The 55,950-nt window shown below is 71.6% G+C and carries 52 protein-coding genes and 1 pseudogene (1 of these 53 running past the window's edge); 20 read left to right on the forward strand and 33 right to left on the reverse strand.

Annotated elements, in window-relative coordinates; translation table 11 throughout:
• The first annotated feature begins 138 nt into the window (after positions 1–138).
• Entirely contained in the window at positions 139–1,206 is a 1,068-nt protein-coding gene (gene hemE, locus G9272_RS34140; protein ID WP_171400076.1) for a uroporphyrinogen decarboxylase, read from the forward strand.
• A 6-nt stretch (positions 1,207–1,212) separates the two neighbouring features.
• Here the strand turns inward: hemE and G9272_RS34145 are convergent, their stop codons facing one another.
• On the reverse strand, positions 1,213–2,025 hold the full coding sequence (locus G9272_RS34145; protein WP_171400077.1) for a rhomboid family intramembrane serine protease: 813 nt from the start codon (positions 2,023–2,025) through the stop codon (positions 1,213–1,215).
• Between the two features lie 126 nt (positions 2,026–2,151).
• Here G9272_RS34145 and G9272_RS34150 point away from each other — a divergent pair, with 126 nt between their 5' ends.
• Positions 2,152–2,421 (forward strand): hypothetical protein, encoded by a 270-nt coding sequence (locus G9272_RS34150; RefSeq protein WP_171400078.1) that lies wholly within the window; start codon positions 2,152–2,154, stop codon positions 2,419–2,421.
• An 85-nt stretch (positions 2,422–2,506) separates the two neighbouring features.
• On the opposite strand, the gene G9272_RS34155 is transcribed toward G9272_RS34150, so the two are convergent.
• Positions 2,507–3,889, reverse strand: a complete 1,383-nt coding sequence (locus G9272_RS34155; RefSeq protein WP_171400079.1) for an FAD-dependent oxidoreductase — start codon at positions 3,887–3,889, stop codon at positions 2,507–2,509.
• 27 nt (positions 3,890–3,916) lie between these two features.
• Positions 3,917–4,975, reverse strand: a complete 1,059-nt coding sequence (locus tag G9272_RS34160) for a DUF4349 domain-containing protein (RefSeq protein WP_171400080.1) — start codon at positions 4,973–4,975, stop codon at positions 3,917–3,919.
• 159 nt (positions 4,976–5,134) lie between these two features.
• On the opposite strand from G9272_RS34160, the gene hemG reads away from it, so the two are divergent.
• Entirely contained in the window at positions 5,135–6,598 is a 1,464-nt protein-coding gene (gene hemG, locus G9272_RS34165; protein ID WP_171400081.1) for a protoporphyrinogen oxidase, read from the forward strand.
• 5 nt (positions 6,599–6,603) lie between these two features.
• A complete protein-coding gene (gene hemQ, locus G9272_RS34170; protein ID WP_171400082.1) occupies positions 6,604–7,335 on the forward strand; it encodes a hydrogen peroxide-dependent heme synthase in 732 nt (243 codons plus the stop codon).
• Here the strand turns inward: hemQ and G9272_RS34175 are convergent, their stop codons facing one another.
• The 5 genes from G9272_RS34175 to G9272_RS34195 form a co-directional block, all read right to left on the reverse strand.
• Entirely contained in the window at positions 7,336–8,946 is a 1,611-nt protein-coding gene (locus G9272_RS34175; RefSeq protein WP_171400083.1) for an alpha/beta hydrolase, read from the reverse strand.
• Between the two features lie 131 nt (positions 8,947–9,077).
• Positions 9,078–9,854: a TIGR04222 domain-containing membrane protein gene (locus G9272_RS34180; RefSeq protein ID WP_171400084.1), complete on the reverse strand. Its 777-nt coding sequence runs from the start codon at positions 9,852–9,854 to the stop codon at positions 9,078–9,080.
• A gap of 115 nt (positions 9,855–9,969) precedes the next feature.
• Positions 9,970–10,746 carry a DUF4142 domain-containing protein gene (locus G9272_RS34185; RefSeq protein WP_171400085.1) on the reverse strand — a complete coding sequence of 259 codons (777 nt, stop codon included), beginning with the start codon at positions 10,744–10,746 and terminating at the stop codon, positions 9,970–9,972.
• 271 nt (positions 10,747–11,017) lie between these two features.
• Positions 11,018–12,499 (reverse strand): DUF692 domain-containing protein, encoded by a 1,482-nt coding sequence (locus G9272_RS34190; RefSeq protein WP_171400086.1) that lies wholly within the window; start codon positions 12,497–12,499, stop codon positions 11,018–11,020.
• 215 nt (positions 12,500–12,714) lie between these two features.
• A complete protein-coding gene (locus tag G9272_RS34195) occupies positions 12,715–13,467 on the reverse strand; it encodes a peptidyl-tRNA hydrolase (protein ID WP_171400087.1) in 753 nt (250 codons plus the stop codon).
• Between the two features lie 27 nt (positions 13,468–13,494).
• Here G9272_RS34195 and G9272_RS34200 point away from each other — a divergent pair, with 27 nt between their 5' ends.
• Together G9272_RS34200 and G9272_RS34205 are read left to right on the forward strand one after the other, a co-directional pair.
• Positions 13,495–14,355, forward strand: coding sequence for an ABC transporter ATP-binding protein (locus G9272_RS34200; RefSeq protein ID WP_171400088.1), 861 nt, complete (start codon positions 13,495–13,497; stop codon positions 14,353–14,355).
• Entirely contained in the window at positions 14,352–15,023 is a 672-nt protein-coding gene (locus tag G9272_RS34205; protein WP_171400089.1) for an ABC transporter, read from the forward strand. The genes G9272_RS34200 and G9272_RS34205 overlap by 4 nt, the downstream gene beginning before the upstream one ends.
• A gap of 173 nt (positions 15,024–15,196) precedes the next feature.
• Here G9272_RS34205 and G9272_RS34210 read toward each other — a convergent pair whose 3' ends face one another.
• The 8 genes from G9272_RS34210 to zapE all read right to left on the reverse strand — a co-directional run bounded on the left by G9272_RS34210 (position 15,197) and on the right by zapE (position 22,881).
• Entirely contained in the window at positions 15,197–15,385 is a 189-nt protein-coding gene (locus G9272_RS34210; protein WP_057605820.1) for a hypothetical protein, read from the reverse strand.
• 67 nt (positions 15,386–15,452) lie between these two features.
• The gene (locus G9272_RS34215; protein ID WP_171400090.1) at positions 15,453–16,307 is read right to left on the reverse strand and encodes a polysaccharide deacetylase family protein; all 855 of its coding nucleotides are present in this window, start codon (positions 16,305–16,307) and stop codon (positions 15,453–15,455) included.
• 240 nt (positions 16,308–16,547) lie between these two features.
• Positions 16,548–17,921 (reverse strand): PhoX family protein, encoded by a 1,374-nt coding sequence (locus tag G9272_RS34220; RefSeq protein ID WP_171400091.1) that lies wholly within the window; start codon positions 17,919–17,921, stop codon positions 16,548–16,550.
• 90 nt (positions 17,922–18,011) lie between these two features.
• Positions 18,012–18,878: a slipin family protein gene (locus tag G9272_RS34225; RefSeq protein ID WP_171400092.1), complete on the reverse strand. Its 867-nt coding sequence runs from the start codon at positions 18,876–18,878 to the stop codon at positions 18,012–18,014.
• A gap of 127 nt (positions 18,879–19,005) precedes the next feature.
• Positions 19,006–20,496, reverse strand: a complete 1,491-nt coding sequence (locus G9272_RS34230) for a SulP family inorganic anion transporter (RefSeq protein ID WP_171400093.1) — start codon at positions 20,494–20,496, stop codon at positions 19,006–19,008.
• An 8-nt stretch (positions 20,497–20,504) separates the two neighbouring features.
• Complete coding sequence (locus G9272_RS34235; RefSeq protein WP_171400094.1) at positions 20,505–21,086, reverse strand: carbonic anhydrase; 582 nt, start codon at positions 21,084–21,086, stop codon at positions 20,505–20,507.
• Between the two features lie 91 nt (positions 21,087–21,177).
• Positions 21,178–21,591: a hypothetical protein gene (locus tag G9272_RS34240; protein ID WP_171400095.1), complete on the reverse strand. Its 414-nt coding sequence runs from the start codon at positions 21,589–21,591 to the stop codon at positions 21,178–21,180.
• Positions 21,592–21,774: 183 nt separating this feature from the next.
• A complete protein-coding gene (zapE, locus tag G9272_RS34245) occupies positions 21,775–22,881 on the reverse strand; it encodes a cell division protein ZapE (protein WP_171400096.1) in 1,107 nt (368 codons plus the stop codon).
• Between the two features lie 37 nt (positions 22,882–22,918).
• Here zapE and G9272_RS34250 point away from each other — a divergent pair, with 37 nt between their 5' ends.
• The 4 genes from G9272_RS34250 to msrB all read left to right on the forward strand — a co-directional run bounded on the left by G9272_RS34250 (position 22,919) and on the right by msrB (position 26,408).
• Positions 22,919–23,758 carry a pyrimidine reductase family protein gene (locus tag G9272_RS34250; RefSeq protein ID WP_171400097.1) on the forward strand — a complete coding sequence of 280 codons (840 nt, stop codon included), beginning with the start codon at positions 22,919–22,921 and terminating at the stop codon, positions 23,756–23,758.
• 190 nt (positions 23,759–23,948) lie between these two features.
• On the forward strand, positions 23,949–24,422 hold the full coding sequence (locus G9272_RS34255) for an indole-3-glycerol phosphate synthase (RefSeq protein ID WP_171400098.1): 474 nt from the start codon (positions 23,949–23,951) through the stop codon (positions 24,420–24,422).
• Positions 24,423–24,598: 176 nt separating this feature from the next.
• Entirely contained in the window at positions 24,599–25,984 is a 1,386-nt protein-coding gene (gene murC / locus G9272_RS34260; protein WP_171400099.1) for a UDP-N-acetylmuramate--L-alanine ligase, read from the forward strand.
• A gap of 13 nt (positions 25,985–25,997) precedes the next feature.
• Positions 25,998–26,408, forward strand: coding sequence for a peptide-methionine (R)-S-oxide reductase MsrB (gene msrB / locus G9272_RS34265; protein WP_171400100.1), 411 nt, complete (start codon positions 25,998–26,000; stop codon positions 26,406–26,408).
• Between the two features lie 76 nt (positions 26,409–26,484).
• Here the strand turns inward: msrB and G9272_RS34270 are convergent, their stop codons facing one another.
• From G9272_RS34270 to G9272_RS34280, 3 genes are all read right to left on the reverse strand, one after another.
• Complete coding sequence (locus G9272_RS34270) at positions 26,485–27,498, reverse strand: lysylphosphatidylglycerol synthase transmembrane domain-containing protein (RefSeq protein ID WP_171400101.1); 1,014 nt, start codon at positions 27,496–27,498, stop codon at positions 26,485–26,487.
• A 502-nt stretch (positions 27,499–28,000) separates the two neighbouring features.
• On the reverse strand, positions 28,001–29,461 hold the full coding sequence (locus G9272_RS34275; protein WP_171400102.1) for a sensor histidine kinase: 1,461 nt from the start codon (positions 29,459–29,461) through the stop codon (positions 28,001–28,003).
• Positions 29,458–30,150: a response regulator transcription factor gene (locus G9272_RS34280; RefSeq protein WP_171400103.1), complete on the reverse strand. Its 693-nt coding sequence runs from the start codon at positions 30,148–30,150 to the stop codon at positions 29,458–29,460. The genes G9272_RS34275 and G9272_RS34280 overlap by 4 nt, the downstream gene beginning before the upstream one ends.
• A 152-nt stretch (positions 30,151–30,302) precedes the next feature.
• Between G9272_RS34280 and G9272_RS34285 the strand changes: the two genes are divergently transcribed.
• From G9272_RS34285 to G9272_RS34295, 3 genes are read left to right on the forward strand one after another with little or no spacing between them, the layout of a single operon-like run.
• Positions 30,303–31,640: a ferredoxin reductase family protein gene (locus G9272_RS34285; protein ID WP_171400104.1), complete on the forward strand. Its 1,338-nt coding sequence runs from the start codon at positions 30,303–30,305 to the stop codon at positions 31,638–31,640.
• Between the two features lie 18 nt (positions 31,641–31,658).
• Positions 31,659–32,369 carry an FMN-binding protein gene (locus G9272_RS34290; RefSeq protein WP_171400105.1) on the forward strand — a complete coding sequence of 237 codons (711 nt, stop codon included), beginning with the start codon at positions 31,659–31,661 and terminating at the stop codon, positions 32,367–32,369.
• A gap of 22 nt (positions 32,370–32,391) precedes the next feature.
• Positions 32,392–33,105, forward strand: coding sequence for an FAD:protein FMN transferase (locus G9272_RS34295; RefSeq protein ID WP_171402290.1), 714 nt, complete (start codon positions 32,392–32,394; stop codon positions 33,103–33,105).
• A gap of 252 nt (positions 33,106–33,357) precedes the next feature.
• Here the strand turns inward: G9272_RS34295 and G9272_RS34300 are convergent, their stop codons facing one another.
• Together G9272_RS34300 and G9272_RS34305 are read right to left on the reverse strand one after the other, a co-directional pair.
• The gene (locus G9272_RS34300; RefSeq protein WP_171400106.1) at positions 33,358–35,490 is read right to left on the reverse strand and encodes an ArnT family glycosyltransferase; all 2,133 of its coding nucleotides are present in this window, start codon (positions 35,488–35,490) and stop codon (positions 33,358–33,360) included.
• On the reverse strand, positions 35,487–36,347 hold the full coding sequence (locus G9272_RS34305) for a dolichyl-phosphate beta-glucosyltransferase (protein WP_171400107.1): 861 nt from the start codon (positions 36,345–36,347) through the stop codon (positions 35,487–35,489). The genes G9272_RS34300 and G9272_RS34305 overlap by 4 nt, the downstream gene beginning before the upstream one ends.
• Before the next feature lie 136 nt (positions 36,348–36,483).
• Between G9272_RS34305 and G9272_RS34310 the strand changes: the two genes are divergently transcribed.
• The 4 genes from G9272_RS34310 (at position 36,484) to G9272_RS34325 (ending at position 39,497) form a co-directional block, all read left to right on the forward strand.
• Positions 36,484–36,882 (forward strand): hypothetical protein, encoded by a 399-nt coding sequence (locus G9272_RS34310; protein ID WP_171400108.1) that lies wholly within the window; start codon positions 36,484–36,486, stop codon positions 36,880–36,882.
• Positions 36,883–36,964: 82 nt separating this feature from the next.
• Positions 36,965–38,119, forward strand: coding sequence for an ABC transporter ATP-binding protein (locus G9272_RS34315; RefSeq protein WP_171400109.1), 1,155 nt, complete (start codon positions 36,965–36,967; stop codon positions 38,117–38,119).
• Entirely contained in the window at positions 38,116–38,832 is a 717-nt protein-coding gene (locus G9272_RS34320; RefSeq protein ID WP_171400110.1) for an ABC transporter permease, read from the forward strand. Before G9272_RS34315 ends, G9272_RS34320 begins: the two co-directional genes overlap by 4 nt.
• Complete coding sequence (locus tag G9272_RS34325) at positions 38,829–39,497, forward strand: ABC transporter permease (protein ID WP_171400111.1); 669 nt, start codon at positions 38,829–38,831, stop codon at positions 39,495–39,497. The genes G9272_RS34320 and G9272_RS34325 overlap by 4 nt, the downstream gene beginning before the upstream one ends.
• Here the strand turns inward: G9272_RS34325 and G9272_RS46475 are convergent.
• From G9272_RS46475 to G9272_RS34350, 6 genes and pseudogenes are all read right to left on the reverse strand, one after another.
• Positions 39,494–39,661 carry a hypothetical protein gene (locus G9272_RS46475; protein WP_437184333.1) on the reverse strand — a complete coding sequence of 56 codons (168 nt, stop codon included), beginning with the start codon at positions 39,659–39,661 and terminating at the stop codon, positions 39,494–39,496. The two genes, G9272_RS34325 and G9272_RS46475, sit on opposite strands and share 4 nt — an antisense overlap.
• A 91-nt stretch (positions 39,662–39,752) precedes the next feature.
• Positions 39,753–40,001 (reverse strand): annotated as a pseudogene (locus G9272_RS46480) (RidA family protein); the annotation flags it as partial.
• A 163-nt stretch (positions 40,002–40,164) separates the two neighbouring features.
• Positions 40,165–40,764 carry a GTP-binding protein gene (locus G9272_RS34335; protein WP_020125271.1) on the reverse strand — a complete coding sequence of 200 codons (600 nt, stop codon included), beginning with the start codon at positions 40,762–40,764 and terminating at the stop codon, positions 40,165–40,167.
• The gene (locus G9272_RS34340) at positions 40,751–41,194 is read right to left on the reverse strand and encodes a DUF742 domain-containing protein (protein ID WP_171400112.1); all 444 of its coding nucleotides are present in this window, start codon (positions 41,192–41,194) and stop codon (positions 40,751–40,753) included. The genes G9272_RS34335 and G9272_RS34340 overlap by 14 nt, the downstream gene beginning before the upstream one ends.
• A 31-nt stretch (positions 41,195–41,225) precedes the next feature.
• Positions 41,226–41,702 (reverse strand): roadblock/LC7 domain-containing protein, encoded by a 477-nt coding sequence (locus tag G9272_RS34345; RefSeq protein ID WP_171400113.1) that lies wholly within the window; start codon positions 41,700–41,702, stop codon positions 41,226–41,228.
• Entirely contained in the window at positions 41,699–44,947 is a 3,249-nt protein-coding gene (locus G9272_RS34350) for a sensor histidine kinase (protein WP_171400114.1), read from the reverse strand. Before G9272_RS34350 ends, G9272_RS34345 begins: the two co-directional genes overlap by 4 nt.
• A 402-nt stretch (positions 44,948–45,349) precedes the next feature.
• Between G9272_RS34350 and G9272_RS34355 the strand changes: the two genes are divergently transcribed.
• Both G9272_RS34355 and G9272_RS34360 read left to right on the forward strand, forming a co-directional pair.
• Entirely contained in the window at positions 45,350–46,309 is a 960-nt protein-coding gene (locus G9272_RS34355; protein ID WP_171400115.1) for an ABC transporter substrate-binding protein, read from the forward strand.
• A gap of 24 nt (positions 46,310–46,333) precedes the next feature.
• The gene (locus G9272_RS34360) at positions 46,334–48,454 is read left to right on the forward strand and encodes an aromatic amino acid lyase (protein ID WP_171400116.1); all 2,121 of its coding nucleotides are present in this window, start codon (positions 46,334–46,336) and stop codon (positions 48,452–48,454) included.
• 40 nt (positions 48,455–48,494) lie between these two features.
• Here G9272_RS34360 and G9272_RS34365 read toward each other — a convergent pair whose 3' ends face one another.
• Positions 48,495–49,865 (reverse strand): glycoside hydrolase family 43 protein, encoded by a 1,371-nt coding sequence (locus tag G9272_RS34365; protein WP_171400117.1) that lies wholly within the window; start codon positions 49,863–49,865, stop codon positions 48,495–48,497.
• Positions 49,866–50,072: 207 nt separating this feature from the next.
• Between G9272_RS34365 and G9272_RS34370 the strand changes: the two genes are divergently transcribed.
• Positions 50,073–50,489, forward strand: coding sequence for an ankyrin repeat domain-containing protein (locus G9272_RS34370; RefSeq protein ID WP_171400118.1), 417 nt, complete (start codon positions 50,073–50,075; stop codon positions 50,487–50,489).
• Between the two features lie 133 nt (positions 50,490–50,622).
• Here the strand turns inward: G9272_RS34370 and G9272_RS34375 are convergent, their stop codons facing one another.
• The 5 genes from G9272_RS34375 to G9272_RS34395 form a co-directional block, all read right to left on the reverse strand.
• Positions 50,623–51,240 (reverse strand): GTP-binding protein, encoded by a 618-nt coding sequence (locus G9272_RS34375; RefSeq protein WP_171400119.1) that lies wholly within the window; start codon positions 51,238–51,240, stop codon positions 50,623–50,625.
• Positions 51,227–51,583: a DUF742 domain-containing protein gene (locus G9272_RS34380; RefSeq protein ID WP_171400120.1), complete on the reverse strand. Its 357-nt coding sequence runs from the start codon at positions 51,581–51,583 to the stop codon at positions 51,227–51,229. Before G9272_RS34380 ends, G9272_RS34375 begins: the two co-directional genes overlap by 14 nt.
• A 1-nt stretch (position 51,584) precedes the next feature.
• Complete coding sequence (locus G9272_RS34385; RefSeq protein WP_171400121.1) at positions 51,585–52,019, reverse strand: roadblock/LC7 domain-containing protein; 435 nt, start codon at positions 52,017–52,019, stop codon at positions 51,585–51,587.
• Positions 52,020–52,030: 11 nt separating this feature from the next.
• Positions 52,031–54,880, reverse strand: coding sequence for a sensor histidine kinase (locus G9272_RS34390; protein ID WP_171400122.1), 2,850 nt, complete (start codon positions 54,878–54,880; stop codon positions 52,031–52,033).
• A 66-nt stretch (positions 54,881–54,946) separates the two neighbouring features.
• On the reverse strand, positions 54,947–55,950 hold the 3' portion of the coding sequence (locus G9272_RS34395) for a substrate-binding domain-containing protein (RefSeq protein ID WP_171400123.1). 13 nt of this gene lie beyond the right edge of the window; only the last 1,004 of its 1,017 coding nucleotides appear in the window; the start codon falls outside the window, past its right edge; the stop codon is at positions 54,947–54,949.

The raw sequence follows: 55,950 nt of genomic DNA on the forward strand, positions 1-55,950 counted from the left end.
GCGGACGGGTGCGCGCTGGGCGAACAGGCGCACGGGCCGCGCACGCCCGAGGCGCACGACACCGACGGGGCAGGGGCAGGGCGTGGGCATGGCAGGGGGCGGGCTCACCGTCTCGGGCGTCGTGCGAGACTTGCCGTCGTGAGTGCGAACGAGAGCCCGGCGGGCCGGCAGCCGACAGCGACCTACGACAGTGCCTTCCTGAAGGCGTGCAGGCGTGAACCGGTGCCGCACACGCCCGTGTGGTTCATGCGGCAGGCCGGGCGCTCACTGCCGGAGTACCGCAAGGTCCGCGAGGGCGTTCCGATGCTCGAGTCCTGCATGCGGCCCGAGCTGGTCACCGAGATCACCCTCCAGCCGGTCCGCCGGCACGACGTCGACGCGGCGATCTACTTCAGCGACATCGTCGTCCCGCTCAAGGCCATCGGCATCGACCTCGACATCAAGCCCGGTGTCGGCCCGGTCGTCGAGCGCCCGATCCGCACCCGCGCCGACCTCGCCCAGCTGCGCGACCTCACCCCCGAGGACGTCTCCTACGTCACCGAGGCCATCGGCCTGCTGACCGCCGAACTCGGCGCCACCCCCCTCATCGGTTTCGCGGGCGCTCCTTTCACCCTCGCGAGCTACCTCGTCGAGGGCGGTCCGTCCCGCACGTACGAGAACGCCAAGGCGATGATGTACGGCGACCCCGAGCTCTGGGCCGACCTGCTCGACCGCCTCGCGGAGATCACCTCCGCCTTCCTGAAGGTGCAGATCGAGGCGGGCGCCAGCGCCGTCCAGCTCTTCGACTCCTGGGCCGGCGCGCTCGCCCCGACCGATTACCGCCGCTCGGTGCTGCCCGCCTCCGCGAAGGTCTTCCGCGCGGTCGAGGGGTACGGCGTCCCGCGCATCCACTTCGGAGTGGGCACCGGCGAGCTGCTCAGGCTGATGGGCGAGGCCGGGGCGGACGTCGTCGGCGTCGACTGGCGCGTCCCGCTCGACGAGGCCGCCCGCCGGGTCGGCCCCGGCAAGGCGCTCCAGGGCAACCTCGACCCGACCGTCCTGTTCGCCGGCACCGAGGCCGTCGAGGCCAAGACCCGCGAGGTCCTCGACACGGCCGCCGGCCTCGAGGGCCACGTCTTCAACCTCGGCCACGGCGTCATGCCGTCCACCGACCCGGACGCGCTCACCCGCCTCGTCGAGTACGTCCACACACAGACCGCCCGCTGACCCCTCTCACCAGGTGTGCCGGGGGCGCGCCCGTCTGCCGAACAGCAGACCGCGCGGCTCCGGCGGCGGGGGCGTGCCCGGCTTGAGCGGCCAGGCGAGCAGCATGCCGGCGAGGAAGCCGACGACGTGCGCCGCGTACGCCACGGTGCCCGCGCCGGAGACGCCCTCCCCGGAGGAGTACACCGCCTGGAGCACGAACCAGAATCCCAGCACCAGCCAGGCCGGCAGCCGCAACGGCAGAAACACCAGGAACGGGACGAGCACCCACACCCTGGCCTTCGGATACAGCACCAGATACCCGCCCAGCACCCCCGCGATCGCCCCCGACGCCCCGATCAGCGGGTCGGTCGAGTCGGCGTTGAGCAGGGCGAAACCGTACGACGCCGCGTAGCCGCAGGCGGCGTAGAAGAGGGCGAAGCGCACGTGCCCCATGCGGTCCTCGATGTTGTTGCCGAAGATCAGCAGGAACAGCATGTTGCCCAGCAGGTGCAGCCATCCGCCGTGCAGGAACATCGCGCTGAGCACGCTCAGCGCGGGCGACTTGTCATAGCCCGGCGGGGCCAGCACACAGCCCGCGCCGCGCACGTCTCCGGTGGGGACGAGCTGCGGAAGCTGATGGTGGATCAACTCCCGTGGTACGGCGGCGTAATGCTCCAGGAAGGCGTGCAGATGACACGTCTGGGCCAGGCTGCTGTCGCCCGCCGTGGAGCCGGACAGGCCGGGCATGAACAGGAAGACGAAGACGTTCGCCGCGATGAGGGCGTACGTCACCACCGGGGTGCGGCGCACGGGATTCACGTCATGGACGGGGATGACCACAAGGAAGTACTGCCCCCGATCCGTTCGGCGAACCGGTGAACGGGGATCCCCACGGGCGCGTATGAACCGTCAACTGCTCGCGGCACGAAGGAAGGCGGGCCGCGGGGACGACGTGAGGAACAGGCGATGAACGACCGAGTTACTCCCCCGATGCACGCCACTCCCGACGGCGAGGCGGAGATCTCCCTGGTGATCCGGCTGCCCTGGGAGGACGTGGCACGGCTCGGCCAGGAGGCCGGGCGGCTCGCCGCGCAGATGCAGCGGCCGGTGACGTTGGACGAGGCTGTCAGCAGCCGTCTGCGGTCGCGGCCGGCTCCCGCGGCGCATGCCAAGCCCGCCGAGCAGCCGCCCGCCGCGGCGGTTTCCGCGTTGCCGCGACTGAGTGGAACCGCTTGAGAAACGTTGCGGGATTCGGGTGCGCGGGGGCTGGTCGCGCAGCTCCCCGCGCCGCTCGGGCCGGTTGGCCCGACGCCCCGCCCGGCTAGGAGTCGCGTACCTTCGCCGATGCCTTTCTCGCCGCCACCAGTACGGGATCCCACACCGGCGAGAACGGCGGCGCGTATCCGAGGTCCAGAGCCGTCATCTGTTCCACCGTCATCCCGGCCGTCAAGGCCACCGCCGCGATGTCGACGCGTTTGCCCGCGCCCTCCCGCCCGACGATCTGGAGGCCCAGCAGACGGCCCGTCCTTCGCTCGGCGAGCATCTTGACCGTCATGGGGGAGGCGCCGGGGTAGTAGCCGGCGCGGCTGGTCGACTCGATGGTGACCGCTTCGAACCGGAGACCGACGCGACGGGCGTCCTTCTCACGGAGGCCCGTGCGGGCGATCTCCAGATCGCACACCTTGCTGACGGCCGTGCCGACCACGCCGGGGAACGTGGCGTAGCCGCCCCCGACGTTGGTGCCGATGACCTGGCCGTGCTTGTTCGCATGGGTACCCAGGGCGATGTGGCGCTCCTGTCCGGAGACCAGGTCCAGGACCTCGACGCAGTCACCGCCGGCCCAGACGCTCCCGTCGGCAAGAGGCCCGCGCACCCGCATCGCCAGGTCCGTGAGGAGCCCGCCGTGAGTGCCCAGGGGCAGCCCCGCGGCCTTCGCGAGCCCGGTCTCCGGGCGGACCCCGATGCCCAGCACCACCACGTCGGCCGGGTACTCGGCGTCCTCGGTCACCACCGCCCGCACGTGACCGTCCTCGGCGGTGCGCACTGCGATGACCTCGGTGTCGTTCACCATGGTGATGCCCAGGCCCTCCATGGCCCGGCGCACCAGCCGCCCCATGTCCGGGTCGAGGGTCGACATCGGCTCGCTGCCCCGGTTGACGACCGTCACCTCGTAGCCGCGCTTGATGAGCGCCTCGGCCATCTCCACGCCGATGTAACCCGCCCCCACGACCACGGCCCGCTTCCCACGCGCGCGTGCCAGCGTGTCGATCAGCGCCTGCCCGTCGTCCAGGGTCTGCACCCCGTGCACGCCCTGAGCGTCCATGCCCGGCATGTCCGGCCGGATCGGGCGGGCCCCGGTCGCGATGACGAGCTTGTCGTACGACGTCCAGGACTCCGCCCCGGAATCCACCGCGCGCGCGCGTACCCGCCGCCCCGCGACGTCGATCTCCGTGACCTCCGTGCGCAGCCGCAGGTCGATCCCCCGCGCGCGGTGTTCCTCGGGCGTGCGGGCGATCAGATCGTCCCGCCCGTTGACGTCACCGCCCACCCAGTACGGGATGCCGCACGCCGAGAAGGACGTGAAGTGGCCGCGCTCGAAGGCCACGATCTCCAGCTCCCCGGGCCCCTTCAGACGGCGGGCCTGGGACGCCGCGGACATGCCCGCGGCGTCCCCGCCGATCACCACCAGTCGCTCGATGCTCATGCGAACACGCTACGGGGGACTCGCAGTTCAGCGCTGCTCGGGCTCGCCCGTCCCGGCCCCGGCCTGCCCGGCCTGCCCGGCCTGCCCGGCCTGCCGGGCCTCGGTCGGCCCGGCCTCCGCCTGCACGGCTCCGGTCTGCCCGGGCACGCTCAACCGGTCCCGGCTCGCCTCTGCCGCCCGCCGGCGCGGTCGCACCAGCCGCAGCCACGCCAGCACGAGCAGGACGCCCACCGCCAGGAACGGCAGCGCCGCGCCGAACACGACGGCGATCCAGCGCAGCATCGTCACGAACGCGTCCCAGCCGCCCGCCAGCGCGTCCACGAACCCGGGATCGTCGTCCTCGGCGGCCGCGACGACCGGCTTCTCCGACAGGGTCAGCGTGACGGTCGCCAGGCTCGTGCGGTCCTTCAGGGACGCCTGCTGGGCGAGCAGCGCCTCGAGGTCGGACTCCCGGCTGCTCAACTCACCCTCCAGGGTGACCACGTCGCTCAGCTTGGTGGCCCGGTCCATCAGCTCGCGGACCCGGGCGACACTGGCGCGCTGCGAGGTGATGCGGCTCTCGACGTCGACGACCTGGTCGGTGACGTCCTGGGCCTTCGCCGTGCGCTCCAGGAGCTTGCCCGAGCCCTGGAGAGCGGCGAGGACGTCGTCGTACTTCCCGACGGGCACGCGCAGCACCACGCGGGTGCGCTCGGCGCCGTCCTCGTCCCGGGTGGTCGTCTCGTCGCCGATATAGCCGCCCGCGTTCTCGGTGGTCGCGCGAGCCTCGTCCAGGGCCTTCGGCACGTCCTTGACCTGCACGGTCAGGGAGGCGGTGCGGATGATGCGGTTGACGGTGAGGTCGGGTGCGGAGGTCGCCTTCGAGCCGCTCGCGCCCGCGCCCTGCTTGCCGTCCTGCACCGCTCCCGCGTCCCCGGCGCCGGCCTCTCCGACCGCGGCCTTGTCGGCCGTACTGCTCGCGCCCATGTCGTCCGCGCCGCCGCACCCGGTGAGCGCGAGGGCCGCGGCCAGCGAGATCGCGGCCAGGGCGTGGGCCGGCCGTGCGGAACGTCGTACGGAGCGTCCTGCGGAACGTCGTGTGCGCATGTGGGTGTACCCCCCGAGCTTCTGACAACCTGACGCCCCTTCGACGCCCGGGCGGGCCGAAACGTTGGCGGGGATCGGTTCCGAAGAGGTCACGGTCGGGACGCGGAGAGGACACCGGGGCGCGGCGGGGGTGTCAGTGGGGTCTGAGAGAGTGGACGCATGAGCTCAACGGGTGCGGGCACGGGGCAGCACGTCGTCGTCATCGGAGCCGGGATCGCCGGGCTGGCCGCCGCCCACAGGCTGCTGGAGCGCGGGGCGCGGGTGACCGTCCTCGAGGCCTCCGGCCGGGTGGGAGGCAAGCTGCTGCCCGGCGAGATCGCGGGCGTGCGCGTGGACCTCGGCGCCGAGTCGATGCTGGCCCGCCGGCCCGAGGCGGTCGCTCTCGCGCGCGAGGTGGGCCTCTCCGACCGCCTTCGGTCGCCGGCCACCGCGACGGCCTCGATCTGGACCCGCGGCGCGCTGCGCCCCATGCCCAAGGGCCACGTCATGGGCGTGCCCGGCGCGGCGACCGCCCTCGCCGGAGTCCTCTCCGACGAGGGGCTCGCCCGGATCGAGCGCGACGCCGACCTGCCCCGCACCGAGGTCGGGGACGACGTGGCCGTCGGGGAGTACGTGGCGGCGCGCCTGGGCCGCGAGGTCGTCGACCGCCTCGTCGAACCGCTGCTCGGCGGGGTGTACGCCGGTGACGCCTACCGGATCTCGATGCGCTCCGCCGTCCCGCAGCTCTACCAGGCGGCACGGACCCACACCTCGCTGACGGAGGCGGTCCGCGAGATCCAGGCGAAGGCCGCCGCCGGCCAGCAGACCGGCCCGGTGTTCATGGGCGTCGAGGGCGGCGTGGGCTCCCTGCCGCTCGCGGTCGCGGAGTCCGTGGAGGCACGCGGCGGCGAGATCCACACGCGCGTACCCGTGACCGGACTGCGCCGCGCGCCCGGCGGAGGCTGGCACGTCACCGCGGGGGAGCGGGTGCTGCACGCCGACGCCGTGGTCGTCGCCGTGCCCGCGCCGGCCGCCGCCGCGCTGCTGGCCGCCGAGTCCCCCGAGGCCGCCGCCGCACTGCGCACGGTGGAGTACGCCTCCATGGCCCTGATCACCCTCGCCTACCGGCGCGCCAACACCGCAGACGCCCTGCCCGACGGCAGCGGTTTCCTCGTCCCGCCCGTCGACGGACGCACCATCAAGGCGTCCACCTTCGCCTCCCAGAAGTGGGGCTGGATCGCCGACGAGAACCCGGACACGGTCGTGCTGCGCACCTCCGTGGGGCGGTACGGCGAGACGGAGATCCTGGGTCGCGAGGACGCCGACCTCGTCGACGTCTCCCGGCACGACCTGCGCGCCGCCACCGGCCTGGACGCCACGCCCCTCGAAACCCGCGTCACCCGCTGGACGGACGGCCTGCCCCAGTACCCGGTCGGCCACCACACGCGCGTGGCCCGCATCCGCGAGCACGTCGCCGAGCTCCCCGGCCTCGCGGTCTGCGGCGCCCAGTACGACGGCGTGGGCATCCCGGCCTGCATCGCGAGCGCGTACGCGGCGGTCGACCAGCTCGGCGGCGACCTGAGCGCCGTACGGGAGCTCGCGGCCAACCCGGTGCAAAATCTGCACGGCGGAGCGGGAGAATGAGAGCCATGAGCGACGACGCCCCCACCACCGAGTCCGGCAGGGTCCCGAACAAGGGCAAGCTGGCCAAGGACCTCAACGAGGTCATCCGCTACACGCTGTGGTCCGTCTTCAAGCTGAAGGACGTGCTGCCCGAGGACCGCGCGGGTTACGCCGACGAGGTCCAGGAGCTGTTCGACCAGCTCGCCGCCAAGGACGTGACGATCCGCGGCACGTACGACGTGTCCGGCCTGCGCGCCGACGCCGACGTCATGATCTGGTGGCACGCCGAGACCGCCGACCAGCTCCAGGAGGCGTACAACCTCTTCCGCCGCACCCGGCTCGGCCGCGCCCTGGAGCCGGTCTGGTCGAACATGGCGCTGCACCGCCCCGCCGAGTTCAACCGCTCGCACATCCCGGCGTTCCTCGCCGACGAGACGCCCCGCAACTACGTGAGCGTCTACCCCTTCGTGCGCTCCTACGACTGGTACCTGCTGCCCGACGAGGACCGTCGCCGCATGCTCGCCGACCACGGCAAGATGGCCCGCGGCTACCCGGACGTCCGCGCCAACACCGTCGCCTCGTTCTCGCTGGGCGACTACGAGTGGATCCTGGCCTTCGAGGCCGACGAGCTGTACCGCATCGTCGACCTCATGCGCCACCTGCGCGCCTCGGAGGCCCGCATGCACGTCCGCGAGGAGGTCCCGTTCTACACGGGCCGTCGCAAGGACCTCACGGAGCTGGTCGCGGGCCTCGCCTGATCAGCGCCCCGGCCGGGCGGCGCGTTCCGCGGGGGCGACCGTCGGCTCGGGTTCCGGGTGCGGTGCGCAGGCCGCGCGCCGCACCGGGAGCCGGCCCTCCAGCAGGTACGCCTCCAAGTGGCCGTTGACGCACCGGTTCGGGCCGCCCGCGATGCCGTGCGTGCCGGCGTCCCGCTCGGTCACCAGCACCGAGCCCGTCAGCCGCCGGTGCATCTCCAGCGCCCCGGCATAGGGCGCCGCCGCGTCCCGCTCGGCGGCCAGGATCAGCGTCGGCGGCAGCTCGCCCGGACCGGTCCGCACGTCGACCGGCTGCTGCCGGGGCGCCGGCCAGTACGCGCACGGCAGGTTCGCCCACACGTTGTCCCACGTCTCGAACGGCGCGACGCGCGCCAGCCGTGTGTTGTCGCGGTCCCACACCCTCCAGTCCGTCGGCCAGGACGCGTCGTTGCACTCCACGGCCGTGTACGCGGCATTGGCGTTCTCCGCCTGCGCGGCGGCCTCCCGCACCGGCCCGGCCTGCGCGATCAGCTGCTTCGGATCGCCCTTCAGATACTCCGACAGCGCCTGCGCCCGGGCGGGCCAGTAGTCGTCGTAGTACCCGGCCTGGAGGAACGCGCCCTGGAGCTGTCCCGGCCCCACCTTCCCGCCGGCCGGCTCCGCGGCCAGCCGGGCGCGCGCCCGCTCGTAGCTGGTCAGCACCGCCTCCGCCGTGCCGCCCAGGCCGTACACGTCGTCGTGCCTCGCGATCCACTCCCGGAAGTCCGTCCATCGGCTCTCGAACGCCGCCGACTGGTCGAGGTTGTTGCGGTACCAGATCTGCGCCGGGTCCGGGTTCACGGCCGCGTCGAACACCATCCGCCGCACGTGGGAGGGGAACAGTGTCGCGTAGACCCCTCCGAAGTAGGTGCCGTACGACGCCCCCATGAAGGTCAGCCGCTCCTCGCCGAGCGCGGCGCGCAGCACGTCCAGGTCACGGGCGTTGTTGAGCGAGTTGTAGTGCCGCAGGGCGCTGCCCGTCCGCTTCGCACAGCCCTGTGCGTACGCCTTCGCCTGCGCGATGCGCTCCCGCTTGTACGACTCCGAGGGGTGGTCCGGGGCCGGGACGGGGCCCTTGAAGAAGCGCTTGGGGTCCTGACAGGACAGGGGCGCCGAACGGCCGACCCCGCGCGGGTCGTAGCCGACGAGGTCGTAGGCCGCCCCGATGCGCTTCCACTCCGGCAGCAGCCCGATCAGCGGGAAGTACAGGCCCGAGCCGCCGGGACCGCCCGGGTTGAAGACCAGCGCGCCCTGCCGGGGCACCCGGCGCTTGCTGTTGTGCGGGTCCCGGTGGGTGGCCCGCACCCGGCTGACGGTGAGCTCGATCTGCTTGCCGTTCGGGGCCGCGTAGTCGAGCGGGACGGAGACCGTGCCGCACTGCATGCTGCCGGGCAGGTCCTGCGCGTCGGAGCAGTTCCCGAAGTCGACGCCCTTCGCCGCGGCCCGCGCGGCGGCCAGTGCGACACCGGGCGAGCCGGACAGGCCGCCGGCGTTCGGGGCGCCGCCCGCCGGGACGGCGGAGAGGGCGGTCAGGAGGAGGGCTCCTGCGGCCGAGTGGAGGGCGGCGGCTCTCATCGGGTGTCCCTTCGGTGCACGGCGGCGACAAAAGGGATGTTTGGTTCGACCGTGGGGGAAGGCAAGCACCATCGGCGGGTGTCGGCGGCAATGCCCCTTGTGCGCCCCCCGGTGGTCGAGCGCGCCCTGCCTCAGTCCCGTCCGTACTGCTCACGATGAGCGAAGGCCGCCCGCAGGTCCGGCTCGCCCACCGCCCGGATCCCGCGTACGGCGACGGAGGTCAGGTACGTACGGTCGTCCCCCGTGCCACCCGTGCGCCGCGCCAGCGCGCCCAGCAGCCGCTGCCCGGCCGGGGAGGCCCAGCGCGAGTACGGATGCACCTCCACCCGCGCTATGGCGAGACAGCTCAGCGTGAGGGCCAGGGGCAGCGCGAACCAGAGTGCGACGAGGTTGCGGGGCATGTCCGGGGTGGCGGGGACCAGCAGTGCGGTGGCACCCAGCGCGAGGACGGCCACGGCGGCGACCCGTACCTGCCGCACCCCGGCCGCAACTGTCGTACGGGCCCCGTCGGGCACCGCGAGACCGGCGCGGACCAACCGGTCGGCGAGACCGCCCACCGCGTCCGCGGCGGCCGCCGCCGCCCGCGCCGGGGCGATACGGGACTGCCCCTCGGGCCCGATGGCCCCTATGACCGACCGCTCCATCTCGTCGCGCCCGCGCGGGTCCACGACGGTCGCCCAGCCGGTGCGGGCGAGCACCAGCCGCCGCTGCCGCGCCATGGAGACCATGGCCAGGTCGGCGACCCTGCCCGGACCGCCGGACAGGAAGGCCGCCTCGTAGAGCGTCAGATCATGTCCCTGGCCCGCGTTCTCGTCGACGGCGGCCGCCCGTACGGCGGCCAGGCACAGCCGTGTGCACGCCGCACCCGCGACGGCCCATGCCGGCAGCAGGAGAAGCACCCAGACCATGCCGCGTTTCTATGCCATGTGCACCGAGAAACGCCATGCCCTGTTCACAATCCGGACCGAGCGTTGTGGGTATGTGACGTTCCGCTTACCTTCGCCCGGACCTCGGAAACCGGTGTCAGCTGCCGGGTGGCGGGCTGGCCGCGGCCGGCGGGAGCGTGTAGGTGGGATACGGCGACGGCGCCACCGGCACGACCTCCCCGGGGTCGGCCGTCGGCCCCGGCGGGCCGGGGGAGCGGGTGATCGGCGGCGTGCTGTCGGCGGCCATGTCCCGGGCGAGGGCGTCGAAGTCGACGAACCCGGTGGCCTCCAGGATCTTGATGTGGTCCAGCACGGTGGTGTTGGCGTCGTCGGCGAGCTCGCGCACCAGCGAGTTGCGGGTACTGGCGCGCACCTGGGCGACGACGGAGAACACCCGGCCGTGCGCGAGGCGCAGGATGTTGGCGAACTTCCAGTCGTACTGCTCGCCCTGCGCCGCGCCGAGCTCGCTCAGCCAGCCCTGCTGCTGCTCGTTCGGCTCGTTCGGCAGCGCGAGGCCCAACTGGGAGGCGACGGTGCGCACCCGCTCGTCCAGGAAGGTGTGCCCCTCGACGAGGTGCCGGCCCGCCGTCCGTACGGCCTCGGTCGTGCCCTTCGTCTGCGCCTGCTGACCGGCGGGCAGCTCCCACAGCCCCGCCAGCCGGACCTTCGTGACGAACTCCCGGTCCAGCGCGGACAGCGGCCCGTACTGCGTCGACACCGTCTGCGCGTTCAGCACGTCCACTCCGGTGCCCGACCGGTCTGCGTACGACCAGATCGGGAAGACCAGCGCCGCCAGGGTCGCCGCCAGGCCCGTGATGATGAGCCCGGTTCCGCTGAAAATGCCTCTGCCCTGGATGGGGGGTCGCGGCCGCATGGGTGCCTCCTGCTCGCGGCACTGCACGCTAGTGCGCTTCGGTTGTGGGACTGGCTGGCATTTTACTTCGCCTGCACTGCCAACTGCCGTACGGGGGCAAACGGTTACAACGGGAGCATGACGGGCGAAACGGTATGACCGGGTTGGGCTCCAAAAAGGGAGAAACGCTGTGGAAACGGTGCGCGAGCGGTGCGGAAGCGGTTGCGGTGCGCGTGGTGGGTTGTGGGGTGTTAACCCCGGCACATTCGGGCGGCCCACGGCGCCGGGTACCTCACCGTCGAATCAACGTCCGGCCCACTCGTCCGACCTGCCCCAACCTTGACTTCGGCCTCGGTGCGGGGCCCGAGCGGTCCAGCCACCAGCGCCGCAGTTCGCGGCGGGCCCGGCCCTCCGTCAGCCGTCCCCGCAGGAGTGTGTGCTCGGCGAAGTCGAGGGCGTCCTGCCGGTAGCCGCCGTGCATCGGGTGGCCTTGGGCGTATGCGATGAATGCGGTGCGGTAACCGTTGCCGAGAATCAGCGGCAGCTCCGGAGCCACCTTCGCCACTACATCCGCCCGCTTCGCCGCCAGCGCCCGGGCCTGTACGCCGAGTCGCACCCGGTCGAAGCCCTCGGGGACCGGCGTCCCGGCGACCAGCGCGGACAGCAACGCCGCCTGCGCGAGGCCGAGGCGCTGACGAGTCGCCTCGTCGAGGGCGGCCGGGCCCGTCTCCGGGGTGGGCGGGGCGGATTCGTCCCCGGTCACGGTCCTGGTCTCGGTCTTGGTCCCGCTCTCGACCCGGGTCCCCATCCCGTCCCCGGTTATCGTCCCGTCCCCGGTTCTCGTCCTGGTCCCGACTCCGGCCCCGACTCCATGCCCGACCCCCGTTCCCATCTTCGTGGCGCCGTGCTCCCCTGTGGTCGAAGAAGCTCGCGCGAGGGCACCCTCCCGCTCGCCGGCTTCGACGGCCGAATTGATCGTGCCCAACTCCCGTTCCAGCTCAGCCGGTTCGGGGAAGTTCTCGTCCCGCTCCAGCAGCACCCCTGGCGGCGACACCCGGGACGCGAGGTCGGTGAGGATGTCGAGGACCGGCCGGGGCACCGGGTGGGCGTGACTGTCGTGCCAGACGCCGTCCCGCTCGAAGCCGCCCGCGACATGGACGTAGGCGACGGCCTCCAGGGGCAGTTCGGCGAGCGCCTTGGCGGGGTCCTCGCCCCGGTTGACGTGGTTGGTGTGCAGGTTGGCCACGTCGATGAGCAGCCGTACGCCCGTGCGGTCGGCCAGCTCGTACAGGAACTGTCCCTCCGTCATCTCCTCGCCCGGCCACGCGATGAGCGCGGCGATGTTCTCGACGGCGAGCGGCACCGGCAGCGCGTCCTGCGCGATGCGCACGTTCTCGCACAGCACGTCGAGGGCGTCGCGGGTGCGCGGCACGGGCAGCAGATGCCCGGCCTCGAGCCGCGGGGACGCGGTCAGGGGGCCGCCCGCGCGGACGAACGCGATGTGCTCGGTGACCAGCGGCGAACCCAGTGCCTCGGCCCGCTCGGCGAGCGCGGCCAGCCGTCCCGCGTCGGGCCGCTCCGCATCGCCCAGCCCGAGGGAGACGCCGTGCGGGATCACGGTGACCCCGCGCTCGCGCAGCCGTAGCAGCGAGTCGGGCAGATGCCCGGGACACACGTTCTCGGCGACGGCCTCGACCCAGTCGATGCCCGGCATGCGCTCCACGGCGTCCGCGATCTCCGGCCGCCAGCCGATCCCCGTCCCCAGTCGCTTCATGGTCCCCGCCTCCTTCGTGCCCCCTGCGTGGTGACGGTGGTATGGCCCCGCCACCGCCTCCCGAACCGCCCGTCACGCTCCTTCAGAGCAACATTTGAGGTTCGGACCGCAGGGCCGGGGAGCCGCGGGGGCGTCGGGGTGTCGGGGTGTCGGGGTGTCGGGGTGTCGGGGCGACGGCGACGGGCTGCGGGGCCGGTGGGCGACGGGCGACGGGGCTAGCGGGCCCGCAGGGCCGGGTGGTCCGCGACCACCGTGCAACTGCCCGGCGCGATCTCGGTGAACCCGGCGTCCCGCACCAGCGGCAGTCCGCTCTCCGTCAGCTCACGCCACCGTCGCGGCTCCGCGGTCCGCACGGCGAGCGGAAATCCCGCCTCGCGCCAGGCGGTCCGCTCCTCGTCCGACAGTTCCCACCAGGCGAGCTGCGCGCCGTGCCCGGCCTGCGCCATCGCCTTGCCCGCGGACATGCCGACCTCCGGGTTCTGCCAGATCACCGGAGCCGTCGGGTCGATGTCGACCGGTGGCTCCGGGTCCTCGAGATCGGTTCCGGAAACCTGGAGCTTCGCCAGGTCCTTGGGCCAGCCGTCCAGCGGAACGGGCGGGAAAACCCTTACTTCCGCCGCCTTGCCCGTGACCGTGATGCCGGGCAGCGCCTCCGCCCGCCGCCACTCGGCGCCCCGCGCCCGCCGCACCACCTTGCGGATCCGGGCGTCCTGCCAGTCACGCACGGTCGCCGCCCACTCGCCGTCGCCCAGCGCCCGCTCGTCGGCGAGGAGGGTCAGCACGGCGCGCGCGGCCGTCTCCAGCGCGTCCGTGCGCGCCGGCGGGTCGGCACGCTCGATACGGACCACCAAAGGCAGGACGTACTGCGGAGCCTCGTCCCGTATCGAACGCTCGGAACGGAAAGGGCTGTCGCCGGGAACGGCCGGATCAATGGTCACGTCCTCCAGTCTGCCAGGTGGAAGATCCATGCAACCGCGTGTGAAAGGACGGTCCGCATGCCACGTGAGCTACGGCTGGAGGCCGTGGGCCGCCGCTACGGCGTTCGCGGCCCCTGGGTGTTCCGCGACGTGCACCTGAACCCGGCCCCCGCCACCCTCACCCGCATCGAGGGCCCCAACGGCACCGGGAAGTCCACCCTTCTCCGTCTGCTCGCCCGCATCGACGCCCCGACCGAAGGCAGGGTCACCGGCGCCCCCCGCACCGCCTACGTTCCCGAACGTTTCCCCGCCGCCCTCCCCTTCACCGCCCTCGGCTACCTCACCCACCTCGGCGCGGTCCACGGTCTGTCCCGTACGGCGGCCGAGCGCGCCGCGGGCGACTGGCTGGACCGCTTCGGCGCCACCGCACACGCCCACACCCCGATGAGCCGCCTGTCCAAGGGCAGCAGCCAGAAGGTCGCCGTGGCGCAAGCACTCCTCGCCGAACCGGAGTTGCTCGTCCTGGACGAGGCCTGGACCGGTCTCGACACCGACGCGCGCGCCGAACTGGAACGTGCCGTCGCCGAGCGGACGGCCGTCGGATCGGCCGTCGTCTTCGTGGACCACGACCCCCGCCGCCTCGCCGGCCGGGCGGACGCCGAGTACACGGTCCGCGACGGCACCCTCCACCGCCGTACCGCAGCGGAACCGACCACCGCCCCCAACGGCCCGCACATGACCATCGAGGTGCACGGCCCGACCGCCCCGCTCCCACCGGAAGCGCTCCGCCTGGCCACCGCCACCGAGGAGACGGCCGACCGCACCCACCGGCTCACCGTCCCCGCCTCCCACTCCGACGTCCTGCTCCGCGCCCTGCTGACCGCCCGCCCGCCGTGGCACGTGGTGAGCGTCCGTCAGGACGGGAGCCGCCACCGATGACCGCCCTCCTGCGCTATCAGACCGCCCTGCTCCTGCGCTCGCAGCGCTGGCTGCCCCCGTTCCTCCTCTACGCCGTCTTCCTGGGCATCGGCGTGCAGGGAGGCCAGCCGCTGCTGGACTCGCTCGGGTACACGGCCGCGTTCCTGCTGCCCGTCGCCGCCTGGCTGGTGCGGATCTGCGTCACCAACGAGCCCCCGGCCGCCCGCACCGTCGTCGCGGCGGCGGTCGGGCCCGGGCGGGCGCACCTGGCCTGTGTCCTGGTCGCGCTGGCCACGGCCGTCGTGCTCGGTACGGCGGCGACGGTGGTGGTCACGTTCATCAGCGACCCGGTCGGCAGCGACCACGACAAGCGCGTTCCCGTCCTGGAAGCCGCCGGCGCCGGACTGCTCGCCGTCCTGACCTGCGCCCTGCTCGGCGTGGCCGTCGGCGCGCTCACCGCCTGGCCCGTGCTGCGCTCGCCCGGCCGCGCGGTCCCCGCGCTGCTGCTGGCGGCGCTGCTGGCCCTGGTGGTAACCGGTTCCCCGGCGCAGGCGGCGGTGAGCGGCCTGGTCGGCGGCTCCCACTCGGCGACCGTCCACGTGCCGCTCCTGCCCGTGGCCGCGGCAGCTTTGCTGACCGCCGCGGCGACGGCCGTGGCGTGCGCGCTCACGTCTCGCCGATCGCCGTGAGCAGGGGGAGGTCGGGGAAGCGGTTACTCAGGGAAGCGGTTACGCAACTTACCCAGCAGTGAACGAACGCGCGCCGGTGATGTGCGGTGGTAACCGATTGCGGCTACTTGTCGGTATCCGGTTGCCTGTCCGTGGTCGATTGTGCGGAGCAAACGGTTACCCCGAGCAAACGGTTACCCCGAGCACGCAGTCCGCTGCGCCTCCTGCCATTCGCACACCGGGCACAGCGTGATCCCCTTGTACGACTCCGGATACTCCGTCGGCTTTCGGCACAGCACGCACTCCGCGTACGGCGGCCCCTCGGCCCTGGGCGGCGTGGTCGCGTCGATCAGGCAGTACTCCCGGTCACTGTCGTCGCTCATGCCTCCAGCGTACGTAAGCGATTACGACGTACGAAGCGAAGCCGCTCAGCGTGCGGGTGTGCGTCGTTCACCGCCGTCCGCTCGCCGCCCCGATCAGCTCGGACACCTTCACGAACCGGTATCCCTGACGGCGCAGCTCCGGCACGACGGTCCGTACCGCCCGCTCGGTCGTCGGAGCGGCGCTGCGCGTGCAGTGCATGACGACGACGGAGCCGGGCCGGACCCCCTCCAGTACCTGCCGGGCCACCGCGTCCGCGTCGGTCGCGAACGCGTCCCCGCTCACCACGTCCCACTGCACCGCGGTCATGCCCAGGCCGCTCACCGCGCGCAGCGCCCGCCGGTCGTAGCAGCCGCCGGGGAAACGGAAGTAGGGCATCGCGTCCGGCACCCCGGCCTTGCGGAACGCCGTGTACGCCCGCTCCACGTCCGCGCGCATCGCGTCCTCGGGGACGGTCGGCAGGCCGTAGCAGTCGTCGGTGAAGGCGTAGTGGCTGTAGGAGTGGTTGGCGATCTCGAAGCGGGGGTCGCGGCCGAGGGAGCGGGCCTGGTCCGGGTACTCCTCGGCCCAGCGGCCGGTCATGAACACGGTGGCCGGCACCTTCAGCGCCCGCAGTGCCGCGATCAGCCCCGGGTTGTCGAAGTGCTCGCCGGCCGCCGCGCGGGCTCCCTGGTCGGCGGTCATGTCGGCGTCGAAGGTGAGGGCGACCCTCTTGTCGGCCGTGCGGGGCGCGTTGCTGAAGACGGGGGTGAGGCCGGCCGGACCGGGGGCCAGCGTGGGGGGCCGGGTGGGGGCGAGGGAAGCGTGCGCGGGGGCGGCCGGACGCGCGGCACGTGGTTCCCGAGGGGTGCCGCAGGCGGCGAGGGGGGCGAGCGCGGCCCCAAGGGCACAGAGGGCGGCGAGGCGGCGTACGGGAAGGATCATCGTATGAAGTTATGAGGGTTGTGCTCCTATTTGTGATGATATGAGACCGTGACTCGAGTGGTGTCACCCGCCCGGGCCCTCGCTCGCCCGGGGCAGCGCCCGGGCAGGCGGGGGACGCGGAATGTTCCGTGCGCCGGCGTTTCCCGTGACGTCACGTCGGGGTCGAGCGGGCCAGGATCTGCCCCACCGGGCGCCGGTCCGGGCCCCCGCCGAGCCGGGGACCCGCCTCCCGGAGCCGGACTAGCGCCGCCAGGGCCCCGTGACGGCGAAGGTGGTTCCGGGGGTGTAGCAGTTGACGTACATCGTGTCCCCGTCGGGGGAGAAGGTGACGCCGGCGAACTCGCCCCACTCGGGGGCCTGTGGTGTTCCGATGTTCTGGCGGCCCCGCGCCATCGCGTACACCTCGCCGCCCCTGGTCACGCCGAAGACGTGTTGGGCGCCGTTGCCGTCCTCGCAGACCATCAGGCCGCCGCTGGGCGCCAGGCAGATGTTGTCCGGGGACTCGCCCGGGAGCTGGACGTCCGTGTCCGGGCCGAAGACGATGACGAGGGTGAGGCGGCGGAGCTTCGGGTCGTACCGCCAGATCTGGCCGAAGTGGTCGGCCGCCGAGCCGTCCGCGCCGTGTGCGAACGACGACACGAAGTACACGCACCGCCCGCCCCAGTAACAGCCCTCGAGTTTCTGGGCGTGCGTGATGCCCTTCGGGCCGAAGTCCTGGAGACGGACCGGGGTTTCGACGGCGAGAGGGTCCGGTACGTCGACCCATTCGATGCCGTCGAAGGTGGCGCCCGTGTCCTGGATCGAGGACAGGTCCGGCACACCGGGGACACGCATCGCCTGGAGGCGGCCGCCCGCGCGCAGCGAGCCCGCCCCGCCCAGCGGTTTCTTCGGGAGAAAGCGGTAGAAAAGGCCGAACGGCTCCAGAAACGCGTCCTCGGTTTCGTAAACGATTCCGAGACGCGGGTCGACGGCGATCGCCTCGTGCTGGAAGCGGCCCATCGCGGTCAGCGGGACGGCCCCGCTGCGGCGCGGGTCGGCCGGGTCGACCTCGAAGATGAAGCCGTGATCCTTTGTGTAACCGTTTGTGCCGGCTTTGTCCTCGGTCTCCTCGCAGGTCAGCCAGGTGTGCCACGGAGTGGGCCCGCCCGCGCAGTTGACGGCCGTACCGGCGATGGCCACCCGCTCGGAGAGCACGTTGTTCCGGGAGTCCAGCGTCAGTGCCGTACAGCCGCCCTTGCCCGCCGGGTCGTAGGTCAGGCCCTCGATGGTGGGGACGGGGAACTTCGCCGTGGGGCGGTTCTCGTGGTTGCGGACCAGGTGGACTCGACCGCCCCGGCCGGGCAGGGCCGTCATGCCGTCGTGGTTCGAGGGCACCGGGCCCTCGCCGGAGCGCAGCGGGTCGCCCTCGCGGGACAGGACCCGGTAGCGGAAGCCCGCGGGGAGGTCGAGCAGGCCGTCCTTGTCGGGTACGAGGGGGCCGTAGCCGTCGCGGCCGAGGTTCTGCGCGGCGGCGGTGCCCGCGAAGAGGTCGGAGAGGGCGCCGGTGAACGCGATGCCCGCGCCCACTCCCAGGGCACCGGTACCGGCGAGGATCTGACGTCGTGTCGCAGACATGGGAAAACCTTCCTGCTGGCGGACAGGAACTGTGATCCCGCTGTGTCTATCACCCGCAGTGCGCCCCGGGAACCACGCGCGTAGCTCGTGTCACTCGTCCACATCCTTCGGGGAGGGCGGCGGTGGAGGCGGCAGCGGCGGCTGTTGCTGTGGCTGTTGCTGTGGTTCTTGCTGTTGCTGTGGATTTTGTGGGAGCGGTTGCTGGGCTTTTTCCAGGAAGCGCAACAGCTCCACCGGGAACGGCAGGACGAGGGTGGAGTTCTTCTCCGCGGCGACCGCCACCACCGTCTGGAGCAGCCGCAGCTGGAGCGCGGCGGGCTGCTCCGACATCTCCTTCGCGGCCTCGGCGAGCTTCTTGGAGGCCTGGAGTTCGGCGTCGGCGTTGATGATCCTGGCCCGCCGCTCGCGGTCGGCCTCGGCCTGCCGGGCCATCGAGCGCTTCATCGTGTCCGGCAGGGACACGTCCTTGATCTCCACCCGGTCGATCTGCACGCCCCAGCCGATGGCGGGGCTGTCGATCATCAGCTCCAGGCCCTCGTTGAGCTTCTCCCGGTTGGACAGCAGGTCGTCCAGCTCGCTCTTGCCGATGATCGACCGCAGGGAGGTCTGCGCCATCTGCGAGACGGCGAAGCGGTAGTCCTCGACGTTGATGATCGCGGCAGCCGCGTCCACCACCCGGAAGTACACCACCGCGTCGACCCGCACGGTCACGTTGTCGCGGGTGATGCCCTCCTGGGCGGGAATCGGCATCGTCACGATCTGCATGTTGACCTTGCGCAGCCGGTCCACGGCCGGGACGACCAGGGTGAACCCCGGTGGGCGGACCTCGCCGCGCAGCCGGCCGAGCCGGAGGACGACCCCGCGTTCGTACTGCTTGACGACCCGCGCCGCCGCCGCGACATACACGACGCCTCCGGCGGCGACCGCCGCGGCCACACCCAGCAGCTCCTGGAGCATGACGACCTCCTCGGCAAGAGGCCCGTAAGAGCGTTTCCGGCTGCTTCTGTCTGCCCTGTAACGATATGCCCGCCGTCCGGCCCGGGGCCACGCCCCGAGTCCCGGGCCGGACGGCGAGTGGTGCGGGCTACACGGTCGTCACCGGTTCCGTCACCTTCACCGGCTCCGTGCCGGCCGCACTGTGCCGCTCGGCCCAGGTCTCCAGTGCCGTACGGCAGGCGTGGTCGAGGTGGTGCAGACCGGAGAGGTCCAGCTCGACGGGGCGGTCCTGCGGGAGGGCCTCCAGGTTGTCGAGGATCTTCGGCAGACGCAGGAACGTCGCGTTGCCCGACAGATACGCCTGGACGGGGCCGGCGCCCTTGTCGACGATCTCCAGCCTGAGGTGCGAGGCCTCCCAGGCCGTCTTGGCGACGGCCAGTGCGAGACCGATGAGAACACCCTCGAACATGCTGACCGCCACGATCGACACGGCCGTGACCACCAGGATCAGCGCCTCGCCGCGGTGCTCGCGCCACAGACCCACGATCGCCCGCACCGGCACGAGCTTGGCGCCCGCGTGCACGAGGATGCCGGCCAGTGCCGGGATGGGTATGTACGCCAGCACGTTCGGCAGCAGGGCCGCGAACAGCAGCAGCCACACGCCGTGCAGGACGCGCGACGCCTTCGTCCGCGCGCCCGCCTGCACGTTGGCCGCGCTGCGCACGATCACCGCGGTCATCGGCAGCGCGCCGAGCGCCCCGCAGATCGCGTTCCCCGCGCCCTGCGCCATCAGCTCCTTGTCGTACTCGGTGCGCGGACCGTCGTGCAGCCGGTCCACCGCCGCCGCGCTGAACAGCGACTCGGCGGACGCGATCAGGGTGAACGCGACGATCGTGCCGAGCAGTCCGACGTGCGCCAGTTCGCCGAAGGAGCTCAGCGACGGAGGCTGGACGGAACCGAGCAGGCCCTGCACCTCGACCGTGGCCACGGGCAGGTTCAGCAGCAGGGCGGCGAGCGTCGCCAGGCCCACCGCGGCGAGCGGGCCGGGCACCGTGCGCACCTTCGCCGGCAACCGCTTCCACAACACGAGCACCGCGATGGTGCCGGCGCCGATCGCGAGCGAGGCCAGCGCGGAGGTGCTGCCGGCCGCGTCCACGAGGGCCTCGGGCAGTCCGGCGATCTTGCCGAGGCCGGACGTCGGCGCCTTGGCGCCCGCTACCGCGTACAGCTGACCGGCGATCAGCACCAGGCCGATTCCGGCCAGCATGCCCTCGACGACCGAGACGGAGATGGCCCGGAAGTAGCGGCCCAGTTTCAGGGCGCCCATGGCGAGCTGGAGGACGCCCGTGGCGAGGACGATCACGCCGAGGGCGGGCAGGCCGAACTCCTGCACCGCCTCGAAGACCAGCACGGTCAGTCCGGCCGCCGGACCGGACACCTGGAGGGAGCTGCCCCGCAGCAGACCGGTGACGAGGCCGCCGACGATGCCGGTGACGAGCCCCAGCTCGGCCGGCACGCCGGAGGCCACGGCCACGCCCACACACAGCGGCAGCGCGACCAGGAAGACGACGAGAGAGGCGGCGAAGTCCTGCCGCAGGTGGGGGAACCGGGCTATTCGCCCGGCGGGCTTCTGGTTCATCGTGGCGCTCACAGGGCCTCGAAGCCGTCGGTGTCCACGCGGTGTTCGCGTACGGCACCGGTGTGCACCTCGTAGTACCAGCCGCGCACCCGCAGCCGGCCGTCGGCCAGCCGCTTCTCCACGCACGGGTAGGAGCGCAGCCGCAGCAACTGGGCGAGTACATGGTTCTGCACCGCCCGCATGACCGTCGGGTCGTCGGGGTCGGCGGTCCCCGGTTCGTCCGCGGCGTGCGCGAGCCAGTCGCGTACGGCGGGGACGCCGTCGAGGTCGTCGCCGCGCACCAGCGCGCCGACGGCGCCGCAGTGCGAGTGGCCGCAGACGACGACGTCCTGGACGCCGAGCACCTCCACGGCGTACTCGATGGTGGCCGCCTCGCCGGTGGGGCGGTCGGAGCCGTAGGGGGGCACGATGTTGCCCGCGGTGCGCAGCTCGAAGAGCTCGCCGGGACGGGCGCCCGTGATCAGGGCGGGAACGACCCGCGAGTCGGAGCAGGTGATGAACAGGACCTGGGGGGACTGGCCATCTGCGAGTTTGGCGAACTCCTCAGGGCGCTGTCCGAACGTACGGGCGTTGTCGATGAGGGGCTGCATGACGTGGTGACTCCTCCTGGCGCGCCGTGGGGGCGCGTCGGATGTGCAGGACACAGGACAGGTGGGGGAACTGCTGTTCTGCTCTGCTCTCTCAGCAGCGGAAGACCTGGAGGGCCGCCGGAGAGTGGGCCGCCGAGGATCTCGACGAGCGGTGATAGGGGTCGCCGGGCCGGGGCGGCTGATGCGCGGCCGCGGGATCCTGCGCCAGCAGCGCGCGCTCGGGCTCCTGGGGTGTGGAGGCGGCCGAGGCGGAGGTGGTGGCGCGGTGGCGGTCGCGGGTGCGCAGGGGGTCGGCGGGGCCGCCGGAGCGGTCGCAGTCGCGGAACGTGGCGATCTCGTCGCGCATCGCTTTGCCGGAAAGTTTGTTTCCGGGCTGGGTCTTGGCCTCGGCCTGACGCACCGTGTGCGCGGGTGCGAAGGATGACGTGGGTGCGAAGAACGGGAGGGCGAGCAGGACGGCGGCGAGGATCGAGATGACGGTCCGGGTCGTCGTACCTCGGAACATGCGCCCCCCTTCGGCCGGTTCGCGTTTCTAGTCCAGACCAACGGTTGGTCAACCACTGGTCAAGAAACACGTTAACCCTGCAAAGTTGTTTGCAGGGTTAACTCGACGTTGCGAGATGAAGTGCGCCTCAAAAGGGAGGTGTTCTTGGCGCGAACAGGCTCTTGACCGGGCGGCCAAGATCGTTTATTGGGGCTCGACGAGCCGCTTGGCGTCGCGGGCCAGCGCGGTGAGCCGGGAGATCGCGCGGAAGTACTTCTTGCGGTAGCCGCCGTTCAGCATCTCCTCGCTGAACAACTGGTCGAAGGGGAGCCCGGAGGCCAGGACCGGGACCTCGCGGTCGTAGAGCCGGTCGGCCAGGACCACCAGCCGCAGAGCCGTGGACTGGTCGGGCACCGCCCCCACGTCCGTGAGGCAGACCGCCTTCAGGCCATCCGTCAGCGCGCCGTAACGGCTCGGGTGGACCTTGGCGAGGTGCTCCAGCAGATGCGGGAAGTCGTCGAGCGAGGCGCCCTCGGTGGCGTACGCCGCCTTCGTCACCTGTTCGTCGGAGTACGGTGCCGGCGCCTCGGGCAGACCGCGGTGGCGGTAGTCCTCGCCGTCGATGCGCAGCGCGCGGAAGTGCGCGGACAGGCCCTGGATCTCGCGCAGGAAGTCGGCGGACGCGAACCGGCCCTCGCCGAGCTTGCCGGGGAGCGTGTTGGAGGTGGCGGCGAGCGCGACGCCCGCCTCGACCAGCTTGCCGAGCAGCGTCGAGACGAGGACGGTGTCGCCCGGGTCGTCCAGCTCGAACTCGTCGATGCACAGCAGCCGGTGCCCGGAGAGGGTCCGTACCGTCTGCTGGAAGCCGAGGGCGCCGACCAGGTTGGTCAGCTCGACGAAGGTGCCGAAGGCCTTGAGGGCGGGCTCGGCCGGGGTGGCGTGCCACAGGGACGCCAGCAGGTGCGTCTTGCCGACGCCGTAGCCGCCGTCCAGGTAGACGCCACGCGGCCCGGCGGGGACCTTGGGCGCCTTGGACCTGCCGAAGCCGAGGAACCCCCGCCTGGCGCCACCGGTGGCGTGCGCTCCGCCGAGTCCGGTCGCGAACCGCTCAAGGACGCCGACCGCCTCGGTCTGGCTGGGCTGGTTCGGATCCGGGATGTAGGTGCTGAATCGGACCGAGTCGAAGCGTGGCGGCGGCACCATCTCGGCGACCAGCCGGTCCGCGGGGACATGCGGCTGGCGGGTGCAGAGGGACACCGGGGCCGCGTCGGCTATCGATCTGAGGCCGGGGGCTGAGGAGGAGGACGACACGGTTCCCCATGCTACGGGGCGTGCCAGACTGCCTGGCATGCGACGGCTGTTCCCTGTGACCGACCAGACAGTGACGACCGACTCCGGCGGCAGGCCGCCCGGGGCCCCTGGCGAGGGCGGTGGTGCGGGGGGCGGCGCGGCCCAGGACCGCGAGTGGAGCCTCGACGAGCTCGCCGACGCCTACGCGTACCCCGAGCCCGGACCCGGCGAGCCGAGGCCCTGGCTGCGGGCCAACATGGTGTCCACGCTCGACGGCGCCGCCCAGCACGACGGGCGCTCCCAGCCCATCTCGACCGCCACCGACATGCGGATCTTCGGCACGCTGCGCGGGCTCGCGGACGTGGTGGTCGTGGGCGCGGAAACGGTGCGTCTGGAGGGGTACCGTCCCGCACGCGCGCGTGCCGAGTTCGCAGGGCGGCGCGAGGCGGCCGGGCAGGGGCCCGCACCGGCCGTCGCGGTGGTCACCGCGAGCCTCGACCTGGACTTCTCGCTCCCGCTCTTCACCTCGCCTCTGGTCCCCACCCTGATCCTGACCGGCGCCGCGGCGGCCCCCGACAGAGTGGCGGCCGCGGAGAAGGCGGGCGCGCGCGTGGTGATCGCCGGTGACGGCATGGGCATCGAGCCGGACCGGGCCGTACGGGCGCTCGCCGAGCTCGGGCACACCCGGCTGCTGACGGAGGGCGGGCCCCGGCTGCTGGGTCAGTTCGTGGCTGCCGGGGTGCTCGACGAGCTCTGTCTGACCGTCTCCCCGATGCTCGCCGTCGGCGACGCGCAGCGGATCGCGGGCGGACCGTCGGTCGCGGTGCCGCGGCGATTCGCGCTGGTCTCCCTCCTGGAGGAGGAGGGTTTCCTGTTCGGCAGGTATCGACGGCCGTGATGCGGATAGGAGTTCGATCGTCACCGTCGGTCCCGAAAGGGCGGAATCAACCGTTCCGTTTGGCGTCCGGCGGGCACACTGAATCTCGCAGTCCCCGTGCGCACACGGGGAAGGATGGTTTCCGCAGGGCCGCCGACGGCCCACGGAGGAGAGAGGGCCACGGGGGTCCTCGAAGGAGAATGGGGCGCTGGTGTTCACAAGCGTTTTGATGATCGAGAAGGCCCTGACGTCCGCCGACGTGGAGTTCGTCAGCACCTTGCACGGAGACGAGCCGGTCACCTTCCAGGTGCTGCTCCAGCCGCGCGGCGACCAGGCGGACCGCTTGCTGCGGGCCATCGACGACGTGGCTCTCGGCGAACTGGACGAGGCGGCGCGGGAGGGCGATACGCCCGAGGGGGACGAGGCGAAGGGGTTCGGCGTACGGGCCCTGGAGGTGTCCCTGCACGCCCTGCACGCGGCGGGCCACGACGCGGTGGGACGTCTCGTCGAGGACCATCCGCTGGACGCGCTGAAATCGCTGGTGGCGGAGGCGGGGGCGGACGAGGTGATCGTGCTGACCGACCCCCACTACGTCGAGGAGTTCTTCCACCGGGACTGGGCCTCTCGGGCTCGACACAAGGTGGGAGTGCCGGTGCTGAAGCTCTTCTCGCACAGCAAGGCGTGAGCGGACCCCTGTGACGTGTCGGTGCGGGTGCGGGTGCGGGTGCGCTGTGGCCGCTCGCGACCGCGCGGCGCGGTCGTACATCGATACGGCCCCGCGCCCCTGGGTGGGTCCGGTGCGCCTCGCGCAATAGGGTGGGGGCGCACCGAACCGTCGTAGCGCACCCTGGGAGAACACGCATGGCACCCGGCCTTCCTACCGCCATGGACCGACCGCACTTCATCGGCATCGGTGGGGCGGGGATGTCGGGGATCGCGAAGATCCTGGCTCAGCGCGGCGCGAAGGTGGCCGGCAGCGACGCCAAGGAGTCCGAGACCGCGGCGGCGCTGCGGGCACTCGGGGCGACCGTGCACATCGGCCATGCCGCCGGCCACCTGGCCGACGACGCCAGCTGTGTCGTCGTGTCGTCGGCGATCCGCGCGGACAACCCGGAGCTGGCCCGCGCGGCCGAGCTGGGGATTCCGGTGGTCCACCGTTCGGACGCGCTCGCCCGGCTGATGGACGGGACGCGGCCGATCGCCGTCGCCGGCACCCACGGCAAGACGACCACCACGTCCATGCTCGCGGTGTCGCTGTCCGAGCTGGGCCTCAACCCCTCGTACGCGATCGGCGGCGACCTGGACGCGCCCGGTTCCAACGCGCTGCACGGCGAGGGCGAGATCTTCGTCGCCGAGGCGGACGAGTCGGACCGCAGCTTCCACAAGTACGCGCCCGAGGTCGCCATCGTCCTCAACGTCGAGCTGGACCACCACGCCAACTACGCCTCGATGGACGAGATCTACGCGTCCTTCGAGACCTTCGCCCAGAAGATCGTGCCCGGCGGCACCCTGGTGATCGCCGCCGACCACGAGGGCGCGCGGGAACTGACCCGGCGGGTCGAGGGCGTGCGGGTCGTGACGTACGGCGAGGCCGAGGACGCCGACGTGCGAGTGCTGTCCGTCGTCCCGCAGGGGCTGAAGAGCGAGGTGACCGTGCTGCTCGACGGGCAGCAGCTCACCTTCACGGTCTCCGTGCCCGGCCGCCACTACGCGCACAACGCCGTCGCCGCGCTGGCCGCGGGCGTCGCCCTGGGCGTCCCGGCCGCGGAACTGGCCCCCGCCCTGGCCGCGTACACAGGCGTCAAGCGCCGGCTCCAGCTCAAGGGCGAGGCGGCGGGCGTCCAGGTCATCGACTCCTACGCCCACCACCCGACGGAGATGACGGCCGACCTCGAGGCGATGCGCGCGGCGGTCGGCGACGCCCGCATCCTCGTCCTCTTCCAGCCGCACCTGTTCTCCAGGACCCAGGAACTCGGCAAGGAGATGGGGCAGGCGCTGGCCCTCGCGGACGCCTCCGTCGTCCTCGACATCTACCCCGCCCGCGAGGACCCGATCCCGGGCGTGACCAGCGAGCTGATCATCGACGCGGCCAGGGCGGCGGGCGCGGACGTGACCGCGGTGCACGACAAGGACCTGGCACCGGAGGTCGTGGCGGGAATGGCGAAGGCGGGTGATCTCGTTCTCACCATGGGCGCGGGCGACGTGACGGACCTGGGCCCGCACATTCTGGACCGTCTTTCCCAGTAAGGGGCTGAGGCTCATGTCGTACGACGTCGAAAAGCCGGACGAGCAGTGGCGGACGGAGCTGACCCCGGCCGAGTACGCCGTACTGCGGCAGGCCGCGACCGAGCCCGCGTTCACCGGTGAGTACACCGACACCAAGGCCGAGGGCGTCTACTCCTGTCGCGCCTGCGGTGCCGAACTGTTCACCTCCGAGACCAAGTTCGACTCCCACTGCGGCTGGCCGTCCTTCTTCGACCCGAAGGACACCGAAGCAGTGGAGCTGATCGAGGACCGCTCGCACGGGATGCTGCGCACCGAGGTGCGGTGCGCCCGGTGCGGTTCGCACCTCGGACACGTGTTCGCGGGCGAGGGGTACGGGACCCCGACCGACCAGCGGTACTGCATCAACAGCATCTCGCTGCGGCTGGCGGAGGACGGCGAGGGCTGACGGCCCGGGCTGACGGCGAGGGCGGCCGGCCCGGGCTGACCGGTTGACGGCGAGGGCGGCCGAGGAGGTCGACGGCTCACAGCTGTTTGCGCTGTACCAGCGCCGAGAGCACCAGCATCCCGGGCAGCATGGGCAGCCACACCGTCAGCACCCGGTAGCCGATGACCGTCGCCGTGGCGAGGGGCAGCGGGGTGCCGTAGCCGGCCAGGGTGAGGACCAGCGCCGCGTCGACCGGGCCGATGCCGCCGGGTGCGGGGACGGCACCGGCCGCGGTGCTCGCCGCGAGGAACGCGAAGAGCAGCTGCGGCCAGGACAGGGGCAGGCCCAACGCCGTTCCCACCGACGCCACCACGCTCGCCTGGATCAGCGGCGCCGCGATCGCTCCGCCCCACAGGGGGAGGAAGCGGGCGGGGCGGGTGTGCAGATGCCGGGCGTCGGTGAGGGCCGTACGGACGAAGTCCAGTGCGGGGCGGCGCAGCGGCCGGACGAGGACGAGCAGCGCCGCGGTCGCCGCGGGGGCCAGCAGGATGCCCGCGGCGGCCAGGAGCAGCGTCCGTCCCTCAGGGAGAAGCCTGGCGGGGGGTACGGCGCTGGGCGTGGCGAGCAGGAAGATCAGCACAACGGGTGTCTTCGCCACGGCTCTGACCAGGGAGTACAGGGCGATCGAGGCGGTGGCGCGAGGGAGGGCGACGCCCTGGCGCTGGAGGAAGCGGACCGTGACCGCGTGGGCGCCGATGCTCGCGGGCAGTATGTGGTTCGCGGCGCCCGCGGCGATCTGGGAGGCCACCAGCAGACCCGGTGGCAGCCGGTCCGGGATCGCCCCCTGGCGGACACAGGCCGCGGCGACCGAGCCCAGGTAGGTGAAGAGGAGCCCCACCAGCAGCCACCAGGGGTCGGCGGTGGCGAGCAGGGCGGCGCCGTCTCGCACGGCATGCCAGTCGACCGCCGCCCACACCGCGAGCAGCACGATCGGGGACAGGGTCAGGGCCCGGCGGGTGGCGGTGGCTGCCAGAGGGCGGCGGCGGTCTTCCGCGAGCGGGGGCTGCGGCGGGGGCGGGGACGCGGGGTCGTCGAGGGGCAGCAGGGACACGGCGCACGTCGTCCTTCCGCGTCGTGACCGCGCGCGGCGGCGCGACGGATCGGGCCTGGGGAGGGGACGGGGAAGTCGTTCCCCTCCGGTGTGACGGTGCGGTGTCCGTAAGCCGACGGAGTGCGGGCCGAAGGGCGACCGCAGTGCGGTGAGGCGGGGTGCCGTGCGGCGAGTGCCGTGAGGCGGGGTGCGGTGAGGTGCTGTGAAGCGGGGTGCTGTGAGGTGCCGTGAGGCGGGGGGAAGCGCGGTGAGGCTGTGGGATTTCTGCCCGTACCCCCCGGGGTTCATCCCGGACGCGTCCCGAGGTTCACCGGCCCGCAGTACGGTCGGTCCCTGCCGGGATGATCGTTGCGGTTGCGGTTGCGGTTGCGGTTGCGGTTGCGGTTGCGGTTGCCGCGGGCGCGGCGGCCGACGTCGTGTCGTGCCGTGCGCAGAGACTCCCGGATCACCGATTTCTTCGCGTTACCGCGTTACCGCGTTACCGCGTTACCGCGTTACCGCGTTAGCGGTCTACGGTGCCCCGCCCGGTCGGGACCGGTCCCCGCGGCAGCGTCACCGTGAACACCGTGGCTCCCTCCTCGTCGCCCAGCTCCAGCGAGCCCCCGTGTGCCCGCACCAGGGACCGGGCGACCGACAGGCCGAGGCCGCTGCCGCCGCGGTCGCGGCTGCGGGCCTTGTCGACGCGGTAGAACCGGTCGAAGACCCGGTCGCGGTCGCCGGGCGGGATACCGGGGCCCTTGTCGGTGACGTGGACGTGTGCCGTGTCCGGCGAGACGGTGACCTCGACGCGGACCGCGGTCCCGGCCGGGGTGTGCACGGCCGCGTTGGTGAGGAGGTTGTCCAGGACCTGGCGGATGCGGTGCGGGTCCATCCGCAGCGGTACGACGGCCGGGCCGGGGGACACCGTCAGCGGATGGCCGGGGTGGCTCGCGCGGAACGCGTCGGCCGCCTGCTCGACCAGCTCCACCAGGTCGGCGTTCTCCATCCGAAGGGGCGTCTCCACCTCGGCCGCGTCCAGGCGGGCGAGCAGCAGGAGATCGTCGAGGAGGAACCCCATCCGGGCGGCCTCGGCGCGCAGGCGGGCCAGGTGCTTGTCACGTTCCTCGGGGGCGTTGGCGGCCGCGTACTGGAAAAGGTCCGCGTAACCGCGTACCGACATCAGGGGCGTGCGCAGTTCGTGCGAGGCGTCGGCGACGAAACGGCGCAGGCGCTGTTCGGCCTCCGCCCGCACGGCGAGGGAGTCGTCGATGTGCTGCAACATCGTGTTGAAGGCCGTGCGCAGCTCCTCGACCTCCGGACCGCCGCCGGGGGCGTCCGCGCGCAGGTGCAGCCGGGACGCCGACTCGGTCAGGTCGTGCGAGGCGATGCCGTGCGCGGTGTGCGCCATGTCGCTCAACGGTTTCAGACCGTGTTTCAGCATCCGCCGGCCGAACACCACGAGTGCCAGCAGGGCGAGGCCGAAGGCGACCACCTGCATGGTGATCAGCTGACGCACGGTGCCGTCGATGTCCTCCGTCGGCGCGGCGCTGACCAGCACGACACCGGGCGAGACCTCGCAGGCGCGCAGCAGATAGGTGCCTTCGCCGTCGATCCGTACCGTGCGGGTGACCTCGGCGTCGACATCCTCCATCCGCCGGGCGAGGGCGGTGAGCGCCGTGGTGTCCGAGGGCACGTCGGCGGGCTTGCGCAGCACGGCCGAGCCCGGCGAGACGTCGTACACGGCCGTGTACCAGCCGTAGTACGGCTTGCGCTCCACGACGCCGTGCGCCTTGGCGTCCTTGGACTGGACGACCTGCACCAGCTTGATCTGGTCCCGCAGCTGATGATTCAGGTAGTCCCGCATGTACATGGTCAGCGTGGCGCCGACCACCGCGAACACGACGAGCGACAGCGCGCCCAGGCCGAGCGCCAGCCGGGTGCCGAGCCGCATTCTGCGGTACGCGTGCCAGAAGCGGCCGATCACTCGGCCGCCTGCCGGATCACGTACCCGAAACCGCGTACCGTCTGGATCAGCGGGTCGTCGCCCGTCGTGTCGAGCTTGCGACGCAGTCGGCTGACGACCAGTTCGACGACGTTGGAACGACCGCCGAAACCGTATTCCCACACATGGTCGAGGATCTGCGCCTTGGTGAGCACGGTCGGCGACTTCCGCATCAGGTAGCGCAGCACCTCGTACTCGGTGGGTGTCAGCGTCAGCGCTTTTCCGCCGCGCCGGACCTCCCGGGTGTCCTCGTCCATGGTGAGGTCCGCCACCCGCAGCACGGAGCGCTGGACACCGGGACCGGCACTGCGCCGCAGCACGGTCCGCAGCCGGGCCATCAACTCCTCCACGGCAAACGGTTTCACCAGATAGTCGTCCCCGCCCCGGGTCAGCCCCGCGACCCGGTCGGCGACCCCGTCGCGAGCCGTCAGGAACACCACCGGCACCATCGTCCCGCTGTGCCGCAGCCGGTCGAGCACGCCGAAGCCGTCGATGTCGGGCAGCATCAGGTCGAGCACCACGATGTCGGGGTGGAAGTCGGCGGCGCGGTGCAGCGCCTCCGCACCCGAGTTCGCGGTGACCGCGTCCCAGCCTTCGTAGCGGGCGACCGTCGCCACGAGATCGGCGATCGGCGGGTCGTCGTCCACGACGAGGAGTCGTACTTTTTCCACCTGCTCATAGTGCGCCACGCACCCCGCAGCGCCAGACCCGCGTCTCACGCGCGGGCGAATCGATAAGATCTTGAAAGTTGCACGACAGGAAAACGACAGCGAAGCACGGACAAGCTCTGTGTTCTGAGGACCCGAACTAGGAGTTTCCGTCCGTGACGACCGTCCAATCGCCTCCCGTACCCCCCACGGCGATACGTCCCAAAGTAGTGGCCCGCACCGGCCTGTACGCCGTGCTGGCCGCGAACGCGGCCGTCGTGACCCTCTTCGCCGTCCAGGCGGGCTTCGCCTCCAACGCGCTGGTCGTGATCGGCCGCTTCGCCGGCCTGTACAGCGCCCTGCTGATGGCGTTCCAACTGCTGCTGATCGCCCGGCTGCCCTGGCTGGACCGCCGCATCGGCATGGACCGGCTGACCAATTGGCACCGGTGGACCGGTTTCGGCCTGTTGTGGACGTTGGCCGGCCATGTGGTGTTCATCACCTTCGGCTACGCCGAATCCTCGTCGATGAACCCGGTGAGCCAGCTCGTCGACCTCGCCGAGACCGTCGAGGGCGTGCTGCGCGCCGCCGTCGCGATGGTGCTGATCCTGGCCATCGGCGGCGCCTCCGGCCGCTGGGCCCGCCGGCGCCTCGCCTACGAGACCTGGCACTTCATCCACCTGTACGCGTACGTCGCCGTGGTGCTGGCCTTCACGCACCAGGTCGCGGTCGGGACGACCTTCACCGCGTCGTCCGCCGCCACGGTGTACTGGTACGTGGTGTGGGGCGTCGCCCTCGGCTCGGTGTTCCTGGGCCGGCTGGCCCTGCCGCTGTGGCGGAACTGGCGCCACCAGCTGCGCGTCGAGGCCGTTGTTCCCGAGGCCGACAACGTCGTAAGCGTTTACATCACCGGTCGTGACCTGGACCGGCTGCCCGCCCGGGCCGGCCAGTTCTTCCTGTGGCGGTTCCTGACCAAGGACCGCTGGTGGCAGGCGAACCCCTTCTCCCTCTCGGCCGCGCCCGACGGCACCCGGCTGCGCCTCACCGCGAAGGCGGCCGGCGACGGTTCCGCCGGACTGCGCCACCTCAAGCCCGGCACCCGCGTCTTCGCCGAGGGCCCCTACGGCGCCTTCACCGCCATGCACCGCACCCGGCCCGAGGCCCTGCTCATCGCCGGCGGCGTCGGTGTCACCCCGATCCGGGCGCTCCTCGAGGAGATCCACGGGCACGCGGTGGTCATCTACCGGGTGGCCGGCGAGCGGGACGCCGTGCTCTACGACGAGCTGCGCGAACTCGCCCTGACCAAGGGCGCCGAGCTGCACCTGGTCACCGGACCGCCGGTGCCGGACCGACTGGCGCCGCGTGAACTCTCCGCGCTCGTACCGGACATCGCGGAGCGGGACGTCTTCCTGTGCGGGCCGCCGCCGATGATGAACGCGGTCCTCGGCACCCTGCGCGAGCTGGACGTGCCCAAGCCGCAGATCCACTTCGAACGCTTCAGCCTGGCTGGATGAGAGATACGAGAAAACACTGTGAAGCGAGTAATACCTGTCCTGGTCCTGTCCGTGGCGGGTCTGATCCCGGTCTGGCGCTACGAGCCGTCGACCGGTACGACATCCACCACCGAGGCCGCCTCGACGCCCTCCGTGTCCTCCTCCACGTCCTCCTCCGGCTCCTCGGGATCGACCACGTTCACCGGTACGACCGTGGCCACGGAGAAGGGCGACGTCCAGGTTCAGATCACCTACGACGGCGACAAGATCACGGCTGTGAAGATGCTCAAGCAGCCGAATCACCCCCAGACGACCGCGGCGGTGCCGAAGCTGATTGCGGAAACGCTTACCGCGCAGAGTGCGGACATCGACACCGTTTCCGGCGCGACGATCACGAGCGACGGCTACAGGGAGTCACTCCAGGCCGCGATCGACGCCGAGGCGGCCGCCGCCTCGGCGTCCCCCTCGGCTTCGGCAGCTGCCTCGGCGTCGCAGACCGTGGCGGGCTCGACCGTGGCTACGGAGAAGGGTGATGTCCAGGTCCAGGTCACCTTCGAGGGCGACAAGATCACGGCTGTGGAGATGCTGAAGCAGCCGAATCATCCGCAGACGACCGCGGCGGTGCCGAAGCTGATTGCGGAAACGCTTACCGCGCAGAGTGCGGACATCGACGCCGTTTCCGGCGCGACGATCACGAGCGACGGTTACAAGGAGTCGCTCCAGGCCGCGATCGACGCGAAGGGCGCCTGACGTGCACCGCGTCGAACACGTCATGGGGTTCCCGGTCTCGCTGCGGGTCGACGACACCGTCGTCCCCGACGAGACCGGGGACGCCGTGTTCGCGTGGCTGCGCGAGGTCGACGCACGGTTCAGCCCGTTCAAGGCCGACAGCGAGGTCTCCCGGTACGACCGGGGTGAGCTGCCGGCCGACGAGCTGAGCACCGACCTCGTGGAGGTGCTCGACATCTGCGAGCGGTACCGGGTGGCCACCGGCGGCGCCTTCGACATCCGGCTGCCCGGCCGCGGTCTGGATCCCTGCGCGGTGGTCAAGGGCTGGTCCGTGCAGCGGGCGGCGGAGCTGCTGACCGGGGCCGGGCTCAGCCGGTTCTGCCTCAACGCCGGGGGTGACGTGGTCGTCTCCGGCGGGCCTTGGCGGGTCGGCGTACGGCATCCCGAGATCGCCGACCGGCTGTGCACCGTCCTCGACCTCACCGACGGGGCCGTCGCGACCTCCGCCCGCTACGAGCGCGGCGACCACATCCTCGACGGGCGCACCGGCCGTCCGGCCACCGGCCTCGACAGCCTCACCGTCGTGGCGCCGACCCTCACCGAGGCGGACACGGTCGCCACGGCCGCCTTCGCCATGGGTGCGGACGGCGTCGAGTGGGCGGCCGTGCGGGAGGGTTGCGAGGTGTACGCCGTGCTGCCCGGCGGACGCGTGCTGCGCACCGGCGGGTTCCCGACGGCGGGGGCAGCGGCCGCGTGAGCGTCGAGGCGGCGGCCCTGGGAGCGGCCCTGTGGCTGCTCGGCTGGGCCGCGACGGTCCTCGCCTGGACGTCGGGGCGGGGATACCGGCCGCAGCCGCGTCATCAACGCCGGTGTCGCTGATCTGGCTGCTTCGGTGCAACTCGCTGTGAAGCGGTTTCACGCAAGTTTCAGGGCATGCGGAAGGCGGGCCGCCGGTGAAACCGGCGGCCCGCCTCTTCTGTCCCCGTGGTTCTAGCTGCCCCCGTGGTTCTCAGCTGACGTCGGACGCGTCCAGGCGGTAGAGACCGCTGTAGTCGGACACGGCCGTGCCGTTCGCCTTGACCCAGGTCGAGATCTCGGAGTTCGAGGAGCCCTGGCCGCTGTCGCTGACGACGATGTAGTGCAGCTTGCCCGCCTTCACCAGGCTCTTCAGCTTGGCCAGCGTCATCGCGTCGTCGCTGCCGGACCAGCCGCCCATCGAGATGACCGGCTCACCGGACTCCAGGATGATCGAGGAGGCCGTCTGGTCGGTGGCCACCGCCACCAGCCAGGTGGCGCCGTCCTGGTTCTTCTTCAGGTACGTGATCATCGCGGACGACACCTGGGTACCGCCGCCCATGGCCCCGCCGGTGCGACCGTCGGCGGTGCCGGACTCCGCCGTACCCGACTCGATCGAGCCGGACTCCGCCGTGCCGGATTCGGTCGTACCCGACTCCGTGGAGCCGCCGCTGTTCGACGGTGGCTGGCCCATTTCCTGGCCGTCGCCCGAACCGCCAGGCGCCTCACCGGAGTTGGTTCCCGGTCCGCCGTCGGCGCCGCTGGGCCGCTGGCCGCCGCCACCGCCCATGCCCCCCATACCGCCGGTGCTCGGCCCGGCCGTCGGGTTGGTGCCGTTGGTGCTGGAGGTCGCGGCCGAGGCCGAGTAGGCGGCCGGACCGGCGAGCAGTGCCACGACCGCCGCCAGTGCCGCGACGCCCATCAGCCGCTGCCGCTTCGTGAACCGGCCGACCAGCAGCCCGATCACCGAGGCGGTCCCCGCCACACCGGCCACCACCTCGGCGACCGTGTACAGCGTTCCGGAGCCGGAGACCCGCTGGAGCACGACGACCGCCCACACCGAGCTCGCCGCCACTGCGGCCGGCAGCACCCAGCCCCACTTCGCCGCGGAACCGTTGCGGAAGGCGTTGTAGAGCATGACGCTGCCCGCGCCGACCAGGGCCGCGATACCGGGCGCCATGGCGGTGACGTAGTACGGGTGGAAGGTGCCCTCGGCGAGGGCGAAGGTCAGGTAGTGCAGGACGAACCAGCCGCCCCACAGCATCAGCGCGGCACGCCTGGCGTCCGTACGGGGCGCGCGGCCGCGCAGGACGAGACCCGCCACCAGCGCGATCGCCGCGAAGGGGATCAGCCAGGAGATCTGGCCGCCCATGATGTCGTTGAACATCCGGTACAGGCCCGCCTCGCCGCCGAAGCCGGCGCCGTTGCCCTGCGAGCCCACCGACGAGCTCGCCCCGAAGATACGGCCGAAACCGTTGTAGCCGATGACGAGGTCCCAGACCGTGTTGTCCGTCGAGCCACCGATGTACGGGCGGGACGAGGCCGGGATGAGATCCACGACCACCATCCACCAGGCACTGGAGACGATCAGTGCGACCGTGCCGACTGCAAGGTTGCGTATGCGCTTGCCCAGCGAGGCGTTCGCGGCCCACAGATACACCAGGAAGAACGCGGGCAGGACCACGTACGCCTGCATCATCTTCGTGTTGAACGCGAAACCGATGGCGACGCCCGACCACACCAGGGGCATCAGCCGGCCGGTGCGCACGGACTTCAGCAGTGCGGCCGCGCCCAGCAGCATCAGGAAGACGAGGATCGGGTCGGGGTTGGTGTCCCGGGTGATGGCGACCGTTATCGGGGTGAGCGTCAGCGCCAACGCGGAGACGGTCGCCGCCACCGCGCCGAAGTCCCGCTTGACCAGCCGGTACAGAAGCGCGACGGAACCGGTTCCCACGGCGACCATCGGCAGCATCAACTGCCAGGTGCCGTACCCGAAGGCGCGGGCGGACAGGCCCATGACCCAGAGGGCGAACGGCGGCTTGTCGACCGTGATGAAGCTGCCCGCGTCCAGGGCGCCGAAGAAGAACGCCTTCCAGCTCTTGGTGCCGCTGTAGACGGCCGCGTCGTAGAAGGTGTTGCCGGTGATCGAGGAGAGGTTCCAGGCGTAGAGGGCGGTGGCCAGGACGAGGATCGCCCAGAGTGCCGGACGGGCCCAGCGCGGGTCCTCGGGTGCGCCGGTGAACAGACGCCTGGCTCGGGAGGCGAGTCCGCCGTCGGTGGGCGGGGCCGACCGGTGGCGGGCGCCGTCCTCGCGGACGGGGGCGGGCGGCGGGGCGAGTGTCGTCATGACGCGTACTCCAGGTGGGTGTTCGCCCCGGTGGGCAGGACGGCGGCGGGGGTGGTCGTGCGTGCCGCCGGCACCTGGGGGGTGCTCGTGCGGCGCGGTACGGCGGGGACGCGGGTGCGGCCGGTGAGGGTGGAGCGGAGCATCCGGCCCATGCCCTTGAAGTCGTCGACGGCCGTGCGGACGATGTCGACCCGGCTGTCGGGGTCGTCGGTCCAGTCGACCGGCACCTCGTGGACGCGGAGCCCGTTGCGCTGGGCCAGGACAAGCAGTTCGGTGTCGAAGAACCAGGCGGTGTCCTCGATGTGCGGGGCGAGCGCGCGGAAGACGTCGGCGCGGACGGCCTTGAAGCCGCACTGCGCGTCCGAGAAGCGGGCGCCGAGGCCGGCCTTGAGCAGGAGGTTGTAGGAGCGGGAGACGAACTCCCGCTTGGCGCCCCTGACCACCGACGCCTGGCGGTGCAGCCGGCTGCCGATGGCGAGGTCGCTGTGGCCGGACAGCAGCGGGGCCACCAGGGGGAGGAACGCCTCCAGGCCTGTCGACAGGTCCACGTCCATGTAGGCGACGACGTCTGCGCTGGAGCGGTTCCACACGTGTTTCAGGGCGCGGCCCCGGCCCTTCTCCTCCAGGCGCATGGCGTGCACGTGCGGGAGACGGAGCGTCAGGTCGGTCGCCGCGTACCAGGTGGCGTCCGTGCTGGCGTTGTCCGCGATCGTGATGCGGAACGGGAACGGGAAGGACTCTTCGAGGTGTGCGTGGAGACGGCCGATGCTGTCGGCGAGGACGTGCGCCTCGTTGTACACCGGCACCACGATCTCGACCGACCGCTGCCGGACGCCTCCCGCGTTCGTTTCGTTCATGGCCATGACGATCGGGGCCATGTCTGGGGGATCCCTGAGCCGGTCCTGAGGGAAGAGTGAGAATCAGCGGACTCACAGGTCGCGCACAGCGGAAACCCCTTTCACCCAGGCGCGGGTGGCGTGCTCCACTGGTGGCATGAGCCTGACGAGCGAGGTCTTCCTGGTGGCGGACGACGGTGACCTCGACATCCTGGCCGGGCAGCGGGACGGCCGGCCCGACGGCATGGAACCGGCCGGGCCGGAGTCGTGGCGCAGGACGGTCCGGGGATCACGGGCCATCCGCCGGATCGGCGCCCGGTTCCTGCCGGCCCTGGTGAGCGTGCACCACGGTGGCGTCGTCGCTCCGGACGAGATCCCCGCCTTCCCCGCGGAAATCGCTCCAGTACGCGCTTGCTCGGAGCGGCTCGCCGCCGAGACCCGCTCGCCCGACCGGACGGTCGAGAGCCACTGCCGGCACATCTCCGGACGCCTGGACGGCATCGAGGCGAGCGCTCGGTACGCGCAAGGGGCCGGTGGCGGACTGCTGATCGGGTAAGCGGTCTAGACTCTCCCCGCAACGGCCCGAACTCGTATCGAGAGCGGGCAGAAATTGCCAGACCCGAAGGGTATTCGGCGCTTTGATACGGATAGATTCAGTCACCAAGCGATACCCGGACGGCACGGTGGCGGTCGACCGGCTCTCCCTCGACATACCGGACCGTTCGATCACCGTCCTCGTCGGCCCCTCGGGCTGCGGCAAGACGACCACCCTGCGGATGATCAACCGGATGGTCGAGCCCAGCGAGGGCACGATCCTCATCGACGGCGTCGACAGCCGTCAGCAGCCGGTCAACACCCTGCGCCGGTCCATGGGTTACGTCATCCAGAACGCCGGACTCTTCCAGCACCGGACGATCGTCGACAACATCGCCACCGTGCCCCGGATGCTCGGCTGGAGCAAGGACAAGGCCCGTGCGCGGGCGCGGGAGCTGATGGAACGGGTGGGGCTCGACGCCTCGTTCGCCAAGCGGTACCCCTACCAGCTCTCCGGTGGCCAGCAACAGCGCGTCGGCGTGGCCCGCGCACTCGCCGCCGATCCGCCGGTACTGCTGATGGACGAGCCGTTCTCCGCCGTCGACCCCGTCGTCCGCAAGGGCCTCCAGGACGAACTGCTGCGCATCCAGGCCGAGTTGGGCAAGACCATCGTCTTCGTCACGCATGACATCGACGAGGCCGTGAAGCTCGGCACGATGGTCGCGGTGCTGCGTACCGGCGGCCGGCTCGCCCAGTTCGCGCCGCCGGCCGAGCTGTTGTCCGACCCCGCCGACGCGTTCGTCGAGGACTTCCTCGGCGCCGACCGGGGCATCCGGCGCCTGTCGTTCTTCTCCTCCGCCGGGCTGGAGCTGCTCACCACGCCGATCGTCGCGATCGACTCCACGGCCGAGCAGATCGCCGCACGTGGCGCGACCGACGCCCCCTATCTCCTCGTCACCGGCCTGGACGGCCGTCCGCTCGGCTGGAGCGAGCCCGGCGCACTGACGGCCGGACGGGTCGACGCCGACCGACTGCTGCCGTACGGGCGGCCGTTCGTCGCCGAGCGGGACTCGCTGCGCGCCGCCCTCGACTGTGCGGTCCTGTCGCCCACCGGCTGGGCGGTCGCCGTGGACGCCGAGGGCCGGGCCGCCGGCGTCGTCTCCCAGACGGCCATCGGCGAGGCCATCCGCGGCGCCCACGCGGCAGGCCGTGAGGAGCAGCCGTCGCCCGAGGAGACCGCCCAGAAGGTCATCCGGTGAACCGCTTCTTCGACATCCCCAGCGACCTCCAGCACGACTGGTTCGGCCTCATCGGGCTGCATCTGCGCGAGGCCCTGCTGCCGGTGCTGGGCGGGCTGCTGCTCGCGCTCCCGCTCGCCCAGTTGTGCGTGCGGCTGCGCTGGCTGTACCCGCCCGTGCTGTGGGTGACGACCGTGCTCTACGCCATCCCGTCCCTGGCCTTCTTCGTCGTCCTCATCGACTACACGGGGCAGACCGAACTGACGGTGATGATCCCGCTCACCATCTACAGCCTGGTCGTGCTCGTGCCGGCGATCGTCGACGGCGTCCGTTCGGTCCCGCAGGAGACCCTCGCCGCCGCGACCGCCATGGGCTTCGGACCCGTACGCCGTTACGTCCAGGTCCAGTTGCCGATCGCGGTGCCGGCCATCATCGCCGGCCTTCGGGTGGCCACGGTGTCCAGCATCAGCCTCGTCAGCGTCGGCATGCTGATCGGCAACCAGGGGGCGCTCGGCAACCTGCTGCACGACGCGCAGATCTACAACCGGCCGGAACTCGCCTGGAACTCCGTGATCACCAGTGCCGTTCTGGCGGTGCTCGCGGACGCCCTGCTGGTCGTTCTACGCATCCTGCTCACTCCCTGGATGCCGAGCGGCGTGCGCGGCGCAAAGACCAAGCCCGCCGGGGTCCGGCCCGATCCGGCCGTGCCCGCCCTGGAGGACGCAGCCCGGTGAACGTCATCAATTTCGTAAACGCCTTCTTCAGCGACAGCGCGCACTGGCACGGTTATGACGGAATCCCCACCCGCGTGTGGGAACACGTCCAGTACTCCCTGGAAGCGCTTGCCCTCGCCGCCGTGATCGGGCTGCCGATCGGCCTGGTAACCGGTCACTACGGACGGGGCGGAAACGTCCTTTCCCTGGTTGCCACCGCCGGCCGGGCGCTGCCCACCTTCGGCCTGCTGGTGGTGACGACCATCGTGCTCGGGTTCGGCATGCTGCCCGTGATGATCCCGCTGGTCGTCCTCGCCGTCCCGCCGATCCTGGTCACCACCTACGAGGCGGTGCGCTCCGTCGATCCGTCCCCCGTGGACGCCGCGCGGGGCATGGGCATGGGGGAGTCCGGCATCCTGCTGCGCGTCGAACTGCCCGTCGCGCTCCCGCTGATCTTCGGCGGTCTGCGGTCGGCGGCCATCCAGATCGTCTCCACGGCCACCATCGCCGCGTACGTCAGCCTCGGTGGCCTTGGCCGCTACATCGTCGACGGTCTCTACCAGCACGACTACGAGAAGGTGGTGGGCGGCGCCACCCTGGTCGCCGGCATGGCACTCGCGACACTCGCGGTGTTCTGGGCGGCGGCGAAGGTGACGGTCTCGCCGGGGGTACGCCGGAGCAACTAGGACAGGTCCCGGCCCCGGGGAGACGGCCGTACGGCGATCGCGTCGACCTCGAACAGCATGCCCGGCAGGGCCGGCGAGGCGACCCCGCTCAGGGTCTGCGCGGGCAGCCGCTCGCCGGTGGGGGCACCTCCCGCTCGAGCGAAGCCGAGAGTGGGGGAGGGCATGCAGGGCCTTGCCCAGGATCTCGAGCCTGCCGGGGTCGTGGTCGACGATGAACGTGCCCAACCGCACCACGTGTCGGAGCCCGAGGCCCACCCCGGCCAGCGCCGCTTCCAGCCGGTTGAAGGCCGGCCCCACCTGAGTGGCGAAGTCGCCGGGCACGGGGGCGCCCGACGCGTCCGAGGCGTACTGACCCGCGAGGAAGACCAGTTCGCCGGGCGCCGACACGGCATGGCTGTAGCCGAAGGGCGTGGGGTCGTGCAGGGCGGGCGGGTTGGTGATCGTACGGTCGTCGTGGCTGTGGCTGTGGCTGTGGCTGTGGCTGTGGCTGTCGCGCCGGCTCATGACGGAAACGACTGCGGTGCGGGGGAAGGTCGTTCCCCCGCACCGCAGTTCTGGCCTGATCGCCCTGCCCTTGCTGTTTCCGACTGTTCCGGTCGTTTCTGACCGACCAACTGTTTCTAGCTGTTTCCAGTCGTTTCCGACGCTCTGGCCGTCCAGCGCGCCGTCAGCCGCCCGAACGCGCCAGTGCCTGTTCCAGCACGACCAGCAGGGCGTCGCGTACCGAGCCGCGCTCGCGGGCGTCGAACACGAGCAGCGGGACGCCCTCGGACACGTCGAGGGCCCAGCGGACCTCGTCCAGCGTGTGCGCGATCTGTCCGTCGAAAGCGTTTACGGCAACGGCGAACGGGATCTGCTTGTGCTCGAAGTAGTCGACTGCGGCGTAACAGTCGTCGAGACGGCGGGTGTCCACGATGACGAGCCCGCCGACCGCGCCCTCCACGATGTCGTCCCACATGAACCCGAACCGCTCCTGCCCGGGCGTGCCGAACAGGTACAGCTTGAGCGTCGGGTCGATGGTGATGCAGCCGAAGTCCATCGCGACCGTGGTGGTGGTCTTGCGCGGGGTGTGGCTGAGGTCGTCCACACCCGCCGCGACCTCGGTGATGGCCGCCTCGGTGGTCAGCGGCTCGATCTCGGAGATCGAGCCGACGGCGGTGGTCTTGCCCACGCCGAAGCCGCCCGCGATCACCAGTTTCACCGGCAGCGGCGGCCGTACGGCGGCCTGGCCGGCCGAGGTGCGGACCAGCGGTTCAGTCGGTGTCACGGAGTACCCCCCGGGAGTCGGGGATGGCCCGCAGGCCATCGATAACCCTGCGCAGAACGGATGCGTCGTGGGTGACGCCGGAGTCGGGCACGTGCACCGACAACTGCCCCGCCGTCCGGAGGTCCTCGGCGAGGACCCGCACCACGTTCAGGTGCAGCCGCAGCCTGGCCGCGATCTCCGCGATGGACTGCGGGACGCGGCAGGCGGCGACGATGTCGTGCTGTTCGAAGGAGAGCCGGTCGAGCGCGTCGAGCCCGCCGGTGGTGGCCACCAGCTGCGTCTCCACGGGCATCGTCCGGCCGGGCGACGCCTCGCCCGCGCCGCCCGCGACCCGGCCGGCGGTGACCAGGAAGGGCCGGACGGCGGGTGCGGGGCCGACGGGGGCGACGCCGTCCTCGCCGGCCCCGCGCGGTGTGCGGCCGTCCGCCATCGGTGTTCGCTCTCTCTACGGTGGCACGCGCTCAGCGCGTACGCGTGACGCCGACGCTGTTCTTCAGTTCCAGGACGAGCTGCGGGCTGAGCGCCGTGCCGGCGCGGTTGGCGAACACCGTCATCTCGTAGGCGATGTTGCCCAACTTGGCCTCCTTGTCGGTGACGACGCCGAGCACGGCGCCGCTGCCGATCGCGGAGACCAGGACGTGGCCGCCCTCCAGGTCGATGATGACCTTGTTCAGGCCGCCCAGGCCGTAGTTGCCGGAGGCGCCCGCGGCCAGGCTGGTGATGCCCGAGACGATCGCGGCCAGCCGTTCGGAGTCGGCGTGCTCGCGCAGCTCCGACACCGCGATCAGCAGTCCGTCGGAGGACACCGCGATGGCGTCCACGACCCCCGCGGTCTCGGTGGCGAAACGGTTGAGCAGCCAGGTGAAGTCGGCTGCGGCGGCCCGCAGGTCGGTCGGCTTGGCGTCTCCGGCGGGAGTCTCACCTGTCGACGTGCTCACTGCTCGGCTCCTTCCGGAAGGTGGTTCTGGTGGTGCGTGGTGTCCCGGCCGGTGATCTGGTCGGTGATCGGCTCGGTCCGGTCGGACGCGTCGGACGGCTCTGTCCGGTCGGTCCGGTCGGGCGAAACGTCGGGACGGTGGTCGTGCCGGCGGTCGTTCCGGCGGTCGCTCGGGTCCTCGGTGGTGGGGATGAGGGGGTGGAACTCGGTGGGGCGAGGGTGTTCGCCGGTGTCCCGGTGCGCGCGGGCCACGGCCGCCTCGAACTCCTCCAGTGAATCGCGCACGGCGTCCGCGTCGGCGGGGCGGGCGGACTGCCGCGCGGCCTGCTGGGCGGCGGTGTCGGCGGTCGTCCGCAGCGTCGCCCCGCGCACCCGTCGACGCAGCGGACGGGAACCGTCGGGACCGACGGCGAACGCGTCGGCCCCGGCCCGGGCGGGAGCGGAGAGGGGACCGGCGGGACCGGCGGCGCGGTCGGGCGCGGACGGTTCGGCGCCACGGTCGCCGGCGACGTGTTCCGTCCCGCGGACGGAGTCGCCGGGGCCGCCCGTGGTGCCGCCGGGGCCGCTCTCGGGGCCGGACGTGTGGGCGTGCGGCGCGGGCTCCGTCGTACGGGCGGCGGGCCGGGACCCGGCCGCGTGGACGTGCGACGACTCCGCCGTACCGGCGGGGGTCGTGCGCTCCGCCGTACGGGCGTGGTCCCCGGGTTCGTCCTCCGCGCGTGCGTGGAGCGTCGCCTCGGCCGTGCGGGGCGCCGGGATCCCGACGCCGGCCGGGTAGGCGCGGGCCGCGGGGTCGGCCGTGGTCCCGGGCTCGGCGAGGGATGCGGGCTTCGCCGTACGGGCGGAGACACCGGTTTCGTCGACAGGGTCCGAGGAAGCGGTTACGGCCGCATGCCCCGAGGCAGCGGAATCGGTTCCGGCGGTAAGGCTGGAGGAACCGGTTTCCGCCGTACGGATCGAGATACCGGTTTCGTCGGTTTCAGCGGAGGCGCCCGTCACCGTCGTGGCGATGTCGCGCGTCGGGTCGTCGGTGCCGGCCACCGGAGTGAGCGGAGCCTCGGCCTCGCGTTCGTCCGGGGACGGATCGCGGCGGGGGACCCGGCGCGGGAGTGCGGTCGGATCGTCCTCGTTCGTGGCCCAGGACGGAACCGTGGACGGGATCGAGGACGACGGCGAGGGGCCGGCCGCGGGGGCCGACGGGGCGGCGAGCGTCGCCGGGGCCGGGGATGTGCCGGTGGAGGCAGGCCGGCCCACCGGGCCCAGCTCGCTCATCGTCAGGAGCAGCGTCGAGGGGATCAGCACCTCCGCCGTCACGCCGCCGCCCGGGGTGCGGGAGAGGGTGACGTCGACGTCCCAGCGGCGGGCCAGCGCGCCGACCACGAACAGGCCGAGCACCTTCGTCGGGACGACGTCGAGGCGTTCGCGGCGTACGAGGCGGGAGTTCTCCTCGGCGAGGCGCTCTGCGCTCATGCCCAGACCGTGGTCGGCGACGGTGATCGAGGCGCCGTCGGCGTCGGAGCCGACCACCACCTCGACGGGGCTGCCCTCGGGCGAGAACGACACGGCGTTCTCGAGGAGTTCGGCGATCATCAGCGTGAGGTCGCCGATGATGTCGGGCTCCACCAGGGCCTCGGTCGCGGCACGCAGCCGGACCCGCTGGAAGCCCTCGATCTGGCCCAGCGCGGCGCGTACGACGTTGGTGAGCTCGGTCGGTCCGGCGTCCAGGACGGTCTCGCGGATACCGGCCAGCAGCATCAGGCTGTCGGCGTTGCGGCGCAGACGGACCGCGATGTGGTCGATGGAGTAGAGGCGTTCGAGCAGCGCCGGGTCGGTCTCGCCGCGTTCCACCGCGTCGATCAGGGCAAGTTGACGGGTCGTCAGGTTGCTGACGCGGCGCCCGACGTTGCCGAACATCTCGGCGACGTTGCGGCGGCTGAGCACCTGGCGTTCCAGCAGCGCGGCCGCGGTGGTCTGCACGTTGTTGAAGGCCTCGGCGAGTTCGCCGATCTCGTCGTCCGCGGTGACCGGCAGCTCACGCAGCCGCGGGGGCCCGGACTCCTCGGCGTCGTCGTCGGCGACGCGGGCGAGTTCGCGGCCCGCGACGTCGGCGACCTCCTGGGCGGCTCCCGTCAGCGCCAGCACCGGGCGGACCACGGAGCGGCGTACCAGGATGGAGAAGGCGATCCACAGGGCGAAGCTGAGCAGCGCCAGGTTCAGCAGCAGGCCCGCGCGCCACTGGGCGCTGGAGGCGGTGTCGTCGGCCCGGTCGGCGATCTGGTCGATGAGCGACGCGGTGATCTTCAGCCGGGTCCGGGCCTGGGCGCTGTAGTCGGGGTAGGAGGCGATGGCCGCCCGGAACGCCGTACGGATGTCGGCCTTGGACTCGGCCTGCAACGCGCTGGGGTCCACGGCCAGTTCGGCGTAGTGCTGGCCGATCGAAGCCTGCGAGGCGTTGTGCTCGATGCCGCCGAACTCTTCGTTCTGCGTCTCGTTGGCGAACCGCTCGAACCGCTCGGCCTGGTAGGTGAACAGCTCGTAGGAGCCGACCGCGCCGGTGAACTCGATGAGCGCGTTGCTGTCGCCGGTCCGGGCGGAGAACACGCCGGTCTCGAAGGCGCCGTGCGCGGCGTCGGCGCGCAGCAGCGAGTCGAGGAGGTTACCGGTGAAGGTCGTCGCTAGGTCGGCGTTGCGGTCCAGGCCCAGGCCGTCGATGAGGCCGTCGGCCGCACCCGAGTACGCCGGGTCGATGTTGTCGGCGGGCAGGTAGCCCTGCTCGATGGTGGCCCGCAGGCCGGCCAGGCCCTGGACCTCCTTCAGTGCCTGCACCTCGGTGTCCGGCAGCCGGTCGCCGAAGGCGTCGACCACCTTCTGCACCTGCGCGTCCACGGCGGCCTGCGCCTGCCGGTAGCCGTCGGTGGAGGGGGTGCCGCCGTCGAAGGACGCCTCGTGCCGCACGGAGAGCAGGATCGCCTGCTGGTGTTCGTCCTGTAGCTCGGCGACGAGCTGGGCGACCTGGGCACTGTCACGCACCAGTTGGGCGGCGTCCTCCGCGCGGTTGGACTCCTGCACCAGGTCGACGATGAGGTACGTCAGCAGCAGCGCGATCACCGTCAGCGGGATACCGACGAGTACGTTCAGCTTGCGCTGGAAGGGCCACCGGTCGGCGAAACCCCGCAGGCCCCGGCGTGCGGACGTGGGTTCCGAGGATGCCGACCGGGCGGACGCGTCCACCTCTTTCGTGGACACCGGGCCTCCTTCAAGGGGGTGCTGCGGGCGTGCGAGGGGCGTTTTCATGCATGCCGACTTTCTGCACACACGTGTCCGAATATGAATGATACGGAAGCGGCCCCCGTACACCGCTGTGGCCGACGCCGACTGCTGTGGCGGACGCCAACTCCGGCGAGACTATCGCCTATTCGAACGGTCGAGCGCGTCGCCCTACGTCAAGAATCCATTACGAAGCGGTGTACCGGGGCCTTTCCGGGGCCTCCAAAGGGGTACACAGGTGATCTACCGATCCGCGCACAAGTGATCACGGATCGAAGCCAATCGGTAACCCGGCTCCTCTTGACTGATCAAGAAGCGGGTGGATTGGATCAGGCCAGAGTGTTTGAGTTCTCATCAACCCCCCAGCCCGGAACGGGAACCGTGACTTCCAACGCCCACAGCAGCAGGTCCCTCAGGAACCACCCAGGTGCGGCGGCCGTCGCCCTCGCGGCGGTGACGGTCCTGCTGGCGGGATGCTCCTCCTCGTCCGACGACACCTCCGACCCGCTCGCCGGCGACAAGGCGGCCGGTGACACCGTGGTCGTCGGCTCCAACAACTTCGCCGAAAGCATCCTGATCGCCGACATCTACGGCGAGGCCCTCAAGGCCAAGGGCATCAAGGTGTCCTACAAGCCCAACATCGGCAGCCGTGAGACCACGTACGGCCTGCTCAAGAACGGTTCCATCACCGTCCTGCCGGAGTACAACGGCTCGCTGCTGGCCTACCTGGACGCGAAGGCCGAGCAGACCTCGCTCGCGACCGTGAACGCCGCGGCGAAGGCCAAGCTCGACTCCAAGCTGACGCTGCTGGAGTCGTCGCCGGCCGAGGACAAGGACTCCGTCACGGTCAACGCGGCGACCGCGAAGAAGTACAGCCTCACCGCGACGTCCACGCTCGCCGACCTCAAGGACATCGCACCGGATCTGGTCCTCGGCGGTTCGCCCGAGTTCCAGACCCGCCAGCAGGGCATCCTCGGCCTGGAGTCGGTGTACGGGCTGAAGTTCAAGTCCTTCAAGGCCCTCGACGCGGGCGGTCCGCTGACCCAGGCCGCGCTGAAGAAGAACACCGTGCAGGCCGCGGACATCTTCACCACGGACCCGACCATCACGAAGGAGAAGTTCGTCGTCCTCCAGGACCCGAAGAACCTCTTCGGATTCGCGAACGTGACCCCGCTGGTCTACAAGAGCGGGCTCTCCCAGGAGGGCATCGACGCGCTCAACGCCGTCTCCGCCAAGCTCGACACCAAGACCCTCCTCGACCTGGACTCCCAGGTGCAGCTGGAGAGCAAGGACCCGCTGGACGTCGCCAAGGCCTGGCTGAAGTCCGCCGGCCTCGGCTGAGGTTCCACCGGATCACGTGAACCGTTGGACGCAACAGCAAACGGATCGACCCGGGTTCCTCCGCAGCGCGGGGGCGCCCGGACCGTCCTGAACGGAACCACCCTCACCGTCGGCGAGCTGATCGCGCTCGTCGACGGTGCGGCCGTGCCCACGGTGGCCCACGAGGCCCGCGAGCGGGCCGCCCACTCCTGGCGCACCGCGCAGCGACTCGCCGCCGCCGGACGGTTGTACGGCCGCGGCACCGGCGTCGGCGCACAGCGCTCGGTGCCGGTCGACGAGGGCGACGAGGCGGCGCACGGCCTGCGCCTGCTGCGCAGCCACGCGGGCGGAGCGGGTGCCCTGCTCCCGGACCGCCAGGTCCGCGCCATGCTCGCGGTACGAGCCAACCAGCTCCTCGCCGGCGGCTCCGGCATCCAGCCCGCCCTCATCGATGCACTCGTCGACGCCCTCCGTCTCGGCGTCCATCCGGCCGTCAACGAGTACGGCGCTGTCGGCACCGGTGACTTGACGGCGCTGGCCCAGACCGGCCTGACGCTGATCGGCGAACAGCCCTGGCTGGGTACGGAGTCGGCCGAGCCGAGGAAGGCCTCGAGGCCGGACGGCGAGCCGACCGGCCGGGTGGAGAAGGCTGAGCCGGGCGGCGAGTCCGCCGCCTCGGTGACGGGGCTTGCGCACGGTGGCCCGTCGGTCGCGAGGACGGAACTCGCACCGGGTGGGGTGTCGGTCACGGAGGCGGAACTCGCACCGGGTGGGGTGTCGGTCACGGAGGCGGAACTCGCACCGGGCGGGGCGCCGGTCACGGAGGCGGAACTCGCACCGGGCGGGGCGCCGGTCGCGTGGGCACAACTCGCACCGGGCGGGGCGTCGGTTGCAGGAGCGGAACGTGAACGGGGTGGCGCCTCGGCCCGTCCGGTGAAGACGCGGCAATCGCAGGCCGGGTCGGGCGTCCCGTCGAACGAGCCCGAGCCCGAGCCGGACGCACTGCGGGTCGGCCCGTCACAGACGGCCGAGTCGGCCGCCCCGGCAACCGCTTACGGCGAGCCCGCTGCCGCTGCTCGGTGCGTTCTCGCCCCCGCTGTTCAGCTCGTCACCCTGTCCGGACCCGCCGCCGAAACCGTCTACGTCACCGTTTCCGCCCCTGTTACGGCCGCCACCCCCGCCCCTGGCGCTGCACTCTCCACCGGACTCCCGGCCCCGGTCGTCCTTCAGCCCGGTGATGCGCTGGCTCTGCTCAGCAGCAATGCCCTCGCGTTGGGGCAGGCCGCGCTCGCCCAACGTGAGCTCGACGTGTTGCTGCGGGCCACGCACGCCGTCGCCGCCCTTTCCCTCGCCGCGGTGTCCGGCTCGCCGGAGGCGTACGCCGCGCCCGTGCACGCCCTGCGGCCCTATCCCGGCGCGGCCCGCGCGGCCGGTGAGGTGCGGCGGCTGCTCGGCCTGCCCGACCGGCCGCAGGGCCGCCAGGGCCGGCGTATCCAGGACCCCTTCGGGTTCCGCGCCTTCCCGCAGGCGCACGGCTGCGCCCTGGATGCCTCCGAGCGACTCCGTGAAGTCATCGAGGTGGAGATCAACTGCCCGTCGGAGAACCCCCTCATGGATCCCGACGGCACCACGGCCTACCACCACGGCGGCTTCTTCGCCGCGCCCCTGGGCCTCGCCCTGGACGCCGCCAACCTCGCCCTGTTGCAGACCGCGCAGCTCTCCACCGCTCGCCTCACGGCGCTCGGCGACCCCGGGCTCACCGGCCTGCCACCGTTCCTCGGCGGAGGACCCGCGACCAGCTCGGGCACGATGATCCTGGAGTACACCGCCAACTCCGCGCTGGCGGAACTGCGTTCGGGGACGATGCCCGCCTCGGCGGGCCACGCCGTCCTGTCGCGAGGTCTGGAGGAGGCCGCCAGCTTCGCCGGACAGGCCGCCCGCCAGACCTCGCGGGCAACGGACGCCTACACCACCGTCCTCGCATGTGAACTCGTCGCCGCCGTACGAGCTTTGAGGATGCGTTCGGTCCAGGCGGAGTCGCTGCCGCCGCCGGTCGAGGTCTTCGCCGCGGCGACGGCCGTTCTCCCCGCGGGCACGGAAGACCGTCCGCTGACCGGCGACGTGACGGCGGCGGCCGAACTGCTTCCGGGGCTCGCCGAGTTGTGAGCCGGTCGACCCAGGGGCCGGCTCCGGTGACGGGCCTCGCTCAGTAACCCACGTAGAACGTCGCGTCCTGCTTCTCGGTGGCCGTCGAGACCGGGTCGATGCGCAGTACGTAGTTCGCGTGCCGGATGTAGCGCGTCGGGTTGTTGTAGGAGCGGAACGACGCCCATGTGGAGTCCGCCAGGCCCGCCGTACGGTAGAACGTCGCGTCACCGGCGAACGTCGATGTGCCGTCGTTGACGTCGAGTTGGAGCTGGTAGTTGTAGTGCCGCAGGTACCGGGTCGGGTAGTTCACCGACTGGAAGGAGACCCCGGAGCTGTCGGCCAGGCCGGGGACGAGCTTCCACTGCGAGTCGGTGTACAGGTCGAAGGGGTACGTGTCGATACGGCCGACGTAGTTGGCGTGGCGGACGTAACGGTCGGGGAAGTTGTAGGACTTGAGCCGGTTCCAGGCCGGGGCGCCCCACTTGGCGACAAGGTTGCTGTACTGCGTGCTGGTGATCGTCGTGACGCCGCAGTGCTTGGAGTTCACCGGCTGGGTGTACGTCTTCTGGTCGAGCGCGGTCCAGGTGCCCGCCGAGAGGTCGGTGGACTGCCAGGCGTAGAAGACGCCGTTGGGCGTGTAGGTGTCCCCCCAGAGCCACCAGGTGCTGGAACTCAGCGACTTGACGAGGGTCGGCGCCTCGGTGCCGCCGTGGGCGACGCCCGTGTTGAAGACCGTGAAGCTGCCGGGGTCGAGCGAGCTGGACCGCGCGCCCACCAGCGTCTGGTCCTTCTTGAAGTAGAGGTAGTTGACGCCGTTCACCCCAACGGCCATGTCGCCGTCGATCACGTCGTAGCCGGGGTCGAAGAAGACCTGGGGAGCCGAGGCGGTGACGAAGTCGGTGGTGTAGTTGACCATGATCACGTTGTGGCCGCTGCCGTTCACGGCGGAGTAGATGAGCGCGTACTGACCCCGGCCCGCGTCCCAGAACGCCTCCGGCGCCCAGCTGTGGGTGTTCATGTCGTGCAGCTTCAGCCGGTGGTAGCCGGTGAAGGTGCGCAGGTCGGTCGAGTTCCACACGTGCACGTACTGGCTGACGTAACTCCAGTCGGTGCCCTTGAGGTCGGTGGCGATCACCACATAGGTGCCGTCCTGCTTGCGCAGGATGAACGGGTCGCGCAGCCCCAGCGCGCCCTCGGTGGGCGTGACCACGGGGTTGTTCTGGTTGAGGGGCATCCACTGCAACCCGTCCGTGCTGACGGCGAGGTGGAGGCCGTAGTCGGTGCCGGCGCCGAGGCTGGTCGATTCGGTGAAGTAGCCCATCACGTAGGCCGAGTCGGCCGCGTGGGCGGACGGGACGCCGAGGGTGAGGGCCAGCGGGACGGAGGCGGCCGCGCTCAGGACGAGGCGGCGGGAGGGGTGGGGTGTCATATGCGCTCCAGGGGTGCGGGGTGCCCTTTGATGCCGACCGTTGGTTCGAAATGTCGAACCAGGTTCGGTGAGTCGGTCAGAAGGTAGGGGCGGGCGGGGAACAGGTCAATCACTGGGACACGCTTGGCGGTTTCCCGCCTTGTGCCTGTGTGCGGCCCGCGGAAATTCCGGCGATCTCGGCGGCGGTCCGGGCTAGTCTCGGCGACCGTGAACAGGAGAAAGCAGAAGAAACTGACGAGGCGTCTGTTGTCGGCGGTGATGTTCGAGGGCGGTCCTCAGGTCGACCTGCTGCTGCGGGCCGGTGCCGACCCCTCGGCCGCCGATGTCGAAGGAACCACTCCGCTGTACGCGGCTTGTGTTCATGGGTCCGCCGACACCGCGCGCAGACTGCTCGAGGCCGGTGCGCCGCCCGACGCCGAGAGCGCGGGCCTGGGCGCCGAGGGAACCCCGCTGTGCGCGGCGGCCTGTTGGGGCCACATCGACGCGGTCCGCACCCTGCTCGCGCACGGCGCCGACCCCAACCTCCGCGAGGACCACGGCACCGGGCTGACCCCCCTCGAGTGGGCGACCGCGGGACCGCACCCGGAAACGGTTGCCGCACTGCGCGCCGCGGGAGCCCACTGACGGGGTCCCGGATACTCGCGGGCGGTCGGGCGGTCGGGCGGTCGGGCGGTCGGGCGGTCGGGCGGTCGGGCGGTCAGGCGGTCAGGCGGTCAGGCGGTCAGGCGGTCAGGCGGTCGGGCGGTCGGCGGGCCAATCAGTGTGCCGGCGTCGGCCGGAGTGTGACGTCTTCGATCAGCCGGTCGATCAGGGCGACCAGTACGTCCCGGCACGAGTCACGCTCCCGCGCATCGCACAGCAACACGGGAACATGTGCCGGCAACGCCAGCGACTCCTTGATCTCCTCCGTCGGGTACGGGTGCAACCCGTGGAAACCGTTTACCGCAACGACGAACGGGATACCCCGGCGCTCGAAGAAGTCGATCGCGGCGAAGCTGGACTCCGGCCTCCGCACATCGATGAGCACCACCGCCCCCAGGGCGCCGATCGCCAGGTCGTTCCACATGAACCAGAACCGCTGCTGGCCGGGCGTGCCGAAGAGATACAGCACCAGATCGTCGCCGATGGTGATCCGGCCGAAGTCCAGGGCCACGGTGGTGGACCGTTTCTCCTCGATGCCCTTCAGGTCGTCCACCTCCAGCCCGGCAACGGTCAGCGGCTCCTCCGTGCGCAGTGGCGCGATCTCACTGACCGCCCCGACCATGGTGGTCTTTCCGACGCCGAAGCCGCCGGCGATGAGGATCTTCACCGTGTCGGGTGCCGCGGCCGGCCCGGCGCTGAGGGCGGTGGGAGCGGTGGAATCAGATCCGGCCAAGGCCGTCCCTCACTTTCTCCAGCAGATCGAGATCCGGGGTGCCGGTGACGGGACGGGGCGGCCGAGCCGTGATCAGGCCGGCCTCCAGCAGGTCGCAGAGCATGATGACGACCACGCTCACCGGCAGGTCGAGATGGGCCGCGAGTTCCGCCACGGCGAGCGGCCGGGCGCACAGCCGCAGGATCCGGGTGTGCTCCGGCTGCGGCCGCGCGGCCCGCTCGGGCGGCGGGTCGACCGCGGTCACCGTCGTGATGAGCGTGAAGTCGGCACGGCTGGGCCGGGTACGGCCACCGGTGAGGGTGAACGGCCTGACGAGTCTGCCCGCTTCGTCGCCTACGCTCACCTCACCCGCCGTTGGTGCGGACGGCGGGACCGACATGGGCCCGCGGCGCCGCGCTGAGGTGCTCGCCGATCTTCTTCACCAGCATGTTCATCTGGTACGCCACCACGCCCACGTCCGCGTTCTTCCCCGCCAGTACGACGAGATGGGCCCCCGGGCCGGCCGAGGTGAGGATCAGGTAGCTGTTGGCCATCTCGATGAGCGCCTGGCGCACCGGGCCACCGCGGAAATCCATGCTGACGCCCTTGCTGAGACTCATCAGGCCGGACGCGGTCGCCGCCAGGCGTTCGGCGTCCTCACGCAGGAAACCGGTGGACTTGCTCACCACCAGCCCGTCCTCGGAGAGTACGACGGCCTGGTTCACGTCGGCGACCCGGTCCACGAGACCGGTGAGCAGCTGGTCGAGCTGGGCGTTCGTGCCGGGGATGGAGCGTGTCATCGCGAAGTCCTTCATGAGCGGTCGGCGGGCGGTGTCGAGGTCTGGGAGGTGCTCGCGGCGGTGACCGGCGGGCCGGGGTCCTCTTCGGCGGATGTTTCCTGCGGGTCGTCGAGCGACAGGTCGGCGTCGGCGTGTGCTCGAAGCGTGCCTCGCTGGAAACCGGCGAGGGAAGAGGCGGCGCGCTCCGCGGTGAAGTCGTCCGGGTAACCGTCTTCCTCGACGGCCTCAGCGGAGGCGGAATCCTCGCGCAACTCGGTGGCGAGGCTGGTCTGCGGGACCCTGCGGGGCAACGGCGTGAGACCTCCGGGCCGAGCGGCCGTACCCGGTGCCCGGGCTGCGCCGGTCGTCACCCGGCTCGACCGCAGGTCCCCACCACCCGCGACGCCTGGCGCATCGGCTGCGGCGCCTGGCGCACTGGACGCGGCGCCTGGAGTACCGGACCCGGCGACGGATGCATCGGACGCGGCGACGGATGCATCGGACGCGGCGACGGATGCATCGGACGCGGCGCCGGACGCACCGGACGCGGCGCCGGACGCACCAGCCGAGGTGACGGACGCACCAGCCGAGGTGACGGACGTCCGGGCCGGGGCCGTCACGTCCGTCGGGAGGGACGAGTCGCTCGTCGAGGACGCGATGTCCGTCGAGGGCGGGGAGTCGGCCGAGTCGGGCGCGGGGTCCCGTGAGGCCGGTCGGCTGAGTGCCGGGTCCCAGCTGCTGGCCGACGGGGACGACGAGGTGGGCGCCGGAGCCGAGGCGTCCCCTGCGGGCAAGGGAGACGCGGCCGCTTCGGTGCCCGACCTGCTGTGCTCCCGCGCCGCGTCCGGTGTGTCCCGCACGGGTGACGGGAGGTCCCTCTCCGCGGAGGGGGAACCGGCGGTCGCCGGCTCGCTGGAGTCCTCCGCGGTCGGGACCGATGGGCCGGGGCACTCGCGGACCACGATGTCGTGCGGGACCAGCACGATCGCCGTGGTCCCGCCGTACGGTGACGAGCGCAGGGTGACGGCGATGCCGTGCCGGGTCGCCAGCCGGGCGATCACGAACATGCCCAGCCGCAGGTCGTCGGCGAGCGCCACCACGTCGAACTGGGGCGGGACCGCCAACTGCGCGTTGAACGAGGCGTAGTCCTCCTCGGACATGCCGAGGCCGCGGTCCTCGACCTCGATGGCCAAGCCCCTGGCCACCAGCGCGGCCCGTACACCGACCGGGCTGGGCGCCGGCGAGTAGGACGTCGCGTTGTCGATGAGCTCGGCGAGCAGATGGATCACGTCCGCCACGGCGGGTGGCGCGATGTACACATCCTCCTCGGTGTGCACCTCGGCCCGTCGGTACTCGGCGACCTCCCCGACGGCGCTGCGCAGGATGTCGATCAGCGCAACCGGCTCCGTCCAGCTGCGTCCTGGCCGGCCGCCGCTGATGATGACGAGGTTCTCCTCGTAACGCCGCAACTGGCTTGCTGTGGAGTCCAGTTCGTAGAGTCCGTTGAGGACGTCCGGGTCCTGGTGCCGCCGCTCCAGTGCGTCGAGCTTGCTGAGCTGGAGGTTGACCAGGTTCTGGCTCTGCCGGGCGATGCCCAGGATGACCTTCTGGAAGCCGCGCCGGGTGTCGGCGAGTTCGACCGCGGTGTGCACGGCGGTGCGCTGCGCCGTGTTGAACGCCGCGGCCACCTGGCCGAGTTCGTCGCCGCCGTAGTCCAGCGGAGGGGTCGCCGACTCCACGTCGACCGTCTCGCCCCGGTCCAGCCGGGCCACGACGTCCGGGAGCCGTTCGTGCGCCAGGCTCAGCGTGGCCATCCGCAGCCCGTGCAGCCGCCGGGACAGCGAGCGGGTGATGCGCCAGGACATGCCGACGCACAGCAGCAGGGCGACGAGACCGCCGGCGCTGAGCGAGGCGGCGGTGATGAGCAGCTCGCGCGCCTCGTCCGCGCTGTGCTGGAGCAGCGCCGTGGTCTGTAGCCGGATCAGTCCCGAGTACTGGTCGGAGACCTCGATGAGCGCGGCACGCCACTGCTTCTGCACGTCCGGCAACGCGATGTCACCGTTTTCGCTCTGTTTCGCGCGGGCCGCGAGCACCTTGTCCTCGACGGACTCCAGGATCTGCCACTGGTAGCTCGTCAGGATCTTCTCGGTCTGCGTCTTCGCGGTGCCGGTGAGCGAGGGGACGATCTGGTCCTGCACGAGCCAGCGCCGGGTGTTCACCAACTGGGCGAACTCCGCCCACGTCTTCTCGTCCATCCGCTGGCGGGGCCCGGCGAGCGTGAGCTGGAGGTCCTCCTCGGAGACCAGTTCGGCCGCGTGCTCCAGGGCGACGAGCGGTCCGGCCTGTGAGGTGAGGTCGCCGTCGTCGACCTGGGACAGCTCCTGGAAGGCGTGGATCTGGTCGTCGATGATCGACGTGTACTGGTCCAGTGCCTGAGCGGCGGTGATGTCGACGGGGTCGTCCACCTGGCCCCGGTAGTACTCCAGGCTGCCCACGGAGGCGACGACCGAGTACATGCGGTCCCTGACGCGGTCGGACGCCTGCTGGATGTCGTCCGACCGGGCGACGAGCTTGGCGACCGCCGCGTCCGTCTTCTCGCGCTGTGCCTCCAGCGCGGCCCGGGAACCGGCGGGCCGCGAGGCCAGCCACACGGCGGACAGGCTGCGTTCCTGCTGGAGCATGAGCGTCGCCTCGGTGCCCATGGCACCGGTCGACCGGCTCAGTTCGGTCTGTGCGCGCAGCCGCAGCCCCTCCGCGAACATCTGGGTCGTCGTCACACCCCACATGGCGGCGAGGGTGACGCTGGGCACCAGGGCCAGCAGGATCAGGGAGAGACGTATGGAGCCGAGACGTCGGCGCCGGGCACCTGTCCGTGGAGACATAGTCGTCCTAGAGCGATCAGCGGGGGGGAGGGGGAGGAGGAGCGGGGGAGAGGGGGAGCGGTCCGGTCAGCGGGTGCCGGCGGCGGCGAAGCGGGCGACTTGGGCGACGTTGGTCTTCGTGACGAAGGCCGGGCCCGTCAGTACGGGCGACACACCGCCGCCGCTGAGGTTGCCGTTGGTCTTGTACAGCCAGAGCCCGTCGACGGCCAAGTAGCCCTGAAGATAGGGCTGTTGATCCACCGCGAACTGCACGCTGCCGTCACGGACGGCCGTGACCAGGTCCTTGTTGAGGTCGAAGGTGGCGACCTTGGCCTTGCTGCCGGCCTTCTCGGTCGCCTGCACCGCGGCGAGCGCGAACTGCGCCCCGTTGGCGATGACTTCGTCGATGTCGGGTTCCTGCCGCAGGCGAGCCGCCACGGTGGCGGTCATGGCGTCCATGTCCGTTCCGTCGACGTAGAGCATCTCGGTCTCGCCGGTGAACGTCTTCTTCACGCCCGCGCAGCGCGCCTCCAGGGCGATGTTGCCCCGTTCGTGGATGACGCACAGGGCGTGCTTCGCGCCGAGGCCGTCGAGTCTGTCGCCGACGGCGCGGCCCGCGACGCTCTCGTCCTGGCCGAAGTACTCCAGAAGGCCGGCCGAACGCCAGGCGTCGATACCCGAGTTGAGTCCGACCACGGGTATGCCGGCCGCCTTGGCCCGGGCCACCGGGTCCTTCATGGCCTGTGGTTTGGCGAGGGTCACCGCGATGCCGTCGACCCGGTCGCTGACCGCGTTCCGGACCAGCTCGGCCTGTCCGGCGGCGTCGGAGTCGCTGGCATAGGTCAGGTCGACGCCGTCCTTGGCGGCCGCGGCCTCGGCGCCCTTGCGCACCAGTTCCCAGAAGTCGTCGCCTTCGGCGCCGTGGGTGACCAGGGTGATCTTGATCCGGTCGCCCGAGCCGCCCGCCGTGTCCATGTCCGAGCCGGACGACGTGGTGCCGGAGCAGCCGGTCAGCAGGAGGAGACAGCAGGCCGCGGCAAGGGCGGTGAGGCGTGCGGATCCGAGGGGAACGGGAGCGGAGGGAGCGGGGA

Origin of the sequence: Streptomyces asoensis, assembly GCF_013085465.1 — a bacterium.
Taxonomy (GTDB): domain Bacteria; phylum Actinomycetota; class Actinomycetes; order Streptomycetales; family Streptomycetaceae; genus Streptomyces; species Streptomyces cacaoi_A.

What these genes read in the sequence shown, in the direction of transcription:
- G9272_RS34295 (WP_171402290.1), top strand. Translation starts at nt 32,392, where the DNA reads ATGGGGTTCCCGGTCTCGCTGCGGGTCGACGACACCGTCGTCCCCGAC.
- G9272_RS34195 (WP_171400087.1), bottom strand. Translation starts at nt 13,467, where the DNA reads ATGGATCTTCCACCTGGCAGACTGGAGGACGTGACCATTGATCCGGCC.
- G9272_RS34250 (WP_171400097.1), top strand. Translation starts at nt 22,919, where the DNA reads ATGCGACGGCTGTTCCCTGTGACCGACCAGACAGTGACGACCGACTCC.
- G9272_RS34225 (WP_171400092.1), bottom strand. Translation starts at nt 18,878, where the DNA reads ATGCTCCAGGAGCTGCTGGGTGTGGCCGCGGCGGTCGCCGCCGGAGGC.
- G9272_RS34205 (WP_171400089.1), top strand. Translation starts at nt 14,352, where the DNA reads ATGACCGCCCTCCTGCGCTATCAGACCGCCCTGCTCCTGCGCTCGCAG.
- G9272_RS34220 (WP_171400091.1), bottom strand. Translation starts at nt 17,921, where the DNA reads ATGTCTGCGACACGACGTCAGATCCTCGCCGGTACCGGTGCCCTGGGA.
- G9272_RS34305 (WP_171400107.1), bottom strand. Translation starts at nt 36,347, where the DNA reads ATGAACGAAACGAACGCGGGAGGCGTCCGGCAGCGGTCGGTCGAGATC.
- G9272_RS34365 (WP_171400117.1), bottom strand. Translation starts at nt 49,865, where the DNA reads ATGACACCCCACCCCTCCCGCCGCCTCGTCCTGAGCGCGGCCGCCTCC.
- G9272_RS34215 (WP_171400090.1), bottom strand. Translation starts at nt 16,307, where the DNA reads ATGATCCTTCCCGTACGCCGCCTCGCCGCCCTCTGTGCCCTTGGGGCC.
- G9272_RS34155 (WP_171400079.1), bottom strand. Translation starts at nt 3,889, where the DNA reads ATGAGCATCGAGCGACTGGTGGTGATCGGCGGGGACGCCGCGGGCATG.
- G9272_RS34385 (WP_171400121.1), bottom strand. Translation starts at nt 52,019, where the DNA reads ATGACACGCTCCATCCCCGGCACGAACGCCCAGCTCGACCAGCTGCTC.
- G9272_RS34300 (WP_171400106.1), bottom strand. Translation starts at nt 35,490, where the DNA reads ATGACGACACTCGCCCCGCCGCCCGCCCCCGTCCGCGAGGACGGCGCC.
- G9272_RS34235 (WP_171400094.1), bottom strand. Translation starts at nt 21,086, where the DNA reads ATGCAGCCCCTCATCGACAACGCCCGTACGTTCGGACAGCGCCCTGAG.
- G9272_RS34200 (WP_171400088.1), top strand. Translation starts at nt 13,495, where the DNA reads ATGCCACGTGAGCTACGGCTGGAGGCCGTGGGCCGCCGCTACGGCGTT.
- G9272_RS34210 (WP_057605820.1), bottom strand. Translation starts at nt 15,385, where the DNA reads ATGAGCGACGACAGTGACCGGGAGTACTGCCTGATCGACGCGACCACG.
- murC (WP_171400099.1), top strand. Translation starts at nt 24,599, where the DNA reads ATGGCACCCGGCCTTCCTACCGCCATGGACCGACCGCACTTCATCGGC.
- G9272_RS34340 (WP_171400112.1), bottom strand. Translation starts at nt 41,194, where the DNA reads ATGGCGGACGGCCGCACACCGCGCGGGGCCGGCGAGGACGGCGTCGCC.
- hemQ (WP_171400082.1), top strand. Translation starts at nt 6,604, where the DNA reads ATGAGCGACGACGCCCCCACCACCGAGTCCGGCAGGGTCCCGAACAAG.
- G9272_RS34160 (WP_171400080.1), bottom strand. Translation starts at nt 4,975, where the DNA reads ATGCGCACACGACGTTCCGCAGGACGCTCCGTACGACGTTCCGCACGG.
- G9272_RS34150 (WP_171400078.1), top strand. Translation starts at nt 2,152, where the DNA reads ATGAACGACCGAGTTACTCCCCCGATGCACGCCACTCCCGACGGCGAG.
- msrB (WP_171400100.1), top strand. Translation starts at nt 25,998, where the DNA reads ATGTCGTACGACGTCGAAAAGCCGGACGAGCAGTGGCGGACGGAGCTG.
- G9272_RS34185 (WP_171400085.1), bottom strand. Translation starts at nt 10,746, where the DNA reads ATGCGGCCGCGACCCCCCATCCAGGGCAGAGGCATTTTCAGCGGAACC.
- G9272_RS34180 (WP_171400084.1), bottom strand. Translation starts at nt 9,854, where the DNA reads ATGGTCTGGGTGCTTCTCCTGCTGCCGGCATGGGCCGTCGCGGGTGCG.
- G9272_RS34240 (WP_171400095.1), bottom strand. Translation starts at nt 21,591, where the DNA reads ATGTTCCGAGGTACGACGACCCGGACCGTCATCTCGATCCTCGCCGCC.
- G9272_RS34230 (WP_171400093.1), bottom strand. Translation starts at nt 20,496, where the DNA reads ATGAACCAGAAGCCCGCCGGGCGAATAGCCCGGTTCCCCCACCTGCGG.
- G9272_RS34175 (WP_171400083.1), bottom strand. Translation starts at nt 8,946, where the DNA reads ATGAGAGCCGCCGCCCTCCACTCGGCCGCAGGAGCCCTCCTCCTGACC.
- hemG (WP_171400081.1), top strand. Translation starts at nt 5,135, where the DNA reads ATGAGCTCAACGGGTGCGGGCACGGGGCAGCACGTCGTCGTCATCGGA.
- G9272_RS34310 (WP_171400108.1), top strand. Translation starts at nt 36,484, where the DNA reads ATGAGCCTGACGAGCGAGGTCTTCCTGGTGGCGGACGACGGTGACCTC.
- G9272_RS46475 (WP_437184333.1), bottom strand. Translation starts at nt 39,661, where the DNA reads ATGCCCTCCCCCACTCTCGGCTTCGCTCGAGCGGGAGGTGCCCCCACC.
- G9272_RS34190 (WP_171400086.1), bottom strand. Translation starts at nt 12,499, where the DNA reads ATGAAGCGACTGGGGACGGGGATCGGCTGGCGGCCGGAGATCGCGGAC.
- G9272_RS34390 (WP_171400122.1), bottom strand. Translation starts at nt 54,880, where the DNA reads ATGTCTCCACGGACAGGTGCCCGGCGCCGACGTCTCGGCTCCATACGT.